Source organism: Bacillus sp. EKM202B, from assembly GCF_011066025.1.
GTDB classification, from domain to species: Bacteria; Bacillota; Bacilli; order Bacillales; family Bacillaceae_G; genus Bacillus_A; species Bacillus_A toyonensis.
On sequence record NZ_JAAMNK010000005.1, the window covers coordinates 171,292 to 219,004 of the forward strand.

Below are 47,713 nucleotides of genomic sequence, written 5' to 3' on the forward strand. Positions count from 1 at the left end.
AAACATTCAAATTCTTAGAATGAGCAAAAATTAATACCGCTACAATTATGATCATAGGAATTACAATAGGAAAATATGCAGGATCTGCATGATTAACAGAACCAAATAATCTTGCTTGTAAGATATCAAATTCTGAAGGCGCAAGTAGTTTTCTCATGAAAGTTGACACAGAATTTAGCCCGGTACCAATAATAATTCCAACTAAAAGCATAAGTTGTAAGTTCCCGTATTTACCGGAAAGTAACCATCCATAAAGTATCAAACTCATGAAGACCATAACAACAACTTGGAATAAAAATGATCCAATTCCATTAAAATTTATTAACGCACTAGCACCAAAGAAGAATACTGTACTCGTTTGAATTGCTGAATAAAGTGATTCGAAACCTAAAAGTGAAGGAGTAATAATTTTATTATTCGTAATAGATTGGAAAGCAACTGTCGACAAGCTATGGCAAACCGCAGCAATAATCATTGCAACAATAGCTACTATCCTTCTCTTAACGACTGGGATAAAAGAAGGTGAATCTATCGGAACTGGATTGTTATAAACTAAAAGTCCATATGAAGAAAGAAGACCTAAAGCAATCAATGTTATCAGTAAAATCCAATAACGTCTTGCTTCCTTCTTAGACCGAAAAGCGCTAGCTGATCTACTTTCATTATGAAGGCTAGAATCGATTTCGACATTTTCTTTTTTTCTATATTCTAATGTGATCATCGTAGCCTCCTTGGTTTTCTTTGTCTCAATAAAATAGTAATAAACACGACTGCTCCCACTGTTGCAAGTATTAAAGAAACAGGTAATTCAAAAGGCTGTATAATTGTTCGAGAAATGATGTCACAGGCAGTTATTGATCCCATTCCGATCACACAAACCCAAGGTAAATTACTCCTAAGATCATCACCTCTAAACATTGAAACGATATTTGGCACAATTAATCCTAAGAAAGGTAAGTGTCCAATAACAGCTGCAACAATTCCAACTGCAACAGAGATAAGAGCAGTCCCAAAAAGAACAATTCTATTGTAATTAACTCCAAGACTTGTTGCGACATCTTCTCCTAGTCCAGCTAAAGTCAATCTATTAGCATACATAAAAATAAGAAAAGTAATGATAACAATCAGCCATAAATATTCATATCTTCCCACCTGAATGTTAGCAAATGAACCTACGAACCAAGTTTCAATACTTTGTGTCTTTTGAAAAAGGAGTCCCAAAAAAGTAGACACTGCAGAAATAACTGCTCCAAGCATCAATCCAATAATCGGGACAATTAAAGACGAACGAAGTTTAACTCTTCTTAAAAATAAAAAGAAAATCATAGTTCCTATAAAAGAAAAAATGATTGCACCAGTCATTCTTTGCACTAAAGTCGGGGCAGGGAATAATAAATATACAAAAAGCAGGCCTAAGCCTGACCATTCAATAGTCCCCGTTGTAGTAGGTTCAACAAAACGATTCTGTGTAATAAGTTGCATGACGAGCCCTGCCATCGCCATTGCAGCTCCAGTAAGCATTAATGCAACTGTTCTCGGAACACGAGTTATGAAAAACATCTCCATTCCGTCCTCTTGTCCACGTATATCATAAACTCCAGTAAACAGTGATATAATCCCTAAAATTATAACAACTATAATCGCTATTATAAAAGATTTTGTCCATAATTTATTGTGATTATAAAACTGGGGTTGAGAAATATTCTCAACCCTAGAAATTATATTTTTTGACACTGTTTCGTACTCCTTTACACTACTTAGCTAAAGTTTTTGCAAGATTTCCAAACAACTCTATATAAGTCTGAATTGATTCATTTGTGTAAGTATCTTCTGGTGCATAAACAACTTGTTTTTTAGAAACAGCAGTTGTGTTTTGAAGAGCTGGTGATTTAGAAATAACATCCTTAGCAGGTGTTGAAGTAGCTGCATCAGATGTTGCAGCATCACGATCTAATACGAAAAGCCAATCAGGATTTGTTTGTGCAATAGCTTCAACAGAAACGTCATCACCTTTATGACCTGCAGTAGAATTTGAAACTTCTAGTGCTGGAACCCAACCGAAAATTTCATACATTGGTCCCCAAACACGACCAGAATGTGGAGCAGCAAAACCAATATTCCCACCAGTAACGATAACACTCATAACTTTATCTTTTCCGTTATAAGCAGATTTTGCAGTTTCAATAGATTTATCAAAATCAGCCACTAATTTTTTAGCTTCTTTATCTTTATCAAAGATTTTTCCTAAAGTAATTGTAGAATCTTTAAGTCCTTTTACTAAGTTTTTCCCAGGCGTAGTAGATTTCTCAGAAACATCAAAATTAAGATCAATAACAGCTGCATTTGGCACTAATTTTTTGATCTCTTCGTAATGATCAGCAAATCTTTGACCAACGATTACAAGGTCAGGGTTTGCAGCTGCAATAATTTCTAGATTTGGTTCACGGTGATTCCCAATATTTTGAACTTTTTCATCCTTTTTATATGCTGAATCAGCAGGCATGATATCCTTTGGAGCAGCCGCTAATTTAATTCCCCAATCAGATAAAGTTTCAAAAGTTCTGTTATCCAAAGCAACTACATTCTTTGGGTTTACAGGGACTTTAACAGTTCCATGAGCATCAGTGATTTCAACCGTTTTTGGCTTATCACTACCATTATCTTTATTATTAGCCTTCGAAGTTTCTTTACTTGAATCTGAGCAAGCTACTAACATTAAAGTGAAAACTGCTAGAATACTCACTAATTTTAAAAGCATAGATTTTTTCATATGTATACTCCTTATAGTGTGATTTATTTCGAAAATGATGACATCCATAGATTGAATTAGAAGGTAACTTTTATTCAATTGAATCGCTATTGATAATCATTTTCATTTGAACATCCTGTTAATTAGTATAGTCATTAATTCTGTGAAAATCTTGTGAATGGTGTGAATTCATAAAATCAGGCATAAAAAGTAATATGTGACGTCAGGCGTGTTGATTAACCATGATTTCCTCTACAAAACACGCTCATTAATAGCTAATATTTTCATAATCCATTTTTTTACGTCTTTTAATACTTCTAAGAAACTATTTGATTATCACATTTAATAAAAAAACGAGTAAAACGGAATGAAATAGTTTTACTCGTTTTTTATTATCTTATTTTTATCAGTCAATCATTGAATAGCCTCTGCCATGTATCGTTTGAATATATCTGTCTTTCTTCTCGCACTTTAACTTTTTTCTTACATACCCAATATATAAATCTACTACATTTGGATTTACTACTACGTTATATCCCCAAACTTGATTCAAAAGCATCTCACGGCTCAATATTGTGTTTTTGTTTTTAATTAAAAATACAAGTAAATCATACTCGCGCTTAGTAAGTGAGAGATTTTCGCCACCTTTTTTCACAATATTGCTAGATGCATCAACAAAGAGATCTTTAAACTGAAAAAAATTCATCTCATTTTGCTGGATATAGTCACTTCTCCTTAAAATTGCTTGAACCCTTGCTACTAATTCTTCTTTCACAAATGGTTTTCTTATATAATCATCTGCTCCTGCTTGTAGCCCTGCTATGCAATCCTTACTAGAAATATTGTCGGTCACAATAATGATCGGTGTCGTTTTAACAAGTCGTATTTGTCTGCAAATTTCTGGTCCCGATATACTTAATGAGTCCCAATCCAATATGATAATATCCCAATCTTGTTCATATATTATATTTAAACCTTGGTTTTCATTGTGAAGTTTTAAAATGAAATAGCCTTCTTGCGTTAGACCGCTTACAATTTTCTTTGCTGAAGACCGTTCATTTTTAATCACCAACACCTGCTTCACCGATGGTTCACCTCTACTTCAATATAACTTATTTAGATAAAAAATTATCCCCAAAAAACAATTTAAGATTTATAAATTTAAAACCCCTAATTAATCCATTAAAACAGTTTATTAGGAGAACTCTATATAATCTTACAATAGGTATGGATAAAAACACAAAACATATGAAGATTCAAATAAAGCGAAGTGTTAATTAAATAGAGATGTTCATCCCCCCACTGCTTATGAGTCCTCACCAATCAGGCTTTTACTGGATAAAATTGTGATAGTTAAGGGATAACACACAAGATGCATTGATGATGTAATTGAAAGAACCAAGAAATTAGATACATTCTATTTTTAGAACCATAACTTTGCCACAAACAAAAAGAACCATAACCTCGCCAACCTGGCAAAATTATGGTTCATATCACAAAAATAAAAAAACCACCAAATATGTATTGGTGGAGACGGTGGGAGTCGAACCCACGTCCAAAAATATCGGCACTTAAGCTTCTACGAGTGTAGTCGATATATTAGCATTTCGCAAACTCTTCGGCCTATCGACAGGCTTCCAAGTTGCTAGTCTGATTGTTCTCTTCCTTCGCCCTCAGACGGCGAACTCCGGCGTAGTCCACTTAGTTTGAGTCCCTTACCCTACCACATGGACGATGGAGGGAGGAACCTTTAGTGCAATTAAGCAGCTAAAGAAAGATTGTTTTGTTTGCCAATTATAGGCTTTGACGTTTTAACGAGGCCGATCCCCTCGACTCGCAACCTAAGCTCGAACTATCCCTGTCGAATCCGTAACGTCCCCATGATAAAAATGGAGCATACGAAGAAAATATCGTGATAGCTACTAAGAGCTGTTTTTCAATGTGCAATAACCTTACATAAGTTATTATATCATACGCGCGCCGTTTTACAAATGTAAATATCTGTATTACATCTTTTGGCGATCACGGAACACGCGTGCAATTTCACGTTTCGCTTCTTTCTCTTTTAAATCATGACGTTTATCATATTGTTTCTTACCTTTTGCTAAACCAAGTGCCATCTTTGCAAATCCATTTTTCAAATAGATTCTAAGTGGAACTAATGCGTAACCTGTTTCTTTTGCAGCTCCCGCTAGTTTATCAATTTCTTTTTTATGAAGAAGTAATTTTCTCGTGCGAAGCGGATCATGGTTGAAACGATTCCCTTGCTCGTACGTATTAATATGCATATTATGAACCCATACTTCACCATTATGTATACGTGCAAACGCATCTTTCAAGTTCACGCGACCAGCGCGAATCGACTTAATTTCCGTTCCTTGAAGGACAAGCCCTGCTTCGTATGTTTCTTCGATGAAATAATCATGAAATGCTTTTTTATTTTGTGCAATAACCTTACCTGTACCTTTTGGCATATAACGTCCCTCCTCTATTTTTACTATTGTAACAAATGTAAACAAAAAGCGAAAGTGGCTCGTTCAGAATGTGAGGTGGATGGAGCTTCTGACCTTGAGGCGCCCTTTGCCTCTGGGGAAGAAGCGAAGTCGCCAAACATTCTAGCCACTGTAGCTGGATTACACAAAAAGCGAAAGTAGCTCGCTCAGAATCTTTGGACATTGGAACTCCCGACAGAGAAGCGCTTTTTGCTTCGTTCGAGGGAGTGAAATGACCAATAAAAAGAAAAACGGCCCCGCTTTTCATCAAAGCGAAGCCACTCTTTTCTTACTTACGCTTTTTCTTTTTCTTCTTGAATCCTGGTACGTTTTCAAAGAATCCTTTTTTCTTCTTGCCATTACCATCTTTTTTCCCTGGCTGACTAGCGGACGTGGATGCTGATGCGGATCCTCTTCCTGTGCTGTTACCTTTGCCACCACGGTCAAATTTTCTACCTGTACCGCGTTCGCCGCCGCGCTCATTACTGCGCTCGCTACGTCCACCCCGTTTCTTTCTGCCTGTTCTTGGCTGTTCGATAACGACTGGACGATCTTTGAACTTACGGCGAGGTGTACCTTTCATGCCAACGATTTCAAAGTCAATTGCGCGCTCGTCTTTGTTTACGTTAATAACACGAATTGTAATTTCGTCACCGATGCGGAATACGTTACCTGTACGTTCTCCGATCATTGCGAAATGCTTCTCGTCGTAACGGTAGTAATCATCCGTTAAGTAACTAACATGTACAAGACCTTCAATTGTATTTGGAAGCTCTACGAATAAACCGAAGTTTGTTACAGAGCTAATCATACCGTCATACTCTTCACCGATCTTATCGACCATATACTCTGCTTTTTTCATTTCGTCTGTTTCACGCTCTGCTTCAACAGCACGACGTTCCATATTAGAAGAGTGCTCTGCAATCTCTGGTAAGTTTTCACGCCATTTCGCTTGTGTTTCACTGTCGACTTTACCGTTAATGACGTATTCACGAATCAATCTATGAACGATCGTATCTGGATAACGACGAATCGGCGATGTGAAATGCGTGTAGAACTCAGTTGATAAGCCGAAATGTCCTAAGCTTTCCGAATCGTAACGTGCTTGCTTCATAGAACGAAGCATAACCGTTGAAATTACTACTTCTTCAGGCTGTCCTTGAACCATTTCAAGAATTTGTTGCAATGCACGAGGATGTACTTCATTCGCACGTCCTTTTACCGCATATCCGAAGTTCGTTACAAACTCGAAGAATCGCTCTAACTTATCTTCTTTCGGATCTTCATGGACACGGTACATGAATGGTACGTTCATCCAGTGGAAGTGTTCTGCTACGGTTTCGTTCGCAACAAGCATAAATTCTTCAATTAACTTTTCTGATACAGAACGATCACGCATTACAACATCAGTCGGTTTTCCTTCTTCATCTACTAATACTTTTGCTTCTTTAAAGTCAAAGTCGATTGCACCACGGCGCATACGCTTTTCACGTAAAATTTGTGCCAATTGGCCCATCTCTTTAAACATTGGTACTAACGGTTCATAGCGCTTGATTAACTCTTCGTCCTCATCTTCTAAAATGCTTCTTACGTCAGCATATGTCATACGCTCTGTCGTTTTAATCACACTTTGGAAAATCTCGTGTTTGACAACATCACCTAAGTTGTTGATTTCCATTTCACAAGACAGTGTCAGACGGTCTACTTTCGGATTTAATGAACAAATACCGTTAGATAGACGATGTGGAATCATTGGAATTACACGATCAACAAGATATACACTCGTCGCTCTTTCCGCTGCTTCAACATCAATTGGAGAACCTTCTTCAACGTAATGACTTACATCCGCAATATGAACACCAAGCTTGTAATTACCGTTCTCAAGCTTCGTTACTGTAACAGCATCATCTAAGTCCTTCGCGTCTGCACCATCAATCGTTACAATCATTTGGTCACGTAAATCACGGCGATCTTTCAAGTCTTCTTCTGAAATCGTTTCTGGTACACTGTTTGCATGCTCCATCACTTCCTCAGGAAATGCTAAAGGTAAATGATGTTTATGGATGACCGATAAAATATCTACTCCTGGATCATTTTTATGACCTAAAATTTGAATAACTTCACCTTCCGCACTTAAACGATTCTCTGGATAGCTCGTAATTTTAACAACTACTTTATGGCCTTCTACAGCACCCATGGATGCGCTTTTCAAGATGAAAATATCACTTGTCCAACGCTTATTGTCAGGTATAACAAACCCAAAGTTTTTCGATTCTGTATATGTACCAACTAGTTCTTTCGTTCCACGTTCTAAAATGCGTACAATTGAACCTTCTTGACGTGAACCACTTGATTGTGAACTTAGGCGTGCTAATACTGTATCACCGTGAAGTGCACCGTTTAATTCTGTAGGAGGAATGAAAAGATCATCATCTCCCGTTTTCTTCTCTTCTGGCACAACGAAAGCAAAGCCACGCGCATGTCCAATTAACTTACCACGCACTAAATTCATCTTTTCAGGAAGACCATAACGATTGCTACGTGTACGAATAACAAGTCCCTTCTCTTCCATCATTACAAGTGCCTTTACAAAATCTTTAAAGCCCTCAGAACCTTCAATTCCAAATGCCTCTTCTAACTCTTGTATCGTTAACGGTTTATACGCTTCTTCTCTCATAAATAATAACAACTTATCAATATTTTCTTGTATGATTTCTTCCAAGCAAAAATACCTCCTTTAAACCCTTATATTATTTAGTGTATCCGAAAGATGGGGGATGTATAAAGCGAAAATTCAATACTCCCCTAATGATTTTTTTACAGTTTCCATAAAAATTTCCTTATGAAAAAAAGAGGCAACTAGATCTTACCAATCTAGTTGCTCCAAGAAGTTATATACATCCTCATGTAGCTCGTCACGTTGCTTATCAAGTGTAATGACATGCGTAGAGTCTTCATACCATTTAATGTCCCTTAACGTTGATTCTACACCGTTATAAATAATGTTAGCACTATCCGTATTAATCATTTCATCATGACGCGCTTGTACAACAAACGTCGGTGCATAAATCATATCAACATTATTACGTACATCAGCAATTAGCTCTTGTAATGCTTTTAATGTATTCATCGGTGTCTGTTGGAATTCCAACATTTCTTGTTCAATTTGCTCTGGTGATTTTTGCTCACGCTTTTTATATTCGCGAGCATATGCCAATATACCTTGGTACATTGTTTCTTCACTCTTAATATACATCGGTGCACACATTGGTACCACACCTAAAACAGGGATTGTATATGCTAATTTCAGAGAAAATACTCCGCCTAGTGACAAACCAACGACAGCAATTTTCTCAAAGCCTTTATCTTTTAAAAGCTGATATGCCTCCGTTACATCTTGCCACCAATCTGTAGGACCTGTATGAACAAGTTCTTCTGGTGGTACGCCGTGTCCTTTATAAATTGGCGCATGACAAGTATAGCCTTTCTTTTCTAAGAAACGCCCTAACATACGTACATCAGCTGAGTTTCCTGTGAATCCATGTAGTAATAAAACAGCGCGGTCTCCACCCTCAAATGTAAATGGTTTCGGAGATGCTAATTTCATCATGTACTTCTCCTCTTTCTCTTCTGTAATCTAGTCGTATTCTTTCTATATCTTAGTGTACCATATTTATATTTCTATAATCTAATTAGAAACTTTTTTCAAATAACAAAATAAAAAAAGAAGAACCATTAGTACAAACTACTAACGCTTCTTCTTTCAATTCTATAAGTTTAAGTACGTAACAGCAATTGTTAATACAAAGAACAATACAGCTAAAACAATTGTAATACGGTTTAATACCGCTTCAATTCCACGTGCTTTTTGCTTACCAAATAATTGCTCTGCACCGCCGGAAATTGCACCTGAAAGGCCTGAGCTATTACTAGACTGCATAAGTACCATAACAATCATTAAAATCGATACAATAATAAGTAAAACGGATAATAACGTATGCACTTGGCGTACCTCCTACAAAGATTCAGTTATTTTAACTGTAGCATAAATCCTATAGAAAAGCGAGAGCTATAGAGTCGCTCTCGCTTTTCTTCTATTACATAAACATCATTGCAAATAACGGTCCGAGCAAACATGTCAAAATTGCTGTTAATGTCATTGTTACCGATCCAATAACACCTTCATGTTCGTTATTTTTCATTGCTCTCATAACACCCATAATATGAGAAGCACATCCAAATCCGATACCTTTACCAACCGAGTTTGTAACGCGGCTCCATTTTAATAAAATTGGACCTGTAATCGTTCCAGTAATACCTGCGATAACTACGAATGCCGCTGTTAAGGATGGAACACCACCAACTTGTTCAGAAACGCTCATCGCAACCGGCATTGTCACTGATTTTGGTAATGAAGATAAAATTAAACTTTTATCTGTTCCCATAAGTGAGGCAATAGCAAAATCACTCGCAATCGCAACTGTTGTACCTACTAATACTCCGCCCGCAATCGGTACAACATATTTTTGCAGCACATGACGTTGTTTGTAAAGCGGGATTGCAAATGCTACAACACCTGGTCCAAGTAACTTCGCAATCCAGCCACCACCGCTTTCCATATAATGTTGATATGGTATATCAAGCACAATAAATAAGAAAGCCATTAATCCTGTCGCTACAAGCATTGGAATAGTAAATGGTGTTGGAAATAATTGATAGATTTTTTTAGATAATTGATATAATAGCACCGTAAAAAGAACCCAACCGATTCCGATTAACATTTGACTCATCACGACTCCCTTTCCTTTCTATTCGCAAGATATTGCCCTGTATGTCCTGCGACAATGATAATTAAAAACGTACTCGCTACAACTGTAATGAAAAGAGAAATTCCTTTACTCATAAAAAAAGCACCGTAATTCATTAAGCCAAGCGTTGGCGGAATTAATAAAAACGGCATAATAGCGACGAGTGTTTCCGCTCCTAAATCAAACCATTTCACTGGAAGTACTTTTAGGCTAAGTAAAACAAGTAAAAGAAACATCCCAATCAAGCTTCCTGGAATTGGAATATTCAACATTTCTTGCACCCAAGTTCCAACCATATAAAACACATAAAGAGCAGCAATTTGGACAAGGATCTTTGTAAATTTCATGTTCATCATCCCTCATGTTTATACGATCTTCTGTTAATATCTTTATCATAGTATAAATTGTAAAAAGCTGCAATTTATCAACTTGACAGCAAAAACAGCCTATGTTATACGCTTACAACATTGATATGACTGCATTTCCAAACAAAAATTATGTCAAAAACATTGACCTAATATAAAAAGTTTTTATTTTCTGAATTTATGATACTATTATTTCAATAAAATAATCTTTTTATCCTTAAACTTACATATATATAAAGTGAAACTTTAATCAATGAGGGTGTCCTCATCCCTATTGATTATTAGCCCTCACCAAGCAAGTTTGTACGGGATAAACAAGATAGGTGGTGAACATATGCCCAAAAAAGTTCTCATTTTTTGTGATCCTGGGATTGATGATACGATGGCTCTCCTCTTAGCATTCTTTATCGATGAAATAGAAATAGTCGGTATCGTTGCTGATTACGGCAATGTTCCAAAAAAAATGGCCGTAGAAAATGCTCATTTTCTTACAAACGAAGTAGAGGGTAGAAATATCAAAATCTTTGGTGGATCAGAACGGCCAATTACTGGTGCCCCTCCTGCTTTTTTTACAGATGTACACGGGAAACAGGGACTCGGCCCAATTATTCCAAAGGAGAATGTGACTAACGAAGAAATGGAGAATTTTTTTGAAGTTATTCCTCTTATTGAACAGTATAAAGATGAATTAATCATCGTAAGTTTAGGAAGGCTTACCTCCCTAGCAATTTTATTTATCGTATGTAAACAATTAATGGAGCAAATTAAATCTTTCTACGTAATGGGCGGTGCTTTTCTCCATCCTGGTAATGTTACCCCTATTTCCGAAGCAAACTTTTATGGCGATCCTACTGCCGCTAATATAGTCCTTCAATCCGCAGCTAACATGTACATATACCCATTAAACGTCACCCAATACTCCATCATTACACCAGAAATGGCCGAATACATCGAGGCAAAAGGAAAAGCTCCACTTGTCAAACCGTTATTCGATCACTATTACTACGGATATTATAAAGACGCCCTACCACATTTAAAGGGCAGCCCCTTCCATGACACAATGCCAATACTCGCTTTACTTGATAACGCTATGTTTACATATCACAAATCACCTATCGTTGTCATGACAGAATCTTATGCACAGGGGGCAAGTATTGGAGAATTTCGCTCTTTAGGAGAATCTAAACCATTTATTGATTGGCCGAGTCATCAAATAGCAATTGATTTTGATTATAATCGCTTCTTCAAACATTTCATGTCACTTATGACGGGCGAACAATTTTAGCATAAAAAAACAGACCGTGATTTCTCACGGTCTGTCGTTATTTTCTACAATTATCTTTTGATGTTATAGAAAGATTTTACACCATCGTAAACAGCGATTTCGCCTAGTTCGTCTTCGATACGTAATAATTGGTTGTACTTAGCAATACGGTCAGTACGGCTCATAGAACCAGTTTTGATTTGGCCAGCGTTAGTTGCAACTGCGATGTCAGCGATTGTAGCATCTTCAGTTTCACCAGAACGGTGAGATACAACTGCTGTGTAACCAGCACGTTTAGCCATTTCGATAGCTTCGAAAGTCTCAGTTAAAGTACCGATTTGGTTAACTTTAATTAAGATTGAGTTAGAGATACCTTTTTCGATACCTTCAGCAAGTTTTTGAGTGTTAGTTACGAATAAATCGTCACCAACTAATTGTACTTTATCACCGATACGCTCAGTTAATAATTTGTGACCATCCCAGTCGTTTTCGTCTAAACCATCTTCGATAGAGATGATTGGGAAGTCTTTGCAAAGCTCTTCGTAGAAATCAACCATTTCTGCAGAAGTTAAGCCAGTACGGCCTTCGCCTGCAAGGTCATATTTACCAGTTTCTTTGTTGTAGAACTCAGAAGAAGCAACGTCCATTCCTAAGAATACGTTCTCGCCAGCTTTGTAACCAGCTTTTTCGATAGCTTCGATGATTACTTCTAGAGCTTCACGGTTAGAACCAAGGTTTGGAGCGAATCCACCTTCGTCACCTACTGCAGTATTAAGACCTTTGTCATGTAATACAGCTTTAAGTGCATGGAATACTTCAGCACCCATACGGATTGATTCTTTGAATGTTGGAGCGCCAACTGGTAAGATCATGAACTCTTGGAAGTCTACGTTGTTATCAGCGTGAGAACCACCGTTGATGATGTTCATCATTGGAGTTGGTAATTGTTTTGCATTGAATCCACCAAGGTAACGGTATAATGGAAGACCTACGAAGTCAGCTGCTGCGTGAGCTACTGCCATAGATACACCAAGGATAGCGTTAGCGCCTAGTTTACCTTTGTTTGGAGTGCCATCTAATTCGATCATAGCACGGTCGATACCAGCTTGGTCAGTTACATCGAAACCAGCGATTTCTGGAGCGATAATTTCGTTAACGTTGTTTACTGCGTTAATAACACCTTTACCAAGGTAACGAGATTTGTCACCGTCACGTAATTCTACTGCTTCGTGCTCACCAGTAGATGCACCACTTGGTACGATAGCGCGTCCGAAAGCGCCGCTTTCTGTGTAAACTTCTACTTCTACAGTTGGGTTACCACGAGAGTCAAGGACTTCGCGAGCATAAACATCAATAATTGTTGACATAATAAATTCTCTCCTTTTTATATAAGCAAATTATTTAATAATTGTTTTACCTGTCATTTCTTTCGGTTGTTCCACATTTAAAAGTGTAAGCATTGTTGGGGCGATATCTCCTAAAATACCACCTTCACGAAGCTCTACATCATTTTTTGTAACGATGAAAGGAACCGGGTTAGTTGTATGAGCTGTCATAGGCCCGCCATCAGCAGTTAACTCCTGATCAGCATTACCATGGTCAGCAGTAATAAGTGCTACACCATCTTTTGCAAGAATCGCTTCTACAACTTTTCCTAAACATTCGTCAGTTGCTTCTACTGCTTTAATTGTTGGTTCCATCATCCCAGAATGGCCAACCATATCACAGTTCGCAAAGTTAAGAATGATAACATCATGTTTATCATTTTCGATTTCATTTACTAAAGCGTCCGTTACTTCGTAAATGCTCATTTCAGGTTTCAAATCATACGTTGCAACCTTTGGTGAGTTAATTAAGATACGCTCTTCTCCTGGGAATTCAGCCTCACGACCACCGCTAAAGAAGAATGTAACGTGCGGATACTTTTCAGTTTCCGCGATGCGAAGTTGCTTTAATCCCGCTTGCGCAACAACTTCACCTAAAGTATTATCAAGGTTCATTGGCTTAAATGCCACGTAACCATCTACAGTTTCACTGAAGTGTGTCATACAAACGAATTCAGGAATGTGAGGTACTTTTTCACCACGATCGAACTCACGGAAGTCTTCGTTTGTAAATACACGAGCAATTTGAATTGCACGGTCTGGACGGAAGTTATAGAAAATAACTGCATCATCATCATTGATTGTTGCAACTGGCGTGTTATCTTCGTTAACAATTACAGACGGCAATACGAATTCATCATAGATACCGTTCGCATAAGAGTCTTCTACACACTCTTCTGCTGATTTATAAGTAGGGCCTTCACCATTCACCATAGCACTGTAACATTTTTCTACGCGATCCCAACGCTTGTCACGGTCCATGGAGTAATAACGACCAGAGATAGTCGCGAATTGTCCTACACCTGTTTCTTTAATTACTTCATTTGTTGCATCGATATAACCTTTTGCTGTTTGTGGTCCAACATCGCGGCCATCTAAGAACGCATGGATATAAACTTTCTCCACGCCTTCTTTTGCTGCTAAGCGAAGAAGAGCAAACATATGGTTCATGTGACTGTGCACACCACCATCAGAAAGTAAACCGAATAAATGAAGAGCAGTACCTTTTTCTTTCACGCTTTTAATTGCATTTTGGAATGTTTCGTTCTGATCGAACTCACCTTCACGAATTGCAACGTTTACGCGTGTTAAGCTTTGGTATACGATGCGGCCAGCACCGATATTTAAGTGACCAACCTCAGAGTTACCCATTTGACCTTCTGGAAGACCTACTTCCTCACCACAAGCTGTAAGCGTTGTATGAGGGAATTTGTTCCAGTAACCATCAAAATTAGGTTTCTTAGCTTGTGCTACAGCATTCCCATGAGTTTCTTCACGAAGTCCGAAACCGTCAAGAATGATTAAAGCTGTTGGCTTTCTCATTTTACCGCCCCCAGAAGACCTAAGAACGAAGCAGGCTCTAAGCTAGCACCGCCAACTAAAGCGCCGTCGATGTCAGATTGTGCCATATACTCTTTAATGTTTTCTGGTTTTACGCTACCGCCGTATTGAATACGAACAGCTTCTGCAGCTTCTGGAGAAACAGCTTCTGCAACAACTTTACGGATGTGCGCACATACTTCGTTTGCATCTGCAGAAGAAGATGATTTACCTGTACCGATAGCCCAGATTGGCTCATAAGCGATAACAGTTGCTTTAACTTGCTCTTCTGTTAAACCTGCAAGTGCTTTTGTCACTTGACCTGCTACTAGATCAAATGTTTTTCCGCTTTCGCGCTCTTCTAAAGTCTCACCACAACATACGATTGGTGTTAAACCATGTTCAAATGCTGCAAGAGTCTTTTTGTTTACTGATTCGTCTGTTTCAGCAAACATTTCACGACGCTCAGAGTGGCCAAGTACTACGTAGCCTACTTTTAAGTCGCTAAGTGCTACTGGGCTAATTTCGCCAGTGAATGCACCATTTTTTTCGAAGTGCATGTTTTGTGCACCTACTTGTAAGTCAGTTCCTTCAGTTGCTGCTACTAAGCGCTCTAAGAATAGAGCTGGAGAGCAAACTACTGCATCAACAGCTGAAGCTGCTGGGATTTGACCTTTAACTTCCTCTACGAAGCTAACTGCTTCAGATAGAGTTTTATTCATTTTCCAGTTACCTGCGATAATTGGTTTACGCATGCTTTGCACCGTCCTTTTTCTTTGGCTGCTACTTATTTGTCGTTAAGACAAACTACACCTGGAAGCTCTTTACCTTCCATGAATTCTAATGACGCACCGCCGCCAGTAGAAATGTGGCTCATTTTATCAGCCATACCGAATTTTTCAACAGCTGCTGCAGAGTCACCACCGCCGATAACAGAGTATGTATCTTCTGCATCTGCTAATGCTTGTCCTACTGCTTTTGTACCTTCTGCGAATGGAGTCATTTCGAATACACCCATTGGTCCATTCCATACAACAAGCTTAGAGTTTTTAATTACATCTGCATAAATTTCACGTGTTTTAGGACCGATGTCCACGCCTTCCCATGTAGAAGGAATAGAGTCGATACCAACGATTTGAGTTGTTGCAGTTTCAGAGAATTCCTCTGTGATTACAACATCAACTGGCATGTAGAAGTTTACGCCTTTTTCTTTTGCAAGTTGCATAAATTCTTTAGCTAGTTCAATCTTGTCGTCTTCACATAGAGATAGACCAATTTCATGACCTAAAGCTTTAACGAATGTGTAAGCAAGTCCGCCACCGATGATTAAGTTATCTACTTTGTCTAATAGATGACGAATTACACCGATTTTATCTTTTACTTTCGCACCACCAATGATAGCTGTGAATGGACGTTCTGGGTTAGAAAGTGCTTTACCAAGTACATCTAACTCTTTTTCCATTAATAAACCAGATACTGCTGGTAGGTAGTCTGCGATTCCTGCTGTAGAAGCGTGAGCACGGTGAGCTGCACCGAATGCATCGTTTACGAAGATGTCAGCAAGAGCTGCAAATTCTTTCGCAAGTTCTGCATCGTTCTTTTCTTCGCCCGCATAGAAACGTACGTTTTCAAGAACTAATACGTCGCCTTCGTTCATTGCTGCAACCATTTCTTGTGCAACTGGTCCGAATGCTTCGTCTGCTTTTTTAACATCTTTACCAAGAAGCTCGCCTAAACGTGCTGCTACTGGAGTAAGACGTAATTCTTCTACTGCTTGACCTTTTGGACGGCCTAAGTGGCTTGCTAAAATAACTTTCGCACCTTGCTCTACTAAATATTGAATTGTAGGAAGAGCTGCACGGATACGAGTTTCATCTGTAATTTTGCCTTCTTTCATAGGTACGTTGAAATCAACGCGGCAAAATACACGCTTACCTTTTAAATCTACGTCACGAATTGATTTTTTGTTCATTGGATTTCCCTCCGACTACTAGTTAGGATTGACAAAACCCATTCAAAAGCTTAACACATTTGCTTCTAAAACGAAAGAAGAGAGAGAGGGAACAAACCCTCTCCCTCGTTTTGTCATTGATTGCTTATATACTTAAGAATTAAAGACCTTTAGAAGTCATGTATGCAGCTAGGTCTACTACGCGGTTAGAGTAACCAGTTTCGTTATCGTACCAAGAAAGTACTTTAACCATGTTACCTTCCATTACCATTGTAGATAATGCATCGATTGTAGAAGAAGCTGTACATCCGTTATAGTCGATAGATACTAATGGCTCTTCGCTGTATCCAAGGATACCTTTTAATTCGCCTTCAGCTGCTGCTTTGAATGCTGCGTTTACATCTTCAACTGTTACTTCTTTGTCAAGTTCAACAACTAAGTCAACAAGAGAAACGTTAGCAGTTGGAACACGTACAGCGCCACCGTTTAATTTACCTTTAAGTTCTGGTAATACTAATGCTACAGCTTTAGCAGCACCAGTAGATGTTGGGATCATGTTTTCAGCTGCTGCACGAGCACGACGTAAATCTTTGTGTGGTAAGTCTAAGATTTGTTGGTCGTTAGTGTAAGAGTGAATTGTTGTCATCATTCCGCGTTTTACGCCGAATTTTTCGTTTAATACTTTAGCGAATGGAGCTAGACAGTTTGTAGTACAAGAAGCGTTAGATACTACATTGTGGTTAGCTGCATCGTATTGTTCGTGGTTAACACCCATAACTACAGTGATATCTTCGTCAGAAGCTGGAGCTGAGATGATAACTTTCTTAACTGATCCACCTAAGTGTTTCTCAGCGTCTGATTTTTTAGTGAAACGGCCAGTAGATTCTACTACTACTTCTACTCCGTAGTCGCTCCATGGTAATTGAGCTGGGTCACGCTCAGCGATAACTTTAATTTCTTTACCGTTAACAACGATGCTGTTTTCGTTAGCAGATACTTCTGCATTTAAAGTTCCGTGAACTGTGTCATATTTTAAAAGGTGAGCTAATGTTTTAGCATCTGTTAAGTCGTTGATTGCTACTACTTCTACCTCAGAGTTGTTAAGAGCTGCGCGGAATACGTTACGTCCGATACGTCCAAATCCATTAATACCAATTTTAGTCATTTGAATTTCCTCCTTGGGGGATTATATTAAAGGGTAATACCCTTTGTTAATTGTTTTGCTGCACCTTCATCTGTAATTAGAATTGAAGTGTGCCCTTGCTTTATTACAGCTTGTATTGCCTTTGCCTTTGAAGAACCTCCAGCGACTGCAACAACGTGAGATACATTTTGTAAATCTTCAAGTTGCATACCAACTGTTCTTACTTTATGAACAACATTTCCTTGTTCATTAAAGTAGTAACCGAAAGCTTCGCCAACTGCTTCGTTTGCTTGAATCTTTAACCAATCTGCTTCCGAAGTACTTCTGCGACGTGCCATTGTTAACGCATCACCGATTCCATGAATGACGATATTGGAAGATCGAATCAACTCAAGAACTTCTTTCACGGAGGGCTCTGTCACAATAGACGCATATGCTTCGCTACTAACATGGTCTGGAACATACAATAAGCGATAATTACTCATCGTATTTTGCGCCATCTTGGCACAAATGGTATTGGCTTCTAATTCAACACCTTCTCCAATTCCACCACGTGCTGGGACAAATAGCATATGTAAATCTTTGCAATCAAGTTGCATCATGTCCGCAGCAGCAGCTAGCGTAGTTCCTCCAGCCACAGCAACGATATTATTCGCTGTCAGACGGTCTTTTATACAAGTCACACAAGCACGGCCCATCTCCAGTTTGACCCACGGCGATTCATCACTATCACCAGGGACAACGAAAACTTCATCCAAGTCTAATGTTTCCTTAAGTTGCTTTTCTAAAACCTTTAACCCGGAAATTTCTTTCATAAAGTCTTCCAAAGCAAGAACTAAAGCTGTTCCTTCTTCTGTCAAAGTCATTCCAGAAGAAGCGACGTGAACTAAGTTTTGTTCTTTCAAAACTTGAACTTCACTTCGCAATACTCGTTCTGTCATACCGAGACTTGCTGATAAGTTTCTTCTTCCAATCGGCTGCATGAGCCTAATGTATTGAAGAATTTGCATTCTCGTTTGCATAACAGGTAGCAGATCAGGTAATAATTTTTTTGTGTTCTGAATCCATGAGCGCATATCTTTTCTCCTCACTACATTGGTTCATTTTTCCCTTGTGGTCACTTTACGTCCCGTAGTGACATTTTGTGTCCCACATAGGTTAAAAAAATAATCCCTGCTACGTGTATTATTGTAACAGGAGATAGAAACTTATTCAACTCTTAACTGCATTCTTTATATAGTTTATTATGACACCTTTGTGAATGTTACCATATTCTACTTGTTTTCCGCCTATTTCTACAACCGGAATCATTAAATGATATTTTTCTAAAAGGTCATTATCTTCATATATATCTATTTCCTCGATTTGAAAAGAATATTCACATTGTACTTCTTGTAAAACTTGTTTCGCCTGCACGCAAAGACCACAATCTACTTTTGTATATAATACAACTTTCATCTTCTTCACCTATCCGATCGTTTTTCGTAATGATGAAGCTGGGATATGCATTTGTTCTCTATACTTCGCCACTGTTCTTCGAGAAATAACAATTTCATGCTCTTCTTCTAATAATTTTGAAATCTTTTGATCTGAGAGTGGCTTTTTCTTGTTCTCTGCTTCCACAAGCGTTTGAATAAACTGTTTCACTCGCTTCGTTGAAACTGCCTCATCCTCTGTCGTCGAAACTGCATTACTAAAGAACGATTTCATCTCAAATAAACCGTGTGGTGTTTGCACATACTTATTTCTTGTTGCACGACTAATCGTAGACTCATGCACACTTAGCTCTTCCGCCACCTCTTTTAAAGCGAGTGGCTTCAAATACGCTGGGCCTTCCCAAAAGAAATCACGTTGTTTTTCCATAATAATCGTCATCACTTGCAGAAGTGTTTGTTTTCTCTGTTTCAAACTGCGCATAATCCATTGCACATGCTGATACTTTTCTGAAACGTAAGATGCTACTTCACTTTCACTATTATTAAGAAGTGCACTGTACTCAGAGTGAATTTCAATTCTCGGCATATTTCTCTCATTCATCTGTAAAACGAGGCGATCGCCTTCTTTTTTCACTGCCATGTCAGGCACAATATACAGTGGTTTATCCGAAGAATACGCAAGGCCTGGTTTCGGCTGCAATGATGTAATACAGTTCACCGCCGATTGTAATTCTTCATTACTACACTTCAGCACATGAACGAGCTTTCTCCAATCCTTCTTCACGAAATAAGCAAAGTGCTCCTCTACAATATCTTCCGCTAATCCATCCCTTCTTTGTAAGCGCTTCAATTGTAAAATTAGACATTCCTGAATATTACGTGCTCCTACCCCTGCCGGCTCAAGTGATTGGACAATCTCTACAGAGCGATCGACTACATGAAGCGGTGCAGAAAGGAGATCTGCTAACTCTTCATTCGTTTCTTGTAAATACCCATTTCCATCCATGTTCATAATAATGAAAGAAGCTACTTTTCGCTCTTCTTCTTCTATTTTATAATACTGTATTTGATTTAATAAATGTTGCTGAATCGTCATGGAATCCACACTGTAGATTTCCATCTGATTATCGACTTGTTTGCTGGTACTTTTACTTTTGTTAGAGCTCTTCTTCTTCTCCCTCTCAAAACCACCTAACTCAATAAGGGGATTCTCTAACGATTGCTCATACAAAAACTCCGATAATTCTTGTACATTATACTGAAGCATTGTAATCGCTTGCCTTAACTCTTGTGTCATTGCCAAACGTAAGCTTTGTTCTTGTAAAAGACTTGCCTTCAAACTAATCTCCCCCTTGTTTCTATTGTACAATAAGTTTGGTAAAAGGAGAATCCTATCGCAGACACCCATTCCAAAATATTATTAATTTATATGTATTAATGAGATTTACAACTTACAACCGAAATTTGAATAATATTGAAAGAAAATAATAGTGCACAAAAATTAGAACCACATACTAATAGTAAATCTTATCACTAGATATAACAATAGGGAAATAAAAAAGAAGATAGAATACAACTCTATCTTCTCGTGTATAAAACAATAAAATTTCATAGAAAACAACAAATCTTTAACTATAAATATTGAAAGAACTAAATTTATAACGTAAAATTTCCCATTATATACAACAATTAGAACGGGAGATGAATCATGCAAAAAATACTTCGAAGTATACCTTCATTAGGAGTTAACCTGGCATCATGTATCATTCTGCTAATCATGTGTTGGAGTATCTTTCAACAACAAGATTTGGCATTTAGTCCTTTTATCATCTTTGGGATATGTGCTTTCATCATTTTCATATATGCCCTCGTTTTCTTAACAAGAAATATAAGCACAAAAAAATACGTCTATACGATAAGCATCGTTTATCTACTGATATCTATCATAATTATTAAATTAGTCCCTTCGTCTCCAATTTCTGATTTTCAGTACATGTTGGATGGAGCTAAAGAATTAGCCGCTGGCAACATGAAAGCCATTAAGGATAATCAGTACTTCTTTTGGAATACTACTCAGTTGGGCTTTACAATTTACGAGGCACTTGTTCTTACATTAACCTCACATAGTTACTTTGCCTTACAGTTCTTGAATATTGTGTATACATTGCTAACAGGTTTAGCTATTTTTTACATAGCTAAACACCGATTAAACAATGAAACCTTCGGGCGATTTGGTTTCATTTTATACGTAACATCTATTAACTTATTTTTACTAGTCCCTGTGCTCACAAATCAGCATCTTTCTATGATGTTGTTTTCTTGGGGAACGTATCACCTATTAGCACGCGATGGAAATAAAAATTACATAAATATGTTTTTTGGTGGTCTGCTATTCGCTTTAGGAAATATTATTTATCCTATTGGAATCCTATTTTTAATAGCTGCCGGGCTTTTCCTTTTATTCTTTCACAGCAATATTTTAAAAAGGAATTTCATTTCTTCTATAACATTTATTTCTACATACTTAGTTATCTTATATACTTTAGCCTACATTCCTGTAATGCTTAATATTTCACATAACCCAATAACCAATGCGGATTCTGGCTGGAAATTTGTTATAGGCTTGAATAAAGAATCTAACGGCCAATATTCCTTAGAGGACTTCGCTAAATTAAGACAAAGTATTGTCGATTTTGATATAGAGGAACATAATCGAATTCAAAAACAATTAATTAAAGAAAGAACCGAAAATTTAACCGACCTTATCCCTCTTATGAACAAAAAAAATATTATTATGTGGGGTAGTCCAACAGATTCTTATGCATATATCCCTATAAATGATATCGCCAGAAATACTATCAACGATGTTTCATTTATAAAACTAGACTTTATACACTATGTATCGATTATGTTGCTGAGCATGGGTTCTGTCTTTATTTTTCTTTTCAGTTCTCCATTTAAAAATTTAAACATGAAGTATTTTCAAATTCTGATTATCGGTGCTTTTCTCATTTACTTAGTGACTGAAGTTCAAATTCGTTATCGCTATTTCTTCTTCCCGATCTTCATTATACTTGCAGCCTTTACTTTGCAATATATAATGAATTTATCATTATTTAAAATGAATAAAGCGCAAGCTGATTCAACGGCATCCACTAATTCATAACCCTTACCAATCTGGTATTTACAGGACAAACAATACAATTATGAATAAAAAAATCCCTAACTTACAACGATGTAAGTTAGGGATTTTTAACGCGCCCAGAGGGATTCGAACCCCCGGCAGACGTGGTACCGGAAACCACCGCTCTATCCGACTGAGCTATGGGCGCATGATTATAAAATATACTTCATTTTCTCTTCATAATAATAGCAATAAAAACCATTTAAATCAATAAAAACTCTTTGATAACACATTGTACGTACGCTTTTTCCTGCATAAAAACGCCCCCTAATTTCTACATTTAGGAGGCAATTCTTAACCATCTTATTTATCTAGTTTCTTTTTAATCCCTTTTGGAATTTCATTTGGCTGTACTTCTTGGTATGTTTCAATATATTCACTTTTTGTTTTAACCTTTACATATGCCCCTTCTCTAAGTCCACGCGGCGCATAAAACTTAACATCTCTTTCTTCACCAGAAGCGGATTAACCAGTAAATTTATAGTCTCCAGCTACCTCTCCACCTGTGGATAATCGGCCGGATTCTTTCGCTTTTACATATACAAAGTCTTCTTTCACAAGCGGATTATATCTATCAATCACCTCATTATGAGAAAAGCTTGCCACACCAATAACTAATATAAAAATTCCAATTAAACCCATTTCCCTCTCCTTAACATATCCTTTTAACTTGCTTTACATTCTTTATTCTATGAGAAAAAGTTTTTCCACTATCGCTTACCCTTACGTATTCATTACAAAATTGTAATCTACACGTGTAATACACCTAAATTTTCCAATCATAAATTCACCTCAACTCACAAATTATAAACTTTGAATTGATATTCCAAAGGGGGCTTCATTCAATGACTGTAATTACAAAACTAAAGCAAACTGTTTCTGGATTAAAAAGTGCACAAGCTAGCTTAGAGGGATTCGCTCTTGATACGGATAACCAACAAGCAAAGCAACTTTTCCAAACAGCTGCAGAGCAAACGCAAACTATTATTGATTCTTTAAACCCACGCGTTGAAGAAGTCCAACAAGAAGAACCACAATATTCACAGCAATAACCGAAAGTACCATTTCATCTAATGGTACACAATTTGAGAAAAAGGGTGATATGCAATCATCCTTTTTCTCACATTACATAATGCAGATAGAAATGGAATGATTATAATGCGAAAACTCGGAATCATAACCGCGTTATTTATGCTGCTATTCGGTTCACTTACCGGATGTGATAATAGCCCGTTAGATAAAAAGGTAAAGAAAGAAGAAGCGAAGCGAACAGATGAGAAAAAAGGTCCTAAATTAACAAAAATGAGTACAGAATCCTTTAATCAATCTATATCGCAAGACGCTAAGAAAAGAGCTCTTGCTATGGAGGGAATTATAGAAGCTACCGCAGTTAATACAAATTTAGATCTTTACATAGCCATCAAACCTGAACATCACGAAAGATTTGGTTTAAAACCTTTACGAAGTAAATTAAAAAAGAAACTAAGTGATGAAAATCCTACTTTTGATATTCATGTAAGTACAGACAAAAAGATCTTTATGCTCATAGAAGAACTTGAAAACAAAATTAAGAAAAAGAAAGTAAGTAACGACGGCATCAAAAAACAATTGAAGCTCATTCAATCAGAAATGGGATCTAATATTTAAGCTTTCTAATAGAGAAGGAAGGATTCAAATGTCTAGTAAAGATAAAAACTTAACACCTGTACAACAAGAATATAAAAAATTCGAACAACAGCGCGAACCGAAGCGCCCCGTTTTAAAAAATTGTATAAAAGCTTTTTTCGTCGGCGGATTCATTTGTCTAATAGGCCAACTGATTTCTACCTTTTATATTACGTATTTTGATTTCACTGAGCGCTCTGCCGGGAACCCTACCGTTGCAACTCTTATTTTTATCTCCATGCTACTTACGGGATTTGGCGTCTACGATCGCCTTGGACAATTTGCTGGTGCTGGTACCGCAGTTCCCGTCACTGGATTTGGTAATTCTGTTATTGCCGCATGTATTGAACACCGTACAGAAGGATTCGTTCTCGGCGTTGGTGGTAACATGTTTAAACTAGCAGGATCAGTCATCTTATTTGGCGTATTTTCCGCTTTCGTCATCGCACTTATTAAAACGATTCTCGTTCAATGGGGAGGGTTATAAATGTTACAAGGACACCGAACATGGGTATTCGAAAACAAACCAGTTATTATTTCAACAGGTGTAATCGGTGGCCCCTTTGAGGCAAAGGGAAAAATCCCTGAAGACTTCGATACCCTTCATGAAGATTTATGGCTCGGACAAGATTCCTACGAAAAAGCACATAAAGTTTTGTTTGAAGAAGCTTGTAGCCGTGCTACAGAAAAAGCGAGACTTAGGAAAGATGATATTCAATTCGTTCTCGCTGGAGATTTAATTAACCAAATTACGCCTACTAGCTTTGCATGCCGCACACTTGGCACACCTTATCTCGGATTATTTGGCGCTTGCTCTACTTCTATGGAAGGTTTAGCGCTCGGTGCAAGTATCGTAAATGCAAAAGGCGCAAAATATTTATTAACTGGAGCTTCAAGCCATAACGCTGCCGTGGAAAAACAATTTCGTTATCCAACTGAATATGGTGGTCAAAAACCTCCTACGGCCCAGTGGACAGTAACTGGTGCGGGCGCAGCTATTTTAAGCGATACAGGACATGGCCCAAGAGTAACTTCCGCCACAATTGGGCGCATTGTTGATATGGGATTAACTGATCCATTTAATATGGGAGGTGCAATGGCCCCTGCTGCTGTCGATACAATTGAAGCTCATTTAAGAGAAAGAAATCTTGATGCATCTCACTATGATTTAATCGTAACAGGCGACCTCGGACATGTTGGACGCGAAATTGCTTATGACTTACTACATAAACATGGAACAGAAGTAACGAGTGAACAATTTCAAGACTGCGGACTACTCATTTATAGAGAAGGTCAACCTGTAATAGCCGGCGGAAGTGGTCCAGGCTGTTCAGCGACAGTCGTATACGGTCACTTATTAAACCGAATGAAAAGAGGAGAATTCAAAAAAATACTTGTCGTTGCGACAGGCGCTTTACTATCTCCACTTACATTCCAACAAGAAGAAACGATTCCGTGTATCGCCCACGCCGTTTCGATTGAATTTGGAGGTGCAACGCAATGATTTTCTTCTGGGCTTTTGTAATCGGTGGACTTATATGTGTAATTGGACAACTTATGTTTGATGTCGGCAAACTAACACCAGCTCATACAATGGCAACACTCGTTGTTGCTGGAGCTATATTAGACGGATTCAATTTGTATGAACCACTAATTGATTTCGCCGGAGCTGGGGCAACTGTACCTATTACAAGTTTTGGAAATGCCCTCGTTCACGGCGCGATGGAAGAAGCTGCAAAACATGGAATCGTCGGCGTAATTACTGGTATGTTTAAAGTAACGAGCGCAGGTGTATCCGCAGCGATTATTTTCGGCTTCATTGGAGCATTACTATTTAAACCGAAAGGATAAGAGGTGTTTGCATGACTGTTATCGCTAGCGTAAAAACTTGTCTTGCTAGTTTAAGGGGTGCTCAAGCAAGTTTAAGTTCCCTTTCATTAAATTCACAGGATGAAGAATCAAAACGCGTATTTCATGAATGTATGTTAGAAATGGACAGCGTCATCGCTGATGTTAAGGATAGAGTTTCAGTATTAGAACGTGAAGAACCTCAATATAAAGGGTTTTAAGCAGACTGGAGGAAATCGCTATGTCTCACCTACCTGAATGGACACTTGTCATTCTCCGTTCTGTTTTTATATTAATCATGTTATTCGCTATTACAAAATGGTTAGGGAAAAGACAAATCTCCCAACTTTCCTTTTTTGAATACATAGCTGGAATGACGATTGGTGACATCGCTGCCCAAGTATCTACAGGGCTCGATCAAAAGTTTTTCCATGGCGTCTTTGCGATACTCATTTTTGCTGCGGTACCCTTTTTCACAGGAATCCTCTCTTTAAAGAACAAAACAGCTCGAGATTTTTTTGAAGGGAAGTCTACCGTATTAATAAAAGATGGAAAAATACTTGAAGATAACTTAAAGAAAGAAAAATATACAAGTGACGAATTACTTGAACTACTCCGAGGAAAAAATGCATTCAGCGTAGCGGATGTTGAATTTGCTGTACTAGAACCGAGCGGTGAATTAAATGTATTATTAAAGAAAGATCGCCAACCACTTACAGCAAAAGACGTAGGTTTAAAAGTACCAAACGAGAAGGAACCACAAACTGTTATTATGGATGGAAATGTACTAGATGAACCTCTGTCATCAAGCGGGCATAACCGCGCTTGGCTACATTCAGAATTAGAAAAGCTCGGCGTTGTCATTGAAAATGTTTTTCTCGGTCAAGTTGACTCGTACGGGCAACTTACTATCGACATTTATAATGACAAACTCCAAATGCCTTCTCCTCAAAACAAACCTTTATTATTGGCATCTTTAAAAAAATGTCATGCTGATCTTGAGCTATTTTCTTTAGAAACAAAATCGAAATCAGCAAGCGAAATGTATAGTAAAAACGCGAAACAAATCGAAAAGATTTTAAATAGAGTAACCTATCTTTTAAAAGAATAAATATCGAAAGAACGCTTCAATCAAAAGGCGTTCTTTTCTTTTTTTCTACAGTTTTCCTGACGTTTAAATTTATGTAATTCGGTTATGATGTTGAAGATACATAAGCAGGGAATTTCAAAAACATAGCGAATATTTCATGGTACAACTACATATTTTTTTGATTTAAAGTGGTTTCGTTTGACCTTTATTGACCATAATTGTATTATAAGACTAAGAAAGCTTTAGAAGGAGGAAATAACAGATGAATTTAATTCCTACAGTAATTGAACAAACAAATCGTGGAGAACGCGCTTACGATATTTACTCTCGACTATTAAAAGACCGCATCATTATGCTTGGTAGTGCAATTGATGACAACGTAGCTAACTCAATTGTTTCCCAGCTTTTATTCTTGGAATCTCAAGATCCAGAAAAAGATATTCACATCTACATCAATAGCCCTGGTGGTTCTATCACAGCAGGTATGGCAATTTACGATACAATGCAGTTTATTAAACCACAAGTATCAACAATCTGTATCGGTATGGCTGCATCTATGGGTGCATTCTTACTTGCAGCAGGTGAAAAAGGAAAACGTTTCGCTCTTCCTAACAGTGAAGTAATGATTCACCAACCACTTGGCGGAGCACAAGGTCAAGCGACTGAAATCGAAATCGCTGCAAAACGTATCCTATTCTTACGTGAAAAATTAAACCAAATTCTTGCTGACCGCACAGGTCAACCACTTGAAGTACTACAACGCGACACAGACCGCGACAACTTCATGACAGCAGAAAGAGCTTTAGAATACGGCTTAATTGATAAGATCTTTACAAATCGTTAATAGATTTAAAGCGGAAGCGGCTCGTTTAGAATCGCAGGACGATGGAGCCCCTGATTCCGAGGCGCCTTTTGCCTCGAATGAAGGGGCGAAGCGACCGGAGATTCTAGCCGCCGGAGCTGGATACACTTAAAAGCAGAAGCGCCCTATTACAGGGCGCTTTTTTATTATCATGCCCTCCGTCTGTATACCCATCCTGGTATCCCCCTAAATATATCAACGATTTTTCAATTATATCGAACAAAACTCAAATTATATCAACGATTTTTTTAATATATCAACGGTTCGACACAACATATCGATTTACCGACAATCTACGACAAGGACAAACCAGCTACATACCCCCTATCCCGCAAACTCCCCTTAAGTAAACAGCAAAAACAAAAAAGCTATCGCACATGCGCGATAGCCATTTTATTGTACATATGCAGCTAATGCTTCTAAAGCCTCTTCTGCATCTGAACCTTCTGTTGTAATTGTTATCATGCTACCAGTTCCGATTGCTAAGCTCATAATCCCCATTATGCTCTTTGCATTTACTGTCTTTCCATCTTTCTCGATAAAGATATCTGCATGAAAGCGATTTGCCTCTTGTACAAACAACGCAGCCGGACGTGCTTGCAAGCCGTTTTTTAATGAAACTTTAACCTGTTTTTGAACCACAGCTCCATTTCCCCTTTAACCTCTTATTTTTTTGCTATCGTTTCCCCCGCGCGTAATTTCTCTGCAATATCATCGATTTTACGCAAACGATGATTAATACCCGATTTACTAATTTTCCCCCCGGATACCATCTCACCTAACTCTTTCAATGTTACATCTTGATAATCTCTTCGTAGTTGCGCAATTTCTCTTAGTTTATCTGGCAAAATATCTAGACCAACTGACTCATCAATATAGCGGATATTTTCAATCTGCCTTAGCGCTGCACCAATTGTTTTATTTAAATTAGCTGTTTCGCAGTTCACTAGTCGATTCACTGAATTACGCATATCACGAACAATTCGAATATCTTCAAATCTTAAAAGTGCGTTATGAGCACCTATAATATTTAAAAATTCCGTAATTTTTTCTGCTTCTTTCAAATACGTAATGTACCCTTTTCTTCTTTCCAACGTCTTACTATTTAAATCAAATCCGTTCATCAGTTCACATATAGCATCATTATGTTCCTTATATAACGAAAAGATTTCTAAATGATAAGATGATGTTTCTGGGTTATTTACTGAACCACCTGCTAAAAATGCACCTCGTAAATACGATCGTTTACAACATTTCTTCTCAATTAATTCTTGTGATATATTTCGAATAAATGAAAAGTCGTCCCGGACAATATGGAGATCTGCTAATATTTCACGAGACTTCTCAACAAGCCGCACAATATATACATTATTTTTCTTCAATCGCATTTTTTTACGAACAAGTAATTCTACCGTTACGTCATATCCTTTTTTCAAAAGCGTATAAATCCTTCTTGCAATTGCCGCATTTTCCGTTTGAATATCGATAGATAGACGACGATTTGAAAAAGAAAGCGACCCGTTCATTCGAAGTAATGCTGATAATTCTACTTTCTCACAGCATTCCTTCACCTCAAGATTCGTCAACTCTTTCTTTGTTTCCGATGCAAATGACACAGTCAACACCTCCTTATACGATTATTATGGAACAAAAATCTTGTCCTATATGAATGAGGAGCGTTACCTCAAAACGAGGTAACGCACATTTATAACAGTGAATATAAAATAGAAGCTAACTTTAACGTATCATGCCTTACAACACGCTCATCATACTTCGCTAATCTATCTTGAATGACATCAATATTATTTTCAGTAAAACGCTCTTCATCCACTATAACTGGTGTCGACATTTCTTCCTCATATAACTTGCGTAATTCACAAGGAATATCACGATTATTTACAATTGCAGTATCGATAAATGGTTGCCCTAAATGATCATGTAACGCCTGCACATGATCAAACGCAGTATACCCCATCGTTTCACCCGCTTGTGTCATAACATTACATACATATACCTTCTTTGCTTTTGCAGCAAGAACAGCGTCCCCAATTTTATTAACAACTAAATTCGGCAATATACTCGTATACAAACTTCCTGGACCGAAAACAAGTAAATCAGCTCGTTTAATCTCAGCTAACGTTTCATGTAACGGCTCTACATCTTCTGGAGTTAAAAAGACACGGTTAATCTTCTTTCCGAAATACGGAATCTTTGATTCACCTGTTACAATTTCTCCATCCTCTAGTTCTGCATGCAGTACTGCACTTTGATTCGCTGCTGGTAATACACGTCCTCTGACATTTAATACTTTACTCGTTTCTGTAATTGCATGGAAAAAGTCTCCTGTAATCGAGGTCATACCTGCCAATAACAGATTTCCTAACGCATGACCTTTCAGTCCGTCTCCCGTTGTGAAACGATGCTGAAATAAAGCTTCCACCAGGGGCTCTACATCCGACAGTGCAACAAGTACGTTACGAATGTCACCTGGGGGTGGAATTTCTAGCTCATCACGTAATCTACCTGAACTGCCACCATCATCAGCGATTGTAACAACTGCTGTAATATCAACAGGATATTGCTTTAATCCTCTTAATAAAACAGAGAGTCCAGTTCCTCCTCCCATGATGACAATTTTAGGTTTTCTCTCTTTTTTCATCCCCTAATGGCCCTTTCTCTTCTCCACATCACGATGAGATACATGAACGCTATACTCTGGTTTCAAATGTTTCCCAAGGTACTCTGTAAGCGTAACAGAACGATGCTGTCCACCTGTACATCCAATTGCAATTACAAGTTGACTTTTGCCTTCTCTTTTATAATGAGGCAGCATGAAAGTAATGAGATCTATCAGTTTCTCTAAAAACTTATGTGTCTCATTAAATTTCAGTACATACGACGAAACTTCTTCATCTAGTCCTGTTAATGGCTTCATATGTGGAATGTAATATGGATTTGGTAAAAAACGAACATCAAATACTAAATCTGCATCAATTGGAATACCGTACTTAAATCCAAAGGACATAACATTTACACGAAATGCTTGCTCAGTTTCAGTAGAAAACAAATGAACAATTTTTTCACGTAATTCTTTCGGTTTTAAATCCGATGTATCAAGCACAATATTCGCTCGTGCCTTCATATCTGTTAATAAACTACGCTCCGCTTCGATTCCCTTTAACGGCAAACCAGTCGGCGCAAGCGGATGCGAACGTCTCGTTTCTTTATAACGAGTTACAAGCGTACTATCTTTCGCATCTAAAAATAAAATATGAGGAATAATCCATGTACGTTCTGATAAATCATCAAGCGCTCCCCATAAATGTTCGAAAAACTCTCGGCCACGTAAATCAACGCCAAGCGCTACTTTATTCATTTTCCCTTTTGAATCCGACATAAGCTCAATAAACTTCGGCAATAACATCGGCGGTAAATTATCTACACAAAAATATCCTAAATCTTCAAAACTTTGTAAAGCTACTGTTTTTCCGGCTCCAGACATTCCTGTAATAATCACCATTTTTATATCATTATTCTCTGTCATCGTATCCTCTCCTTGGCAATTTAACTCGGATCTAATCGATATGAAAGCAGCTCAAAATCTGGGGTATATACAAATGTACCGTAGATTATACCATTCCCTTTAATTAAATAATCAATAATGTGATAATCTCCTGGCGCCATTGCTAAATCATCAATCTTATCAAATGTATGCCAACCAATGATGCCTTCTTCGCTCTCTAGTTTGTTTTCTCCTGCAAAATCTGTCGCTAAAAAGGAGAACATCATCCATTCAGAAACAACTTTATCACCTTCTTGGATGACAAAGGTGAAGACCCCTTTTAACGCTGGGTTCTTTAAATAAATACCTGTTTCTTCACGATACTCGCGAACAACGGAATCTCTTACTGTCTCACCACGCTCCATCTTCCCGCCTGGTGCAACCCACCAATTTCGGCGAGGTTTTTGGAGTAAGAGTACTTCATTATCTCTAATTAACACACAGTTTGTCACTCTTTGCATGTTTCCTCACCTCAGCTACTTGCAGCAAAATTTATCACTGCATACTCATTTCATTATACTATCAAAAACAGTTTGCTACAACGAAGGAGCCAGTCCTCTTTCGCTAAACACATAGTCCTCAACAATTGTAAAAAAGCTTTCTATAACAAGCAATCTAAATGCTTGCAATTACAATGAATCACACATAAAAATCCCCTTAACGATTTTTATCGCTAAGGGGATTACATTCTTTATTTCTTACCGAAATAAGTAACAATCGTAAATCCTAAAATGAAGGTAATGATCGAACTTACAATTGAAAATCCGCCAGTTGGAATACCAGGGAAAACAATTACAATCGAACCGATAACAAGTCCAATAATTACTGCAAATGTCATATTTTTATAACGATCTAATAAAAAGCTAATTCCTTTACTACTTACAACAAATCCGACCATAACACCAGCACCAATAACCATAATTAATGGTAAATTAAGTGTAGTTAAAGCGTTAATTGCCGTTGGATAAACACCAATAATTAATAAAATAAACGATCCGCTAATTCCAGGAAGGAGCATAGCCATACTAGCCATCCATCCTGCGAAAAATAAACCGATTGCATTTAAAATTGTTAACGTCGTAATTGGATCTGCTGCCTTATCTGGCTTAAAGAACGCTGTTATCGCAACAAGAATAGCTGCAATTATTAATAAAGCGATGTGCTTACCTTTAAACGTCGCCTTTGCATCAGCTTCTCTCATTAACATCGGTAATATACTAATAATTAAACCGAGGAAGAAAAATTGAGTCGGTTCATAATGATTTGCAAGTAAATATTTAATAACGTGACTTAACGTTAAAAACGCTGCCGCCACACCAGCTGCAAGGGGAATTAAAAATCCTAAATGTTTTTTCCATTCACGACTAAAGAACCCGCTAATTGCCGCAAGCAATTGTTCATAAATCCCTAACACTACAGCGATTGTACCGCCGCTCACACCAGGAATTAAATCACTAACTCCCATACAAAATCCACGATATATATTACGCCATTCCATACTGAATAAATTCCTCATTTCTTATAGTGATTTTTTCCGTAAAGTCCAGTATATCAATAAGAAAGCTTATAATCCTAATTGTTTTTGACAAAACTTTGACATTTTTACATAAAAAAAGAAAGCTCCTATCGGTAGCTTTCTTCTCAAAAGGAGTATTACCCCTTATTTTTCTGTTACAGTTTTTAATTCCTCTAATAATTCTTCTACGTAATGTTGTGCACTTTGTGCAGCAATACTACCGTCACCTGTTGCCGTTACAATTTGACGAAGCATTTTTTCACGAACATCACCTGCTGCGAAAATACCAGGAACTTTCGTTTCCATACGCTCGTTCGTTTCAAGGTAACCATTTTCATTTGTAATACCTAGTTCAACAAATGGTTTTGATAAAGGTAACATACCGATGTATACGAAAACGCCATCAGTTTTTACTTCTTTCTCTTCTCCACTATTTACGTCTACAAGTGTTACACTTCCTACTTTACCATTTGCATCATTAATTTCTTTTATAGTGTGATTCCAAATGAAATCCACTTTCTCGTTTTGGAATGCACGATCTTGTAAAATTTTCTGTGCACGAAGAGTATCACGACGGTGAACGATTGTTACTTTTGATGCGAAGCGCGTTAAGAACACACCCTCTTCAACAGCTGAATCTCCGCCTCCAATAACAACGAGTTCTTTTCCTTTAAAGAATGCCCCATCACATACTGCACAATATGATACACCGCGGCCGCCAAGCTCTGTTTCACCTGGCACACCAATTTTTTTATATTCTGCACCGCTTGCAACGATAATTGCACGTGCTTTATATTCTTTTTTACCAGCAATAATTGTTTTATATTCTTTACCATCGATGACTGCTTTCACATCACCATATGCATATTCAGCACCAAATTTCTTCGCATGCTCGAACATTTTATTTGATAAGTCTGGTCCTAAAATAGACTCATAACCTGGATAATTTTCTACATCTTCTGTGTTTGCCATTTGGCCACCTGGAATACCACGCTCAAGCATTAATGTGCTTAAATTCGCACGAGATGTATATACTGCAGCTGTCATACCAGCTGGTCCTGCACCAATAATAATGACATCATAAATTTTTTCTTCTGACACACCATTCACTCCTATCCATTCCTACACAATTAAGTTACCCTCATTATACTGTTAGCATCATTTTTTTCCCAATGATTTGCTTATACTATGTGTGCGTACGCTTAACAACTTGCACATACTTTCGAACAGTCGCTACAGATACATTATATACATCTCCAAGCTCCGACTGTGTCATCTTATTTCCTTGTTCGCCGCGCACAATATATTCAATTGCCGCCGACCAACCGTACACGTTTGTAAAAACAGACCCGGATGTATATAAACGTATGAACGTACAAAACCAAAAGTGTAAACACTCTTCGATTAGTTCATCGTCCTTTTTCGTATAATTATATAATGCGTCCGCGATTCGCGCGCATTGTTCAAATTGCTGTAAATCAGCAGGAATACCTTTATGACTATTAAGTAAAAAGAAATACTTTGCAAGTTGCGATACAATTGGAACACCATTTTTCACTTGCGTTACATCAAAAAAGAATCCGACCTTCTCTGGTGTTGACAATTCATTCATTAAATATAAAGCTAGCATTTGCTCCTCTAGCGTCGCACTTTGCTGAAATGACTTTTGTAATTCTTCAAACAACACGTTTTGCCCTTCATCCGCTAAATTTAGTGCGTTCCACGGCTCTTTTCCTTTTTTATCAGGGTGCAATTCTACTACATGTTGCCACATTTTTTCAGCTACTTGCTGATTTTTCACCATATACGCAGAATACGCAAACCAATAATAAAAACTTACGTCTCCCTCATATCCTTGACGCTTTAATACTTTGAACCACTTATATGCATGCTCGAAATAACCAATTGTTGCAAGGGTCGTTCCAAGTTTCAAACGATGTTCAAATGAAATCGGATATACTGAAACTAGCTGTCCCGCTAATGCTTCTACTTGTTTATGTTCCCCAATTGAATATAGAAAAATAAGCGTATTACAAAGCGCATGTATATTACCAGGATTTTTCTCTAAAATCATTTCCGTTAATTTCAACGCTTTGTCTACATTACCAGATTGAAAATGTGCGATGGCTAAATTATTATGACCCGACCAAAATTCCGGATAATCTTTCGTAACAATTTCTAATGTAGCAATTGCTTCTTCTAATTGTCCATTACGAATATAACGATTTGCCTCTTCTTGCATAACAATTAAATCATCTTCATCCTCAATCTCTTCCGCACCCATTGCTTCTTCTTCCATAATCTCAAGCAATTCTAATGTATCTTCTACAAATTCCTTCTCTTTCGCAACTTCTAAATATCGATCCGCATACTTCTTCGCTTGTTGAAATAAACCCATATATGCATAATTATTTGCAATAAAATAATAGCATTGTTCAAGTTCAGGGTTGGATCTAGCAAGCTTTAGAAATATCTGATTCGACTCTTGGTATTCACCAGCCTCAGATAACGCTATTGCTAATTGGCATAAAATAAACGGCTCCTTCTCGCTTTGTGCCGCTCTTCGAAAATATTTAATTGCATCTTGCAATTTTTGTCCTTTGTAAGCCCTCATCCCTTTTTTATAAAAGAAGTCCGCTAATTGGTTAAAAGAGATAACTTGTCCGTTCTCCTTATATATCCTTTGATTTTTCCCCATATATCCTCCAGTTTTTTGTTTTCTTCGCTCACACATTCTTCTATCTATAAGTATAAACGATTCCGTAAAAAACAAAACAGTATATTATACTCAATTATTTCCTTTTTATTCATAAAAAAAGAAAAGAAATGTTACATTTTTAGCATCAACCTTCTCGGGCCGCCATTTCCTCTTTCGTATAAATAATACGCATTGGATTTCCACCTACGAAAGCGCCGCTCGGTACATCTTTATGGACAAGTGTTCCAGCCGAAACAATGGCGCTATCTCCAATCCTTACCCCTGGTAAGATTGTCGTGTTCGCTCCAATCATCACTTCATTCCCTATGACGATCTCTCCAAGTCGATATTCACGAATCAAATATTCATGTGCTAAAAGCGTTGTATTATATCCGATAATTGAATTGTCACCCACAGTAATTTTTTCGGGAAACATAATATCCGGCATAACCATAAGTGCAAATGATGTTTTTCCTCCTACTTTCATTCCTAAAAACGTACGATATAACCAATTCTTCACAGATAAAAATGGTGTGTAACGTGCAATTTGAATAATAATAAAGTTTTTCATTACCTTCCAAAAAGACACGGTTTTATACACATTCCATAATGAATTCTCTCCTGAAACAGGATAGCGCGTTGTCCGTCGCACTTAACCCTCTCCTCTACTTATGATCGGTTAATACCGGACAAAATCGGCAGTAAATCACTCATTTTATCTAGCATAAAGTCTGGTTTGTAAGATTCTAAATACGCTCTACCTTTCAAAGTCCATGAAACCGCAGCTGTTTTCGTACCCGCATTTTGTCCGCCGACAATATCATGGTGATTATCCCCAACCATCACTGTTTCTCCTGGTTTCGCATCTAGTAACTCGAGCGCTTTTTGAAGTGGTTCTGGATGTGGCTTCACATGTTCCACATCATCAATTGTCACGACAACATCAAAAAACTCATCAAGCTTTGACAACTTTAATCCCATCTCAACGGTTTGTCTCGCTTTCGTTGTAACAATACCAACTTTATAACCTTGTTTTTTCAACTCTTGAACTGTTTCGTATACAGTTTCATATTCCTCTACTAATTCATCATGATGCTCATGGTTAAATTGACGATAACATGTAATCATCTCTTCAACTTTATTTTCATCAATCTTGCTGAAAGTATCATGCAAAGATGGACCGATAAATGGCAGCACATCTTCACGCTTATATTGATCTGGATAATATGTATTTAAAGTGTGTAAAAAAGAAGAAATAATAAGTTCGTTTGTATTAATTAAAGTTCCATCTAAATCAAATAACACTGTATTTATTTGCATCGCCCTAGTCCTTTCGCTTTCCTGAATATGAAAGAAGCAGCATCTTATAATAAGATGCTACTTGTCTCTAATTTTCTGAATATCTTTTATCAGCTTGCCCCATTTTTCGTCTCACAATAATGAAAATAATAGAAATAACAACAAGTCCAATTGACATTACTTGTGCAATACGAAGTGGTCCTAGCATTAAACTATCTGTACGTAAGCCTTCTACGAAGAAGCGCCCTACTGAATACCAAATTAAATATGTAAAGAATAATTCCCCGCGTCGTAAATTCACTTTTCGTAGTGCGAGTAATAAAATGACACCTGCAAAATTCCATAATGATTCATATAAAAACGTCGGGTGATAATACACACCCTCGATATACATTTGATTAATAATGAAATCTGGTAAATGAAGACCTTCTAAAAACTGTCTCGTTACTTCATCACCATGCGCCTCTTGGTTCATAAAGTTTCCCCATCGGCCAATTGCTTGTCCTAATAAAATACTCGGCGCAGCAATATCCGCCAACTTCCAGAATGAAAGCCCGCGTCGTTTTGCAAAAAGAATACCTGTAATAACAGCCCCGATTAAACCACCATGAATCGCCAAACCACCTTGACGAATATTAATAATTTGACTCGGATTTTGCGCGTAATATTCCCATTCAAAAATAACATAGTACATTCTCGCAAATAGAATAGCGATCGGTACTGCAATTAATACAAGGTCAACAAATGTATCTTTTGGAATACCTAGCCTTTCTCCCTCACGAGTTGCTAGCCAAAGACCTAATAGCACACCTGTACCGATAATAATCCCATACCAATAAACAGGAAACGGCCCAAGTTGGATGGCTACGCGGTCAAGCTGTGGTACAGAACCTAACAGCATATGTATGACCTCCCTCTCCAAAGTTTACTCCTGATTCCCTAACTCAATCGCACTCATTAATCGTTCAGAAAACTGTTGTGCCGCATTGACTCCCATACGTTTCAAACGGAAGTTCATTGCTGCTACTTCAATAATAACAGCCAAGTTTCGACCAGGGCGAACTGGAAGTGTAATCTTCGTAAGTTCTGTATCAATAATCTTCATCTTCTCTTCATCAAGACCTAAGCGATCATAATTTTTCTTTTGATCCCAAATTTCAAGATTAATAACAAGTGTAATACGCTTATAATTTCGCACTGCCCCTGCACCGAATAACGTCATAACGTTAATAATGCCTAGACCACGAATTTCTAATAAATGCTCAATTAAATCTGGTGAGCTTCCTACTAATGTGTCTTCATCTTCTTGGCGAATTTCTACACTATCATCCGCAACAAGGCGATGGCCACGCTTCACAAGTTCAAGAGCTGTCTCACTTTTACCAACACCACTTTGACCTGTAATTAAAACACCAACACCGTAAATATCTACTAATACACCATGAACAGCAGTTGTTGGTGCTAACTTACCTTCTAAATAATTTGTTAAACGACTTGATAATCTCGTTGTCGTTTGAGAAGAACGTAATAAAGGCATGCCTGATTCACGTGATGCTTGTAATAACTCATCTGGTACATCTTGATTACGAGTTATAATAATACATGGCGTCTCCTCGGTACAAAGCGCTTTCATTCTCTCTTGTTTTTGCTCTGTCGTTAACGTATCAAAGAACGTAAGCTCCGTTTTTCCAAGAAGCTGCACGCGATCAGCTGGATAATATGTAAAGAATCCTGCCATTTCAATTCCAGGTCGTGATAAATCACTTGTATCAATCGGACGATGAATTCCTTCTTCACCACTTATTAACTCCAATTGAAATTGTTCAATTAAATCTTTTGTCCTTACTTTTGGCATATGTATAAACCTCCACTCCGCTGCGGGTTCAGTCTCGTTTGATGTAAAATTCCATTCTACCGGATATTGTACCATTTTTTTCTGGAAACAAGAAATACGGTTTCTCATAAATAGAAAAAAACATTTCATACGAATGATGAAATGTTTTTCTTTTTGTCATTTTCTCTTTTTTTCATATAACGGTTCAACAATTGCCTTTTCAATTATCATATTAAAAATAGAAATACAAATTGCCGCAATAATTGCTACGCCAAACCCTGTTATATTAAAAGCATCTCCTAATAATGAATCTGTTATTTTTAACGTAATCGCATTAATAACAATTAAGAAGAACCCGAACGTTACAACAGTAATTGGTAGCGTAATTAAAATTAAAAATGGTTTTACAAACACATTTAAAACCGCCAATATAATACTCGCAATAATTGCAGTTTGTATATTTGCTACGTAAAACGCGTCTGGTGCAATCCCTTTTAAAAGTCCCGATACAGCGATTAACACAACGCTATTTACAAGAAGTGATACAATCCATCTCATTTTCTTACACATCCTTTTGACATATATATTTCATCATACGCTAATAGACAATAAACGCAAGTATCATACAAACACTTATATCAACTTATTCTACCCTTCATGCTTGTATACCTACTAACATCTCCTAGTAAAATAAGGACCACACCATCTATCTTCATGAGTTTTTACAAAAGTCCAAGTGAAATCTTTATCTACAATATATATATCACCTTTATACATATCATCTGTTTCACGTAATATATCATCCATACTTAATAAACTCGCATCTTTTATTAGTAGTACATCATTACAGTGTTGATAGAAGATATAGCACTCCTTTTTCACTTCATTATGAAACGCGTTCTCCGCTTCTTTCCCCTCTAAACACTTCTTCTTCTCATAACTAAATATGTGCCAAAGATACCCACAGCCATACTTATCTCCATAAAGGAAAATGTCTTCTTTTTCTTCATCACTTAAATGGTTTGCAAAATGCTCCTCCCAGCGCTTGCGAAAATAAACACCCCAATTTTGAAACTCTCTTACCTTCATATTTTTCTTTCTTAAAACATCTATAAACTCCATTTTCTCCCCCTATGAACGAAAAACCGAGTGTCATTTCCACTCGGTTTTTCGTAATAAACTTATTGCGATAGCTCTACTTCTTTTATTTTCTCTTTCATTCTTGCTTTATCACGATTTAAAATCTCTTTTAAATACTTACCTGTATACGAGCGTTCTTCTTTTACTACTTGCTCTGGCGTTCCAGAAGCGACGATTTGTCCACCTTTGTCCCCGCCCTCTGGTCCAAGGTCAACGATATAATCAGCTGTTTTAATTACATCTAAATTATGTTCAATTACAAGTACCGTCTCACCACTCTCTACAAGACGTTGCAACACTTCTAGAAGACGTGCAATATCATGTGCATGTAAACCCGTCGTTGGTTCGTCTAAAATGTATAACGTACGCCCTGTAGAACGACGGTGTAATTCAGAGGCTAATTTCACGCGCTGTGCTTCACCACCTGATAACGTCGTTGCCGGCTGTCCTAATTTCATATAACCTAGCCCAACGTCTACAAGCGTTTGAAGTTTACGCTTAATTTTTGGGATATTAGCGAAGAACTCTACCCCATCTTCAATTGTCATTCCTAATACTTCAGAAATGTTCTTATCTTTATATTTCACTTCTAACGTTTCACGGTTGTAACGTTTACCATGACAAACTTCACACGGCACGTATACGTCTGGTAAGAAGTGCATTTCGATTTTAATAATTCCATCACCACGGCACGCTTCACAACGTCCGCCTTTCACATTAAAGCTAAAACGTCCTTTTTGATATCCGCGCACTTTCGCTTCATTCGTTTGAGCAAACACATCACGAATATCATCGAATACACCTGTATACGTCGCTGGGTTAGAACGTGGTGTACGACCGATTGGCGATTGATCAATATCAATTACTTTATCTAAATGCTCAAGACCTTTAATCTCTTTATGAGCACCTGGCTTCGCTTTCGCTTTATATAACTTTTGCGCTAACGATTTATATAGTACTTCATTAATCATCGTACTTTTACCTGATCCAGATACACCCGTTACCGCTACAAACGTACCAAGTGGGAATGACATCTTCGCATTCTTTAAGTTATTCTCTTTTGCACCGACAATCTCCACTTTACGTCCGTCACCTTTACGTCTTTCAAGTGGAACTGGAATAAACTCTTTACCGCTTAAATATTTTCCTGTTAACGAATTCTCATCTTGCATAACTTCAGCTGGTGTACCTGCTGATACAACTTGACCACCATGAATACCTGCACCAGGTCCGATATCAAGTAAATAATCAGCAGCCATCATCGTATCTTCATCATGCTCAACAACAATTAACGTATTTCCTAAGTCACGCATTTCCTGCAATGTACGAATAAGACGATCATTATCGCGCTGATGTAAACCGATAGAAGGCTCATCAAGGATGTAAAGTACGCCAGTGAGTCGAGAACCAATTTGTGTTGCTAGGCGAATACGTTGTGCCTCACCACCTGATAAAGTACCAGCCGCACGACTTAACGTTAAATAATCTAAGCCAACGTTTACTAAGAAACCTACACGTTCTTGAATTTCTCTTAAAATTAAATGAGCAATTTTTTGTTGTTTCTCCGTTAACTCAACATTTGAGAAGAATTCCTGTACTTCTTGAACAGAATATTTCGTTACGTCAGCAATCGTTTTATCACCAACGAAAACAGCTAAACTCTCAGGCTTTAAGCGTCCGCCTTTACACTTCGGACAAGCTTGCTCCGCCATATATTTCTCCATTTGTTCACGAACATAATCAGAACTCGTCTCACGATAACGACGCTCTATATTCGGAATAACACCTTCAAATAAAATCTCATTTTCCTTTACTTGACCAAATTCATTTACATAGCGGAAATAAACTTTCTCTTCACCGCTCCCGTACAACACTTTATCAAATAAATCTTTCGGTATATCTTTCACAGGCATATCCATGTCAACGCCGTAATGATTACACACAGATTGTAAAAGTTGTGGGTAATATTGTGAACTTGTCGGTTCCCAAGGAGCAATCGCATGTTCATTTAATGTTAAATCCCAGTTCGGAATGACAAGCTCTAAATCTACCTCTAACTTTGAGCCAAGTCCATCACAAGAAGGACATGCACCGAACGGACTGTTGAATGAGAACATACGTGGCTCTAATTCACCAATTGAAAAACCACAATGCGGACATGCATGATGTTCACTAAATAGAAGTTCCTCTTCTCCCATAACATCGATTAACACTCGTCCCCCGCCAAGCTTTAATGCACTTTCAAGAGAATCCGCAAGACGACTCGCAATTCCTTCCTTTACAACAATACGGTCAATTACAACTTCAATAGAATGCTTTTTATTTTTATCTAACGTAATCTCTTCTGACACATCTAGCATTTCACCATCAACACGTACACGAACATACCCTTGCTTCTTAATATCTTCAAGTACTTTCACATGTGCACCTTTACGTCCAGACACGATAGGAGCTAACACTTGTAATTTCGTACGTTCAGGATATTCAAGAACACGGTCTACCATCTGTTCCACTGTTTGTGATGTAATTTCAATTCCGTGATTTGGACAAATCGGCGTACCAATTCGTGCGAATAATAAACGTAAATAATCATAAATCTCCGTCACTGTCCCGACAGTTGAACGTGGATTACGACTCGTTGTTTTTTGATCAATCGAAATCGCTGGTGACAACCCTTCAATCGTATCGACATCCGGTTTATCCATTTGTCCTAAAAATTGGCGTGCATACGCAGATAACGATTCTACATATCTGCGCTGCCCTTCTGCATAAATTGTATCAAACGCTAATGATGATTTCCCTGAACCAGACAATCCCGTTACAACAACAAGCTGATTTCTCGGAATGGTTACATCAATATTTTTTAAGTTATGTGCTCTAGCACCTTTTACAACGATAAAATCCTTGCTCATGCTCACTCTTTTCACCCTTCCGCTTTTAATTCTAATAGTAAATCTCTTAATTCAGCTGCACGCTCGAAGTCTAACGCTTTTGCTGCTTCTTTCATCTCTGCTTCGATCTTAGCGATTGTTTTCTCACGTTCTTTCTTCGTCATCTTCTTAGCAGGAGTTGCTTCATATGTTTCCGGTTCTTCGGCCGCTGTCGTTGCACGGATTACATCACGAACGCCTTTTTGAATCGTTTTCGGCGTGATACCATGCTCTTCATTGTAAGCTTCTTGTATAGTACGACGACGCTGCGTTTCTTCAATTGCAATTCCCATCGATCTCGTTATGCGATCTGCGTACATAATAACGCGGCCGTTTTCATTACGCGCCGCACGACCAATCGTTTGAATTAACGAACGTTCTGAACGCAAGAATCCTTCCTTATCTGCATCTAAAATAGCTACAAGTGATACTTCTGGAATATCTAATCCTTCTCGTAATAAGTTAATACCGACAAGTACATCAAACTTACCAAGGCGAAGGTCACGGATAATTTCAATACGTTCTAACGTTTTAATTTCAGAGTGAAGATAGTTCACTTTAATTCCTACATCTTTTAAGTAATCCGTTAAATCCTCTGACATTTTTTTCGTTAAAGTCGTAATTAATACACGTTCATTTTTTGCAATACGATCTTGAATTTCTCCTAATAAATCGTCAATTTGACCTTCAATTGGTCGTATATCAATTGGTGGATCTAAAAGCCCTGTTGGACGAATAATTTGTTCTATTACCTCCGGTGACTGCTCTAATTCGTATGGTCCTGGCGTTGCCGAAACGTAAATAACTTGATTCGTTTTCTCTTCAAACTCATCGAACGTGAGCGGTCTATTATCTAAAGCTGATGGCAGACGGAATCCATGATCCACAAGTACTTGCTTACGTGCTTGGTCCCCGTTATACATTGCTCTTACTTGCGGCACTGATACGTGCGACTCATCCATAACAATTAAGAAATCCTTCGGAAAATAGTCTAATAACGTATACGGCGTTGCACCCGCTGGACGAAGTGTTAAATGACGGGAATAGTTTTCAATCCCTGAACAAAAGCCCATCTCGCGCATCATTTCTAAATCATAACGTGTACGTTGCTCTATACGCTGCGCTTCTAACAACTTACCATTATCATTTAATTCTTTTAAACGCTCTTCTAATTCTTTTTCTATATTTTCAATAGCAACCTTCATTTTTTCTTCACGTGTAACGAAGTGAGATGCTGGGAAGATTGCTACATGATCACGTTCTGCTAATACTTCACCTGTTAACGCATTTACTTCACGAATACGATCGATTTCATCACCGAAAAATTCAATTCGAATACAATGCTCGTCAAGTGATGCCGGGAAGATTTCAACTACATCTCCGCGCACACGGAATGTCCCACGCTTGAAATCAATATCATTACGTCCGTACTGTACATCAACAAGTTCACGAAGCAATTGATTGCGGTCTTTTTCCATACCAACTCGAAGTGAAACAACTAACTCGCGGTATTCTTCCGGAGAACCTAAACCATATATACACGAAACACTCGCAACGATAATTACATCGTCCCGTTCAAATAATGCAGACGTTGCTGAGTGACGCAATTTATCGATTTCATCATTAATTTGCGCATCCTTTTCTATAAAAGTATCCGTTTGCGGTACATACGCTTCTGGCTGATAATAATCGTAATAACTAACAAAATATTCAACTGCATTATTCGGAAAAAAATCTTTCAGCTCACTATATAATTGTCCTGCTAACGTTTTATTATGAGCCATCACAAGTGTTGGCTTCTGTACTTCTTTAATGACATTTGAAATCGTAAATGTCTTACCCGTCCCTGTCGCTCCAAGCAACACTTGCTTTTTCTTTCCACTATTAAGTCCCTCTACAAGCTTCTCTATAGCTACCGGCTGATCACCTTGCGGGGAATACGCTGAGATAATTTCAAATTGATGTTCCAAGTAAAATCCGACCTCCTCATAAAAATCTGTATTATTATTTTACCACGAATGCCCATAAAAAACCTAAAAAAACGAACAGATATTCGGTAAAATTTTCGACAATATATACATAGAAAAAGGAAGGAGTCAAAACTTCCTTCCTCTACTAACTCTATTTTTTAGGTACATATAATAAATCATATCCATTGCGCCCATTTTCATTCACACAGTCTATTAACCTATAAGCCGTTTGTAATTCACGCTGCTCTTTAACAATCCTTTTACAACTATCTTCATCTATATCTGTATGATTACCAGCAAATCGATCTTGCCTATTATCTAACATATGAATTATATCTGTTCCACTATACTCTAACGTTTGAAAAACCGGATCACCTTCATGTGTATAATGTACAATTCTTACTTTATCAACTTCCCCTTGTTCCACATTCAAAACGAACTTTTCAAATTTATCTAGATTAGAAGTTACTGCTTCCTTTACAATGACATCATTCTTCTTATCAATTGTAATGTTAGGTTGTGAGCATGCTACTAAACTAAAGAGAAGTAGGCATATAAAACCACTTCTTTTCCCTATTGTCATCCTCTCCTATAAGAATTATTTGTATACTGCAAAAGCTACTTTCCTCTACGAAAGTAGCTTTTCTTTCCCTTTCTCCTTCTTCGGAAAAATAACATATGAAAATGAAATTGCTGTATCAACTAAAAATATAATTGCCCACACTTGGCTCACGCGACTTGCAGCTTTATTTAAAACGATTCCCGATTCTAACCAATTTCCCCATTGTTCAAATGGAATAAATCCATACGCGAAGAAAAAGAATATATGCACACCAACGAATAAAACAAGATGTAATACCCAATTTTTCATTTCCTGCTTTGCATAGGCCATACCTGTTAATTCTATATGTTCTTCAATAACAGGCGCTGGTTCATTCCGCCATTTCGCAGCTAACTTTTGCACAAATATATCAAGCTTCTTCAAATCCTTTTTCCCGTAGAAGACCGCATACAATAAAATGATTACGGTAATAATCTGAAAGTTAGAAAACTTTCCTGTTTGATAATAGTCCACTACCCCTAAGGTTAAAATGAACACTTCATTTACGAGTAGTACAATCCCCATAATAAAGCTTGCCTTCTTCAAACGGAATCCGTAACGAAGTAAAAAGAAACCGATAGCCGATAACCAAAATACAATCTCTGCCCCAATTAAAAAGTACCAACGATATTCTGCGAGTATACTCATTTATCCTTCTCCTTTTCATCATATATACGAAAAGCTTCATCCATATATAATAAAAATTCTTCTTCGATTGGATACATGCTCATTTTCTGTGAATCTTCCTTCGATTTTCTAACTTCCCATAACTTATCTAAAAACGCTTCATCACCATTGGCCATTTCTAAACACTTCTGCATTAATCTCTTCATTGCCCCTTGCACCTCATCACTTGCAGTTTCTTTACCGTCTTTCATAAAAGTGCGTAATTGCTTTAATAAATCTACCCACTCTAACACATTGGGATCTTCCTCACTCATATTTGGCAAATTATGAAGCAACTTTTGTTCTTCCTTTGAAAATACTTCATTTTGAAATATTTCACGTATACGAGAAGACTGTTTCGAAAGCTGGATCAGTTCAAACATAACTTTCCAATCGAGCTCTCCCTCCACATCCACCGAATAAACAACTGCTTGTAAAACGCGCTCCATTCGATTGAATTTCTTTTGTTCTTCCTGTACAAACCGAAGTTGTTTTTCAAGCGAATCCTTTAAGTTAAGCTCACCTTTTACTAACATATTCGCAGACTCTTTTAGTGAAAATCCCATTTCTTTTAAAAATAAAATTTGTTGGAGACGTATTACGTCAGCTTCACTATATAAACGATGCCCGCCTTCTGTTTTCCCGCTCGGCTTTAATAAATCTATTTGATCATAATAACGTAATGTACGTACTGTTACCCCTGTCTCTCTCGTCAATTCTTGTATTGAAATCACTGCCATCACCTCTTCCCCTTCATTATAAAAGATGACGTTACGTAACTTTCAAGACTTTTGTAAAAAAAATACAAAAAGCTGTTTATACTCATTGTATAAACAGCTTTTACGGAAATAATCCTTTTTGTACAGCGCGCCCACAAAATAAAATAAGTGCTCCAACAACAACACTTGTTGCTGTTTTATGGTAATGAGTTGAAACTAATAAATAATACGATAAACCAACAGTACCAATCATAATACAAATACTTGGCACTGGATTACGAGAGAAATTTTGCATTCCCCAAAGAAGTGCAAAAATAGCTGTAGCGACACATAACACCGGTAATCCCATTCCGCTTCCCCTTTATATATCTATTTGCTAGTCTTTGTTAATACGCTCATTGATAACATACTAATTAATACCCCAAAACCAGTCCTTATATATTTAAACGTTTAATCTAATTGAAATCTCTCAAACTTATCATTTATTTCCTCTCCCCTTACTCCAGCGTAAAGATTTCCTCCACCTTCATCCCAAAATATTTGGCGATTTTTAGGGATAACTCTAGACTCGGATTGTAATGGTGATTTTCAATCGCTATAATCGTCTGACGCGTTACCTGCATCACCTTTGCCATTTCAACTTGTGTTATATGATTTTGCTTTCTTAATTCTTTAATTTTATTTTTCACACCCATAGGATCCACCTTCAAAAGTAAAGATATCTTTACTTGAATTATAAATATTTTCCAATTACAAGTAAAGATCATTTTACAAATTTTAGAAAAACATTCCACTGAACACCTTCTCTAACAAAGTACGATAGTAGTTAAGTTTATATCAGCGATTCTCCCAATATATCGACGTAACTCCATTTATATTGGCGATTTTCTAAATATATCAGCGCAACTCCATTTATATCGGCGATTTTCTAAATATATCAGCGCAACTCCATTTATATCGGCGATTTTCTAAATATATCAGCGCAACTCCATTTAT

The 47,713-nt window shown here is 37.5% G+C and carries 50 protein-coding genes, 1 tRNA gene, 1 other RNA gene and 1 pseudogene (1 of these 53 cut by a window edge); 10 read left to right on the forward strand and 43 right to left on the reverse strand.

Annotated elements, in window-relative coordinates; translation table 11 throughout:
• From G9F74_RS09165 to G9F74_RS09215, 11 genes are all read right to left on the reverse strand, one after another.
• On the reverse strand, positions 1–721 hold the 5' portion of the coding sequence (locus G9F74_RS09165) for an iron chelate uptake ABC transporter family permease subunit (RefSeq protein WP_000631245.1). It extends 344 nt beyond the left edge of the window; only the first 721 of its 1,065 coding nucleotides appear in the window; its start codon is at positions 719–721; its stop codon lies beyond the left edge, outside the window.
• A complete protein-coding gene (locus G9F74_RS09170) occupies positions 718–1,734 on the reverse strand; it encodes an ABC transporter permease (RefSeq protein ID WP_016107228.1) in 1,017 nt (338 codons plus the stop codon). Before G9F74_RS09170 ends, G9F74_RS09165 begins: the two co-directional genes overlap by 4 nt.
• A 19-nt stretch (positions 1,735–1,753) precedes the next feature.
• On the reverse strand, positions 1,754–2,770 hold the full coding sequence (locus G9F74_RS09175) for a siderophore ABC transporter substrate-binding protein (protein WP_016107229.1): 1,017 nt from the start codon (positions 2,768–2,770) through the stop codon (positions 1,754–1,756).
• Between the two features lie 385 nt (positions 2,771–3,155).
• Entirely contained in the window at positions 3,156–3,833 is a 678-nt protein-coding gene (locus G9F74_RS09180; RefSeq protein WP_000815822.1) for a response regulator transcription factor, read from the reverse strand.
• A 441-nt stretch (positions 3,834–4,274) separates the two neighbouring features.
• Positions 4,275–4,629: a transfer-messenger RNA gene (gene ssrA / locus G9F74_RS09185) on the reverse strand.
• Positions 4,630–4,755: 126 nt separating this feature from the next.
• On the reverse strand, positions 4,756–5,223 hold the full coding sequence (smpB, locus tag G9F74_RS09190; RefSeq protein WP_001123917.1) for an SsrA-binding protein: 468 nt from the start codon (positions 5,221–5,223) through the stop codon (positions 4,756–4,758).
• Between the two features lie 307 nt (positions 5,224–5,530).
• A complete protein-coding gene (gene rnr, locus G9F74_RS09195) occupies positions 5,531–7,963 on the reverse strand; it encodes a ribonuclease R (protein WP_000391116.1) in 2,433 nt (810 codons plus the stop codon).
• A 144-nt stretch (positions 7,964–8,107) separates the two neighbouring features.
• Positions 8,108–8,848, reverse strand: coding sequence for a carboxylesterase (gene estA / locus G9F74_RS09200; protein ID WP_165406222.1), 741 nt, complete (start codon positions 8,846–8,848; stop codon positions 8,108–8,110).
• A 162-nt stretch (positions 8,849–9,010) separates the two neighbouring features.
• Positions 9,011–9,244 (reverse strand): preprotein translocase subunit SecG, encoded by a 234-nt coding sequence (gene secG / locus G9F74_RS09205; RefSeq protein WP_000557263.1) that lies wholly within the window; start codon positions 9,242–9,244, stop codon positions 9,011–9,013.
• A 94-nt stretch (positions 9,245–9,338) separates the two neighbouring features.
• Positions 9,339–10,031: an LrgB family protein gene (locus tag G9F74_RS09210; RefSeq protein WP_016107230.1), complete on the reverse strand. Its 693-nt coding sequence runs from the start codon at positions 10,029–10,031 to the stop codon at positions 9,339–9,341.
• Positions 10,031–10,396, reverse strand: a complete 366-nt coding sequence (locus G9F74_RS09215; RefSeq protein WP_000673221.1) for a CidA/LrgA family holin-like protein — start codon at positions 10,394–10,396, stop codon at positions 10,031–10,033. Before G9F74_RS09215 ends, G9F74_RS09210 begins: the two co-directional genes overlap by 1 nt.
• A gap of 352 nt (positions 10,397–10,748) precedes the next feature.
• Between G9F74_RS09215 and G9F74_RS09220 the strand changes: the two genes are divergently transcribed.
• Positions 10,749–11,699 (forward strand): nucleoside hydrolase, encoded by a 951-nt coding sequence (locus tag G9F74_RS09220; RefSeq protein ID WP_016107231.1) that lies wholly within the window; start codon positions 10,749–10,751, stop codon positions 11,697–11,699.
• 50 nt (positions 11,700–11,749) lie between these two features.
• Here the strand turns inward: G9F74_RS09220 and eno are convergent, their stop codons facing one another.
• The 8 genes from eno to rpoN all read right to left on the reverse strand — a co-directional run bounded on the left by eno (position 11,750) and on the right by rpoN (position 20,472).
• A complete protein-coding gene (gene eno, locus G9F74_RS09225; RefSeq protein WP_000103946.1) occupies positions 11,750–13,045 on the reverse strand; it encodes a phosphopyruvate hydratase in 1,296 nt (431 codons plus the stop codon).
• A 30-nt stretch (positions 13,046–13,075) separates the two neighbouring features.
• The gene (gpmI, locus tag G9F74_RS09230; RefSeq protein WP_001231145.1) at positions 13,076–14,605 is read right to left on the reverse strand and encodes a 2,3-bisphosphoglycerate-independent phosphoglycerate mutase; all 1,530 of its coding nucleotides are present in this window, start codon (positions 14,603–14,605) and stop codon (positions 13,076–13,078) included.
• On the reverse strand, positions 14,602–15,357 hold the full coding sequence (gene tpiA, locus G9F74_RS09235) for a triose-phosphate isomerase (RefSeq protein WP_001231042.1): 756 nt from the start codon (positions 15,355–15,357) through the stop codon (positions 14,602–14,604). Before tpiA ends, gpmI begins: the two co-directional genes overlap by 4 nt.
• Positions 15,358–15,389: 32 nt before the next feature.
• Positions 15,390–16,574, reverse strand: coding sequence for a phosphoglycerate kinase (locus G9F74_RS09240; protein ID WP_001036333.1), 1,185 nt, complete (start codon positions 16,572–16,574; stop codon positions 15,390–15,392).
• A gap of 139 nt (positions 16,575–16,713) precedes the next feature.
• Entirely contained in the window at positions 16,714–17,718 is a 1,005-nt protein-coding gene (gap, locus tag G9F74_RS09245; protein ID WP_000161234.1) for a type I glyceraldehyde-3-phosphate dehydrogenase, read from the reverse strand.
• 26 nt (positions 17,719–17,744) lie between these two features.
• Positions 17,745–18,773 (reverse strand): gapA transcriptional regulator CggR, encoded by a 1,029-nt coding sequence (gene cggR, locus G9F74_RS09250; protein ID WP_001258184.1) that lies wholly within the window; start codon positions 18,771–18,773, stop codon positions 17,745–17,747.
• Positions 18,774–18,909: 136 nt separating this feature from the next.
• The gene (locus G9F74_RS09255) at positions 18,910–19,155 is read right to left on the reverse strand and encodes a glutaredoxin family protein (RefSeq protein ID WP_000869744.1); all 246 of its coding nucleotides are present in this window, start codon (positions 19,153–19,155) and stop codon (positions 18,910–18,912) included.
• A 9-nt stretch (positions 19,156–19,164) separates the two neighbouring features.
• Positions 19,165–20,472, reverse strand: coding sequence for an RNA polymerase factor sigma-54 (gene rpoN, locus G9F74_RS09260; RefSeq protein WP_000647943.1), 1,308 nt, complete (start codon positions 20,470–20,472; stop codon positions 19,165–19,167).
• A gap of 369 nt (positions 20,473–20,841) precedes the next feature.
• Here rpoN and G9F74_RS09265 point away from each other — a divergent pair, with 369 nt between their 5' ends.
• Positions 20,842–22,299: a glycosyltransferase family 39 protein gene (locus G9F74_RS09265; protein WP_016107232.1), complete on the forward strand. Its 1,458-nt coding sequence runs from the start codon at positions 20,842–20,844 to the stop codon at positions 22,297–22,299.
• A gap of 90 nt (positions 22,300–22,389) precedes the next feature.
• Here G9F74_RS09265 and G9F74_RS09270 read toward each other — a convergent pair.
• The 3 genes and pseudogenes from G9F74_RS09270 to G9F74_RS30025 all read right to left on the reverse strand — a co-directional run bounded on the left by G9F74_RS09270 (position 22,390) and on the right by G9F74_RS30025 (position 22,959).
• Positions 22,390–22,465: transfer RNA gene (locus G9F74_RS09270), tRNA-Arg, on the reverse strand.
• Between the two features lie 155 nt (positions 22,466–22,620).
• Positions 22,621–22,767 (reverse strand): annotated as a pseudogene (locus G9F74_RS30020) (YxeA family protein); the annotation flags it as partial.
• A 15-nt stretch (positions 22,768–22,782) separates the two neighbouring features.
• On the reverse strand, positions 22,783–22,959 hold the full coding sequence (locus G9F74_RS30025) for a hypothetical protein (protein WP_016107233.1): 177 nt from the start codon (positions 22,957–22,959) through the stop codon (positions 22,783–22,785).
• Positions 22,960–23,162: 203 nt separating this feature from the next.
• Here G9F74_RS30025 and G9F74_RS09280 point away from each other — a divergent pair, with 203 nt between their 5' ends.
• The 8 genes from G9F74_RS09280 to clpP all read left to right on the forward strand — a co-directional run bounded on the left by G9F74_RS09280 (position 23,163) and on the right by clpP (position 27,764).
• Positions 23,163–23,369, forward strand: a complete 207-nt coding sequence (locus tag G9F74_RS09280) for a DUF1657 domain-containing protein (RefSeq protein ID WP_000216160.1) — start codon at positions 23,163–23,165, stop codon at positions 23,367–23,369.
• Between the two features lie 106 nt (positions 23,370–23,475).
• Complete coding sequence (locus G9F74_RS09285) at positions 23,476–23,964, forward strand: YhcN/YlaJ family sporulation lipoprotein (protein ID WP_001228529.1); 489 nt, start codon at positions 23,476–23,478, stop codon at positions 23,962–23,964.
• A gap of 28 nt (positions 23,965–23,992) precedes the next feature.
• A complete protein-coding gene (spoVAC, locus tag G9F74_RS09290) occupies positions 23,993–24,469 on the forward strand; it encodes a stage V sporulation protein AC (RefSeq protein ID WP_000095411.1) in 477 nt (158 codons plus the stop codon).
• The gene (gene spoVAD / locus G9F74_RS09295; protein WP_016107234.1) at positions 24,470–25,486 is read left to right on the forward strand and encodes a stage V sporulation protein AD; all 1,017 of its coding nucleotides are present in this window, start codon (positions 24,470–24,472) and stop codon (positions 25,484–25,486) included.
• Positions 25,483–25,833 (forward strand): stage V sporulation protein AE, encoded by a 351-nt coding sequence (gene spoVAE, locus G9F74_RS09300; protein ID WP_000575919.1) that lies wholly within the window; start codon positions 25,483–25,485, stop codon positions 25,831–25,833. Before spoVAD ends, spoVAE begins: the two co-directional genes overlap by 4 nt.
• 11 nt (positions 25,834–25,844) lie before the next feature.
• Entirely contained in the window at positions 25,845–26,051 is a 207-nt protein-coding gene (locus G9F74_RS09305) for a DUF1657 domain-containing protein (RefSeq protein ID WP_000215895.1), read from the forward strand.
• A 20-nt stretch (positions 26,052–26,071) separates the two neighbouring features.
• Positions 26,072–26,941 carry a DUF421 domain-containing protein gene (locus tag G9F74_RS09310; RefSeq protein ID WP_000018941.1) on the forward strand — a complete coding sequence of 290 codons (870 nt, stop codon included), beginning with the start codon at positions 26,072–26,074 and terminating at the stop codon, positions 26,939–26,941.
• A gap of 241 nt (positions 26,942–27,182) precedes the next feature.
• Entirely contained in the window at positions 27,183–27,764 is a 582-nt protein-coding gene (gene clpP, locus G9F74_RS09315) for an ATP-dependent Clp endopeptidase proteolytic subunit ClpP (protein ID WP_001049156.1), read from the forward strand.
• A 411-nt stretch (positions 27,765–28,175) separates the two neighbouring features.
• On the opposite strand, the gene G9F74_RS09320 is transcribed toward clpP, so the two are convergent.
• The 21 genes from G9F74_RS09320 to G9F74_RS09420 form a co-directional block, all read right to left on the reverse strand.
• Complete coding sequence (locus tag G9F74_RS09320) at positions 28,176–28,424, reverse strand: HPr family phosphocarrier protein (protein ID WP_000250298.1); 249 nt, start codon at positions 28,422–28,424, stop codon at positions 28,176–28,178.
• Between the two features lie 23 nt (positions 28,425–28,447).
• Complete coding sequence (gene whiA, locus G9F74_RS09325; protein ID WP_000006570.1) at positions 28,448–29,398, reverse strand: DNA-binding protein WhiA; 951 nt, start codon at positions 29,396–29,398, stop codon at positions 28,448–28,450.
• 89 nt (positions 29,399–29,487) lie between these two features.
• Positions 29,488–30,441 (reverse strand): gluconeogenesis factor YvcK family protein, encoded by a 954-nt coding sequence (locus tag G9F74_RS09330; protein ID WP_016107235.1) that lies wholly within the window; start codon positions 30,439–30,441, stop codon positions 29,488–29,490.
• 3 nt (positions 30,442–30,444) lie between these two features.
• Positions 30,445–31,326, reverse strand: a complete 882-nt coding sequence (rapZ, locus tag G9F74_RS09335; RefSeq protein ID WP_000138467.1) for an RNase adapter RapZ — start codon at positions 31,324–31,326, stop codon at positions 30,445–30,447.
• A gap of 20 nt (positions 31,327–31,346) precedes the next feature.
• Positions 31,347–31,805, reverse strand: a complete 459-nt coding sequence (locus G9F74_RS09340; protein WP_001190080.1) for an NUDIX hydrolase — start codon at positions 31,803–31,805, stop codon at positions 31,347–31,349.
• 230 nt (positions 31,806–32,035) lie between these two features.
• Positions 32,036–32,842 carry a DUF368 domain-containing protein gene (locus G9F74_RS09345; RefSeq protein ID WP_000455191.1) on the reverse strand — a complete coding sequence of 269 codons (807 nt, stop codon included), beginning with the start codon at positions 32,840–32,842 and terminating at the stop codon, positions 32,036–32,038.
• 162 nt (positions 32,843–33,004) lie between these two features.
• Positions 33,005–33,961 (reverse strand): thioredoxin-disulfide reductase, encoded by a 957-nt coding sequence (trxB, locus tag G9F74_RS09350; RefSeq protein WP_001288066.1) that lies wholly within the window; start codon positions 33,959–33,961, stop codon positions 33,005–33,007.
• Between the two features lie 85 nt (positions 33,962–34,046).
• Positions 34,047–35,558 (reverse strand): tetratricopeptide repeat protein, encoded by a 1,512-nt coding sequence (locus G9F74_RS09355; RefSeq protein ID WP_000517712.1) that lies wholly within the window; start codon positions 35,556–35,558, stop codon positions 34,047–34,049.
• 145 nt (positions 35,559–35,703) lie between these two features.
• Positions 35,704–36,210, reverse strand: coding sequence for an acyltransferase (locus tag G9F74_RS09360; RefSeq protein ID WP_001255057.1), 507 nt, complete (start codon positions 36,208–36,210; stop codon positions 35,704–35,706).
• 17 nt (positions 36,211–36,227) lie between these two features.
• Entirely contained in the window at positions 36,228–36,878 is a 651-nt protein-coding gene (ppaX, locus tag G9F74_RS09365) for a pyrophosphatase PpaX (RefSeq protein WP_001166730.1), read from the reverse strand.
• A 67-nt stretch (positions 36,879–36,945) separates the two neighbouring features.
• Entirely contained in the window at positions 36,946–37,758 is an 813-nt protein-coding gene (lgt, locus tag G9F74_RS09370; RefSeq protein ID WP_000924230.1) for a prolipoprotein diacylglyceryl transferase, read from the reverse strand.
• A 24-nt stretch (positions 37,759–37,782) separates the two neighbouring features.
• Positions 37,783–38,712, reverse strand: a complete 930-nt coding sequence (hprK, locus tag G9F74_RS09375) for an HPr(Ser) kinase/phosphatase (RefSeq protein WP_001127251.1) — start codon at positions 38,710–38,712, stop codon at positions 37,783–37,785.
• A gap of 156 nt (positions 38,713–38,868) precedes the next feature.
• Positions 38,869–39,249 carry a phage holin family protein gene (locus G9F74_RS09380; protein ID WP_001267312.1) on the reverse strand — a complete coding sequence of 127 codons (381 nt, stop codon included), beginning with the start codon at positions 39,247–39,249 and terminating at the stop codon, positions 38,869–38,871.
• A gap of 114 nt (positions 39,250–39,363) precedes the next feature.
• On the reverse strand, positions 39,364–39,813 hold the full coding sequence (locus G9F74_RS09385) for a DUF4275 family protein (RefSeq protein WP_000394320.1): 450 nt from the start codon (positions 39,811–39,813) through the stop codon (positions 39,364–39,366).
• A gap of 59 nt (positions 39,814–39,872) precedes the next feature.
• Positions 39,873–42,743, reverse strand: a complete 2,871-nt coding sequence (gene uvrA, locus G9F74_RS09390; RefSeq protein WP_000030980.1) for an excinuclease ABC subunit UvrA — start codon at positions 42,741–42,743, stop codon at positions 39,873–39,875.
• Between the two features lie 11 nt (positions 42,744–42,754).
• Entirely contained in the window at positions 42,755–44,731 is a 1,977-nt protein-coding gene (gene uvrB / locus G9F74_RS09395) for an excinuclease ABC subunit B (protein WP_000401005.1), read from the reverse strand.
• Positions 44,732–44,882: 151 nt separating this feature from the next.
• Positions 44,883–45,314 (reverse strand): DUF4362 domain-containing protein, encoded by a 432-nt coding sequence (locus G9F74_RS09400; RefSeq protein ID WP_000151995.1) that lies wholly within the window; start codon positions 45,312–45,314, stop codon positions 44,883–44,885.
• A 45-nt stretch (positions 45,315–45,359) separates the two neighbouring features.
• Positions 45,360–45,980: a hypothetical protein gene (locus tag G9F74_RS09405; protein ID WP_000025216.1), complete on the reverse strand. Its 621-nt coding sequence runs from the start codon at positions 45,978–45,980 to the stop codon at positions 45,360–45,362.
• A complete protein-coding gene (locus tag G9F74_RS09410) occupies positions 45,977–46,738 on the reverse strand; it encodes a MerR family transcriptional regulator (RefSeq protein ID WP_000268449.1) in 762 nt (253 codons plus the stop codon). The genes G9F74_RS09405 and G9F74_RS09410 overlap by 4 nt, the downstream gene beginning before the upstream one ends.
• 100 nt (positions 46,739–46,838) lie before the next feature.
• A complete protein-coding gene (locus G9F74_RS09415; protein WP_016107236.1) occupies positions 46,839–47,066 on the reverse strand; it encodes a hypothetical protein in 228 nt (75 codons plus the stop codon).
• Between the two features lie 148 nt (positions 47,067–47,214).
• Positions 47,215–47,412 (reverse strand): helix-turn-helix transcriptional regulator, encoded by a 198-nt coding sequence (locus G9F74_RS09420; RefSeq protein WP_000538368.1) that lies wholly within the window; start codon positions 47,410–47,412, stop codon positions 47,215–47,217.
• Positions 47,413–47,713: the final 301 nt, after the last annotated feature.

Coding starts and splice junctions, on each gene's coding strand:
- estA (WP_165406222.1), bottom strand. CDS start 8,848: ATGAAATTAGCATCTCCGAAACCATTTACATTTGAGGGTGGAGACCGC.
- G9F74_RS30025 (WP_016107233.1), bottom strand. CDS start 22,959: ATGGGTTTAATTGGAATTTTTATATTAGTTATTGGTGTGGCAAGCTTT.
- G9F74_RS09400 (WP_000151995.1), bottom strand. CDS start 45,314: ATGACAATAGGGAAAAGAAGTGGTTTTATATGCCTACTTCTCTTTAGT.
- tpiA (WP_001231042.1), bottom strand. CDS start 15,357: ATGCGTAAACCAATTATCGCAGGTAACTGGAAAATGAATAAAACTCTA.
- G9F74_RS09240 (WP_001036333.1), bottom strand. CDS start 16,574: ATGAACAAAAAATCAATTCGTGACGTAGATTTAAAAGGTAAGCGTGTA.
- spoVAC (WP_000095411.1), top strand. CDS start 23,993: ATGTCTAGTAAAGATAAAAACTTAACACCTGTACAACAAGAATATAAA.
- G9F74_RS09410 (WP_000268449.1), bottom strand. CDS start 46,738: ATGGCAGTGATTTCAATACAAGAATTGACGAGAGAGACAGGGGTAACA.
- lgt (WP_000924230.1), bottom strand. CDS start 37,758: ATGCTGTTAGGTTCTGTACCACAGCTTGACCGCGTAGCCATCCAACTT.
- G9F74_RS09345 (WP_000455191.1), bottom strand. CDS start 32,842: ATGGAATGGCGTAATATATATCGTGGATTTTGTATGGGAGTTAGTGAT.
- G9F74_RS09210 (WP_016107230.1), bottom strand. CDS start 10,031: ATGAGTCAAATGTTAATCGGAATCGGTTGGGTTCTTTTTACGGTGCTA.
- rapZ (WP_000138467.1), bottom strand. CDS start 31,326: ATGACAGAGAATAATGATATAAAAATGGTGATTATTACAGGAATGTCT.
- G9F74_RS09280 (WP_000216160.1), top strand. CDS start 23,163: ATGACTGTAATTACAAAACTAAAGCAAACTGTTTCTGGATTAAAAAGT.
- uvrA (WP_000030980.1), bottom strand. CDS start 42,743: ATGAGCAAGGATTTTATCGTTGTAAAAGGTGCTAGAGCACATAACTTA.
- G9F74_RS09215 (WP_000673221.1), bottom strand. CDS start 10,396: ATGAAATTTACAAAGATCCTTGTCCAAATTGCTGCTCTTTATGTGTTT.
- G9F74_RS09355 (WP_000517712.1), bottom strand. CDS start 35,558: ATGGGGAAAAATCAAAGGATATATAAGGAGAACGGACAAGTTATCTCT.
- gap (WP_000161234.1), bottom strand. CDS start 17,718: ATGACTAAAATTGGTATTAATGGATTTGGACGTATCGGACGTAACGTA.
- G9F74_RS09175 (WP_016107229.1), bottom strand. CDS start 2,770: ATGAAAAAATCTATGCTTTTAAAATTAGTGAGTATTCTAGCAGTTTTC.
- G9F74_RS09310 (WP_000018941.1), top strand. CDS start 26,072: ATGTCTCACCTACCTGAATGGACACTTGTCATTCTCCGTTCTGTTTTT.
- G9F74_RS09220 (WP_016107231.1), top strand. CDS start 10,749: ATGCCCAAAAAAGTTCTCATTTTTTGTGATCCTGGGATTGATGATACG.
- spoVAE (WP_000575919.1), top strand. CDS start 25,483: ATGATTTTCTTCTGGGCTTTTGTAATCGGTGGACTTATATGTGTAATT.
- G9F74_RS09380 (WP_001267312.1), bottom strand. CDS start 39,249: ATGAGATGGATTGTATCACTTCTTGTAAATAGCGTTGTGTTAATCGCT.
- G9F74_RS09420 (WP_000538368.1), bottom strand. CDS start 47,412: ATGGGTGTGAAAAATAAAATTAAAGAATTAAGAAAGCAAAATCATATA.
- ppaX (WP_001166730.1), bottom strand. CDS start 36,878: ATGCAAATAAATACAGTGTTATTTGATTTAGATGGAACTTTAATTAAT.
- G9F74_RS09385 (WP_000394320.1), bottom strand. CDS start 39,813: ATGGAGTTTATAGATGTTTTAAGAAAGAAAAATATGAAGGTAAGAGAG.
- eno (WP_000103946.1), bottom strand. CDS start 13,045: ATGTCAACAATTATTGATGTTTATGCTCGCGAAGTCCTTGACTCTCGT.
- clpP (WP_001049156.1), top strand. CDS start 27,183: ATGAATTTAATTCCTACAGTAATTGAACAAACAAATCGTGGAGAACGC.
- G9F74_RS09330 (WP_016107235.1), bottom strand. CDS start 30,441: ATGAAAAAAGAGAGAAAACCTAAAATTGTCATCATGGGAGGAGGAACT.
- spoVAD (WP_016107234.1), top strand. CDS start 24,470: ATGTTACAAGGACACCGAACATGGGTATTCGAAAACAAACCAGTTATT.
- G9F74_RS09415 (WP_016107236.1), bottom strand. CDS start 47,066: ATGGGATTACCGGTGTTATGTGTCGCTACAGCTATTTTTGCACTTCTT.
- G9F74_RS09255 (WP_000869744.1), bottom strand. CDS start 19,155: ATGAAAGTTGTATTATATACAAAAGTAGATTGTGGTCTTTGCGTGCAG.
- G9F74_RS09405 (WP_000025216.1), bottom strand. CDS start 45,980: ATGAGTATACTCGCAGAATATCGTTGGTACTTTTTAATTGGGGCAGAG.
- G9F74_RS09265 (WP_016107232.1), top strand. CDS start 20,842: ATGCAAAAAATACTTCGAAGTATACCTTCATTAGGAGTTAACCTGGCA.
- cggR (WP_001258184.1), bottom strand. CDS start 18,773: ATGCGCTCATGGATTCAGAACACAAAAAAATTATTACCTGATCTGCTA.
- G9F74_RS09340 (WP_001190080.1), bottom strand. CDS start 31,805: ATGCAAAGAGTGACAAACTGTGTGTTAATTAGAGATAATGAAGTACTC.
- gpmI (WP_001231145.1), bottom strand. CDS start 14,605: ATGAGAAAGCCAACAGCTTTAATCATTCTTGACGGTTTCGGACTTCGT.
- G9F74_RS09285 (WP_001228529.1), top strand. CDS start 23,476: ATGCGAAAACTCGGAATCATAACCGCGTTATTTATGCTGCTATTCGGT.
- smpB (WP_001123917.1), bottom strand. CDS start 5,223: ATGCCAAAAGGTACAGGTAAGGTTATTGCACAAAATAAAAAAGCATTT.
- hprK (WP_001127251.1), bottom strand. CDS start 38,712: ATGCCAAAAGTAAGGACAAAAGATTTAATTGAACAATTTCAATTGGAG.
- G9F74_RS09305 (WP_000215895.1), top strand. CDS start 25,845: ATGACTGTTATCGCTAGCGTAAAAACTTGTCTTGCTAGTTTAAGGGGT.